This window comes from Arthrobacter gandavensis (assembly GCF_039528575.1).
Lineage (GTDB): Bacteria > Actinomycetota > Actinomycetes > Actinomycetales > Micrococcaceae > Arthrobacter_B > Arthrobacter_B citreus_B.
In genome coordinates, this window is record NZ_BAAALV010000002.1 from 383880 (window position 1) to 441212 (window position 57333).

Annotated in this window: 51 protein-coding genes (1 of these 51 cut by a window edge); 33 read left to right on the plus strand and 18 right to left on the minus strand. The window is 64.7% G+C overall.

Annotated features, from left to right (window positions below; genetic code table 11):
• Positions 1–18: 18 nt before the first annotated feature.
• The 5 genes from ABFX29_RS05005 to ABFX29_RS05025 form a co-directional block, all read right to left on the minus strand.
• Complete coding sequence (locus ABFX29_RS05005; RefSeq protein ID WP_152225386.1) at positions 19–2520, minus strand: MMPL family transporter; 2502 nt, start codon at positions 2518–2520, stop codon at positions 19–21.
• 74 nt (positions 2521–2594) lie between these two features.
• Positions 2595–3239: a TetR/AcrR family transcriptional regulator gene (locus tag ABFX29_RS05010; RefSeq protein WP_152225388.1), complete on the minus strand. Its 645-nt coding sequence runs from the start codon at positions 3237–3239 to the stop codon at positions 2595–2597.
• 36 nt (positions 3240–3275) lie between these two features.
• Positions 3276–3557 (minus strand): hypothetical protein, encoded by a 282-nt coding sequence (locus ABFX29_RS05015; RefSeq protein WP_152225390.1) that lies wholly within the window; start codon positions 3555–3557, stop codon positions 3276–3278.
• Between the two features lie 54 nt (positions 3558–3611).
• Positions 3612–6377 carry a molybdopterin-dependent oxidoreductase gene (locus tag ABFX29_RS05020; RefSeq protein WP_152225393.1) on the minus strand — a complete coding sequence of 922 codons (2766 nt, stop codon included), beginning with the start codon at positions 6375–6377 and terminating at the stop codon, positions 3612–3614.
• Entirely contained in the window at positions 6374–7216 is an 843-nt protein-coding gene (locus tag ABFX29_RS05025; RefSeq protein ID WP_152225395.1) for an FAD binding domain-containing protein, read from the minus strand. Before ABFX29_RS05025 ends, ABFX29_RS05020 begins: the two co-directional genes overlap by 4 nt.
• A gap of 416 nt (positions 7217–7632) precedes the next feature.
• Between ABFX29_RS05025 and uraD the strand changes: the two genes are divergently transcribed.
• The 4 genes from uraD (at position 7633) to ABFX29_RS05045 (ending at position 10333) form a co-directional block, all read left to right on the plus strand.
• Positions 7633–8148, plus strand: a complete 516-nt coding sequence (gene uraD / locus ABFX29_RS05030) for a 2-oxo-4-hydroxy-4-carboxy-5-ureidoimidazoline decarboxylase (RefSeq protein WP_152225397.1) — start codon at positions 7633–7635, stop codon at positions 8146–8148.
• Positions 8145–8480 (plus strand): hydroxyisourate hydrolase, encoded by a 336-nt coding sequence (gene uraH, locus ABFX29_RS05035; protein ID WP_055242491.1) that lies wholly within the window; start codon positions 8145–8147, stop codon positions 8478–8480. The genes uraD and uraH overlap by 4 nt, the downstream gene beginning before the upstream one ends.
• Before the next feature lie 2 nt (positions 8481–8482).
• Entirely contained in the window at positions 8483–9397 is a 915-nt protein-coding gene (gene pucL / locus ABFX29_RS05040) for a factor-independent urate hydroxylase (protein WP_152225399.1), read from the plus strand.
• 90 nt (positions 9398–9487) lie between these two features.
• Positions 9488–10333: an HpcH/HpaI aldolase/citrate lyase family protein gene (locus ABFX29_RS05045; protein ID WP_055242495.1), complete on the plus strand. Its 846-nt coding sequence runs from the start codon at positions 9488–9490 to the stop codon at positions 10331–10333.
• A gap of 21 nt (positions 10334–10354) precedes the next feature.
• Here the strand turns inward: ABFX29_RS05045 and rraA are convergent, their stop codons facing one another.
• Positions 10355–10822: a ribonuclease E activity regulator RraA gene (gene rraA, locus ABFX29_RS05050; RefSeq protein WP_152225401.1), complete on the minus strand. Its 468-nt coding sequence runs from the start codon at positions 10820–10822 to the stop codon at positions 10355–10357.
• Positions 10823–10876: 54 nt separating this feature from the next.
• Positions 10877–11443, minus strand: a complete 567-nt coding sequence (locus tag ABFX29_RS05055; protein ID WP_152225404.1) for a TetR/AcrR family transcriptional regulator — start codon at positions 11441–11443, stop codon at positions 10877–10879.
• A gap of 138 nt (positions 11444–11581) precedes the next feature.
• Here ABFX29_RS05055 and ABFX29_RS05060 point away from each other — a divergent pair, with 138 nt between their 5' ends.
• Entirely contained in the window at positions 11582–13285 is a 1704-nt protein-coding gene (locus ABFX29_RS05060; RefSeq protein WP_246167210.1) for an MFS transporter, read from the plus strand.
• A gap of 9 nt (positions 13286–13294) precedes the next feature.
• Here the strand turns inward: ABFX29_RS05060 and ABFX29_RS05065 are convergent, their stop codons facing one another.
• The gene (locus ABFX29_RS05065) at positions 13295–13735 is read right to left on the minus strand and encodes a universal stress protein (RefSeq protein WP_152225406.1); all 441 of its coding nucleotides are present in this window, start codon (positions 13733–13735) and stop codon (positions 13295–13297) included.
• Between the two features lie 100 nt (positions 13736–13835).
• Between ABFX29_RS05065 and ABFX29_RS05070 the strand changes: the two genes are divergently transcribed.
• From ABFX29_RS05070 to ABFX29_RS05155, 18 genes are all read left to right on the plus strand, one after another.
• Positions 13836–15038 (plus strand): multidrug effflux MFS transporter, encoded by a 1203-nt coding sequence (locus tag ABFX29_RS05070; RefSeq protein WP_246167212.1) that lies wholly within the window; start codon positions 13836–13838, stop codon positions 15036–15038.
• 256 nt (positions 15039–15294) lie between these two features.
• Positions 15295–16203, plus strand: coding sequence for an SDR family oxidoreductase (locus tag ABFX29_RS05075; RefSeq protein ID WP_152225411.1), 909 nt, complete (start codon positions 15295–15297; stop codon positions 16201–16203).
• Positions 16204–16473: 270 nt separating this feature from the next.
• Entirely contained in the window at positions 16474–17751 is a 1278-nt protein-coding gene (locus ABFX29_RS05080) for an acyl-CoA dehydrogenase family protein (RefSeq protein WP_346038478.1), read from the plus strand.
• Positions 17748–18749 (plus strand): flavin reductase, encoded by a 1002-nt coding sequence (locus ABFX29_RS05085; protein ID WP_211372323.1) that lies wholly within the window; start codon positions 17748–17750, stop codon positions 18747–18749. The genes ABFX29_RS05080 and ABFX29_RS05085 overlap by 4 nt, the downstream gene beginning before the upstream one ends.
• Before the next feature lie 71 nt (positions 18750–18820).
• The gene (locus ABFX29_RS05090; RefSeq protein ID WP_170287696.1) at positions 18821–19693 is read left to right on the plus strand and encodes a DODA-type extradiol aromatic ring-opening family dioxygenase; all 873 of its coding nucleotides are present in this window, start codon (positions 18821–18823) and stop codon (positions 19691–19693) included.
• 10 nt (positions 19694–19703) lie between these two features.
• Positions 19704–20660, plus strand: coding sequence for an alpha/beta fold hydrolase (locus tag ABFX29_RS05095; protein WP_152225417.1), 957 nt, complete (start codon positions 19704–19706; stop codon positions 20658–20660).
• Entirely contained in the window at positions 20647–21504 is an 858-nt protein-coding gene (locus ABFX29_RS05100) for an alpha/beta fold hydrolase (RefSeq protein WP_152225419.1), read from the plus strand. The genes ABFX29_RS05095 and ABFX29_RS05100 overlap by 14 nt, the downstream gene beginning before the upstream one ends.
• 157 nt (positions 21505–21661) lie before the next feature.
• Positions 21662–22603 (plus strand): helix-turn-helix domain-containing protein, encoded by a 942-nt coding sequence (locus ABFX29_RS05105; protein WP_170287697.1) that lies wholly within the window; start codon positions 21662–21664, stop codon positions 22601–22603.
• A 271-nt stretch (positions 22604–22874) separates the two neighbouring features.
• Positions 22875–23909, plus strand: a complete 1035-nt coding sequence (locus ABFX29_RS05110; protein WP_152225420.1) for an extracellular solute-binding protein — start codon at positions 22875–22877, stop codon at positions 23907–23909.
• Positions 23910–23940: 31 nt separating this feature from the next.
• Entirely contained in the window at positions 23941–25122 is a 1182-nt protein-coding gene (locus tag ABFX29_RS05115) for an ABC transporter ATP-binding protein (protein WP_170287698.1), read from the plus strand.
• Complete coding sequence (locus ABFX29_RS05120) at positions 25115–26875, plus strand: ABC transporter permease (protein WP_152225424.1); 1761 nt, start codon at positions 25115–25117, stop codon at positions 26873–26875. The genes ABFX29_RS05115 and ABFX29_RS05120 overlap by 8 nt, the downstream gene beginning before the upstream one ends.
• A gap of 34 nt (positions 26876–26909) precedes the next feature.
• On the plus strand, positions 26910–27680 hold the full coding sequence (locus ABFX29_RS05125; protein WP_152225426.1) for an HpcH/HpaI aldolase family protein: 771 nt from the start codon (positions 26910–26912) through the stop codon (positions 27678–27680).
• Between the two features lie 52 nt (positions 27681–27732).
• Entirely contained in the window at positions 27733–28518 is a 786-nt protein-coding gene (gene hpaH / locus ABFX29_RS05130) for a 2-oxo-hept-4-ene-1,7-dioate hydratase (protein ID WP_152225428.1), read from the plus strand.
• Positions 28503–29315 (plus strand): HpcH/HpaI aldolase family protein, encoded by an 813-nt coding sequence (locus ABFX29_RS05135; RefSeq protein WP_152225430.1) that lies wholly within the window; start codon positions 28503–28505, stop codon positions 29313–29315. Before hpaH ends, ABFX29_RS05135 begins: the two co-directional genes overlap by 16 nt.
• 8 nt (positions 29316–29323) lie before the next feature.
• A complete protein-coding gene (locus tag ABFX29_RS05140) occupies positions 29324–30541 on the plus strand; it encodes a CaiB/BaiF CoA transferase family protein (protein WP_346038479.1) in 1218 nt (405 codons plus the stop codon).
• Positions 30538–31716 (plus strand): acyl-CoA dehydrogenase family protein, encoded by a 1179-nt coding sequence (locus tag ABFX29_RS05145; RefSeq protein WP_152225434.1) that lies wholly within the window; start codon positions 30538–30540, stop codon positions 31714–31716. Before ABFX29_RS05140 ends, ABFX29_RS05145 begins: the two co-directional genes overlap by 4 nt.
• Before the next feature lie 39 nt (positions 31717–31755).
• On the plus strand, positions 31756–33273 hold the full coding sequence (locus tag ABFX29_RS05150; protein ID WP_246167214.1) for an aldehyde dehydrogenase family protein: 1518 nt from the start codon (positions 31756–31758) through the stop codon (positions 33271–33273).
• Positions 33270–34169 carry a 3-hydroxyacyl-CoA dehydrogenase family protein gene (locus ABFX29_RS05155; protein WP_152225436.1) on the plus strand — a complete coding sequence of 300 codons (900 nt, stop codon included), beginning with the start codon at positions 33270–33272 and terminating at the stop codon, positions 34167–34169. The genes ABFX29_RS05150 and ABFX29_RS05155 overlap by 4 nt, the downstream gene beginning before the upstream one ends.
• Positions 34170–34233: 64 nt before the next feature.
• Here ABFX29_RS05155 and ABFX29_RS05160 read toward each other — a convergent pair whose 3' ends face one another.
• The gene (locus ABFX29_RS05160) at positions 34234–35238 is read right to left on the minus strand and encodes a TIGR04086 family membrane protein (protein WP_152225438.1); all 1005 of its coding nucleotides are present in this window, start codon (positions 35236–35238) and stop codon (positions 34234–34236) included.
• A gap of 138 nt (positions 35239–35376) precedes the next feature.
• Between ABFX29_RS05160 and ABFX29_RS05165 the strand changes: the two genes are divergently transcribed.
• Positions 35377–35877, plus strand: coding sequence for a DUF456 domain-containing protein (locus ABFX29_RS05165; RefSeq protein ID WP_152225440.1), 501 nt, complete (start codon positions 35377–35379; stop codon positions 35875–35877).
• A 9-nt stretch (positions 35878–35886) separates the two neighbouring features.
• On the opposite strand, the gene ABFX29_RS05170 is transcribed toward ABFX29_RS05165, so the two are convergent.
• Positions 35887–36459: a dihydrofolate reductase family protein gene (locus ABFX29_RS05170; RefSeq protein ID WP_152225442.1), complete on the minus strand. Its 573-nt coding sequence runs from the start codon at positions 36457–36459 to the stop codon at positions 35887–35889.
• A 171-nt stretch (positions 36460–36630) separates the two neighbouring features.
• Here ABFX29_RS05170 and ABFX29_RS05175 point away from each other — a divergent pair, with 171 nt between their 5' ends.
• Positions 36631–37215 (plus strand): YdeI/OmpD-associated family protein, encoded by a 585-nt coding sequence (locus tag ABFX29_RS05175; RefSeq protein ID WP_152225445.1) that lies wholly within the window; start codon positions 36631–36633, stop codon positions 37213–37215.
• On the opposite strand, the gene ABFX29_RS05180 is transcribed toward ABFX29_RS05175, so the two are convergent.
• Positions 37212–38738: a S10 family peptidase gene (locus ABFX29_RS05180; protein WP_152225447.1), complete on the minus strand. Its 1527-nt coding sequence runs from the start codon at positions 38736–38738 to the stop codon at positions 37212–37214. The two genes, ABFX29_RS05175 and ABFX29_RS05180, sit on opposite strands and share 4 nt — an antisense overlap.
• A gap of 353 nt (positions 38739–39091) precedes the next feature.
• Here ABFX29_RS05180 and ABFX29_RS05185 point away from each other — a divergent pair, with 353 nt between their 5' ends.
• Positions 39092–40438, plus strand: a complete 1347-nt coding sequence (locus ABFX29_RS05185; protein ID WP_152225449.1) for an MFS transporter — start codon at positions 39092–39094, stop codon at positions 40436–40438.
• Between the two features lie 88 nt (positions 40439–40526).
• Here the strand turns inward: ABFX29_RS05185 and ABFX29_RS05190 are convergent, their stop codons facing one another.
• From ABFX29_RS05190 to ABFX29_RS05215, 6 genes are all read right to left on the minus strand, one after another.
• Positions 40527–40958: an META domain-containing protein gene (locus tag ABFX29_RS05190; RefSeq protein ID WP_152225451.1), complete on the minus strand. Its 432-nt coding sequence runs from the start codon at positions 40956–40958 to the stop codon at positions 40527–40529.
• An 11-nt stretch (positions 40959–40969) separates the two neighbouring features.
• Entirely contained in the window at positions 40970–41965 is a 996-nt protein-coding gene (gene corA, locus ABFX29_RS05195; RefSeq protein WP_152225453.1) for a magnesium/cobalt transporter CorA, read from the minus strand.
• A 76-nt stretch (positions 41966–42041) separates the two neighbouring features.
• Positions 42042–42686 (minus strand): M23 family metallopeptidase, encoded by a 645-nt coding sequence (locus ABFX29_RS05200; RefSeq protein ID WP_152225455.1) that lies wholly within the window; start codon positions 42684–42686, stop codon positions 42042–42044.
• 9 nt (positions 42687–42695) lie between these two features.
• Positions 42696–43715 carry a zinc-dependent alcohol dehydrogenase family protein gene (locus ABFX29_RS05205; protein WP_152225457.1) on the minus strand — a complete coding sequence of 340 codons (1020 nt, stop codon included), beginning with the start codon at positions 43713–43715 and terminating at the stop codon, positions 42696–42698.
• 128 nt (positions 43716–43843) lie between these two features.
• Entirely contained in the window at positions 43844–44818 is a 975-nt protein-coding gene (locus tag ABFX29_RS05210; RefSeq protein ID WP_152225459.1) for a sugar phosphate isomerase/epimerase family protein, read from the minus strand.
• A 380-nt stretch (positions 44819–45198) separates the two neighbouring features.
• On the minus strand, positions 45199–46389 hold the full coding sequence (locus tag ABFX29_RS05215; RefSeq protein WP_387015091.1) for an ROK family transcriptional regulator: 1191 nt from the start codon (positions 46387–46389) through the stop codon (positions 45199–45201).
• Positions 46390–46722: 333 nt separating this feature from the next.
• On the opposite strand from ABFX29_RS05215, the gene ABFX29_RS05220 reads away from it, so the two are divergent.
• The 7 genes from ABFX29_RS05220 (at position 46723) to ABFX29_RS05250 (ending at position 56236) form a co-directional block, all read left to right on the plus strand.
• Positions 46723–47988: an inositol-3-phosphate synthase gene (locus ABFX29_RS05220; RefSeq protein ID WP_246167218.1), complete on the plus strand. Its 1266-nt coding sequence runs from the start codon at positions 46723–46725 to the stop codon at positions 47986–47988.
• Entirely contained in the window at positions 47985–48866 is an 882-nt protein-coding gene (locus tag ABFX29_RS05225) for an SCO3242 family prenyltransferase (protein ID WP_152225461.1), read from the plus strand. The genes ABFX29_RS05220 and ABFX29_RS05225 overlap by 4 nt, the downstream gene beginning before the upstream one ends.
• Positions 48863–50386 (plus strand): EboA domain-containing protein, encoded by a 1524-nt coding sequence (locus ABFX29_RS05230; protein WP_152225463.1) that lies wholly within the window; start codon positions 48863–48865, stop codon positions 50384–50386. Before ABFX29_RS05225 ends, ABFX29_RS05230 begins: the two co-directional genes overlap by 4 nt.
• Positions 50383–51261 (plus strand): TatD family hydrolase, encoded by an 879-nt coding sequence (locus tag ABFX29_RS05235; protein WP_152225465.1) that lies wholly within the window; start codon positions 50383–50385, stop codon positions 51259–51261. Before ABFX29_RS05230 ends, ABFX29_RS05235 begins: the two co-directional genes overlap by 4 nt.
• Positions 51261–52406 carry a metabolite traffic protein EboE gene (gene eboE / locus ABFX29_RS05240; protein ID WP_152225467.1) on the plus strand — a complete coding sequence of 382 codons (1146 nt, stop codon included), beginning with the start codon at positions 51261–51263 and terminating at the stop codon, positions 52404–52406. Before ABFX29_RS05235 ends, eboE begins: the two co-directional genes overlap by 1 nt.
• A 9-nt stretch (positions 52407–52415) precedes the next feature.
• Positions 52416–53816 carry an alkaline phosphatase family protein gene (locus ABFX29_RS05245; protein WP_152225469.1) on the plus strand — a complete coding sequence of 467 codons (1401 nt, stop codon included), beginning with the start codon at positions 52416–52418 and terminating at the stop codon, positions 53814–53816.
• Between the two features lie 335 nt (positions 53817–54151).
• Positions 54152–56236, plus strand: coding sequence for a PQQ-dependent sugar dehydrogenase (locus ABFX29_RS05250; RefSeq protein ID WP_152225470.1), 2085 nt, complete (start codon positions 54152–54154; stop codon positions 56234–56236).
• A 109-nt stretch (positions 56237–56345) separates the two neighbouring features.
• On the opposite strand, the gene ABFX29_RS05255 is transcribed toward ABFX29_RS05250, so the two are convergent.
• On the minus strand, positions 56346–57333 hold the 3' portion of the coding sequence (locus ABFX29_RS05255; protein ID WP_170287699.1) for an ROK family protein. 248 nt of this gene lie beyond the right edge of the window; the window shows 988 of its 1236 coding nt (coding positions 249–1236); the start codon falls outside the window, past its right edge; it ends in the stop codon at positions 56346–56348.

Below are 57333 nucleotides of genomic sequence, written 5' to 3' on the forward strand. Positions count from 1 at the left end.
CTGTTTGGAGTTGACCGGTTAACCGCTGTGGTTCGCGGGTTCCGGTTCGCGGTGCTCCACGTGCGGGTGGCGGCGCTCAAGGGAGGAGCCTTCGACGTCGACATCCGGCAGGATCCGCTCCAGCCACTTAGGCAGCCACCATGCCTTGTCTCCGGCCAGGTGCATCAGCGCCGGGATCAGCAGCATGCGGACCACAAATGCGTCCAGCAGCACACCGAATGCCAGCGCGAAGCCGATCGGCCGGATCATGGCGCTGTGGGAGAAGACGAAACCACCAAAAACGGAGACCATGATGATCGCCGCGGCTGTCACCACGGCACGTCCGGCACGGACACCCTGAACCACGGCAACCCGTGACGGAGCGCCGTGCGCGTAAGCCTCGCGCATGCCGGAGCCGATGAAGAGCATGTAGTCCATGGCCAGGCCAAACAGGATGCCCACAAGGATGGTCGGCAGGAAGTTCAGGATCGGGCCGGGGGACTCCACATTGAAGATCCCGGACAGCCAGCCCCACTGGTAGATGGCCACGACGCCGCCCAGTGCACCGAAGTAGGAGAGCACAAAGCCAAGCGTAGCGATGACGGGAACGTAGATGGACCGGAACACCAGGATGAGGATCAGCAGGGACAGGCCCACCACCACGCCGAGGTAAATCGGCAGGGCGTCGGAGAGCTTGTCCGAGATGTCGATGTTGCCGGAAGCGGTTCCAGCCACGCCGATCTCATATTCACCGTTCAGCGGGGACATGTCCCGGAGCGTGTGGACCAGGTTCTCGGTGGACTCACTCGTGGGTCCCTGTTCTGGAACCACCTGGAACGCGACGGTGCTGCCGTCCTCGGATGAACCGATGGGCGCAACGGCGGAAACGCCGTCCTGCTCGAAGAGGATCCCGGCGATCTCGGCCTGGATTTCGGTTGCTTCGGCTTCGGTGGGTTCGGAGTCAAGTTCCGCCACCACCAACAGGGTGCCGTTCTGGCCCTCGCCAAACTTCTCCGAAAGGGTGGAATAGGCGCGGTACTGCGTGGAGTCGTGGGCTTCGGAAGACCCGTCCGGCAGGCCGGTGCGCAGGTCCAGGGCAGGGATGGCGATGACCAGCAGTGCCGCGATTGAAACCAGTGCGGTGAGCACGGCGCTCATGGTGGACATCGGCTTGGCAGTGGTGGGGGCAGGTGCCGGTGACGCTGCTTCCGCGGCCTGCGTGACAGCGGCGCGTTCCTTCTTGCTCAGGATGCGCATGCCGGTCAGTTTCAGAAGTGCCGGGGTGAGGGTCACTGCGATCATCACGGCGATGGCGATGCAGGCTGCACCCACGGTGCCCATGAGGCCAAGGAACGGGATGCCGGTGATGTTCAGGGCCAGCAGTGCAATCAGCACGGTGGAACCAGCGAAGACGACGGCGTTGCCGGAGGTGCCGTTGGCCAAGCCAATTGACTCCTCCAGCTCGTAACCCGCCTTCAGCTGGCGCCGGTGCCGGTTCACGATGAACAGCGCATAGTCGATGCCTACGGCCAGGCCCAGCATCAGGCCCAGGACCGGCGTTACGGAGACCATTTCGACGACGCCGGAGAACGCCAGGGCGCCCAGGGCGCCAATACCGACGCCGATCATCGCGGTGATCAGCGGCAGTCCTGCCCCGATAAGGGTGCCGAGCATGACCACCAAAACCACTGCGGCCACAACCAGGCCGATGACCTCGCCGATGCCGAAGATAGAGGGGATGCCCTGGGCGATGTCCGTGGAGAAATCAGTGGTCACACCGTTTACGGGGGCGTCATTGAAGACAGCCACCAGTGCGTCCTTGGTTTCCTGGGTGACTTCCATCTGGGTGTCTTCGAAGACAACGGTCACAATGGCGGCGCTGCCGTCCTCGGAGACCATGCGGATGTTCTGGGCCATGTTGAGCAGTGCGGCACCCTGTTCCAGCTGCGGTGCCTGCTCTTCCGCGGCGGCGGCCTGCGCCTCGAGTTCGGCGCGGCCCGCGTCGATCTGGGCCTGCTGGGCGTCGAGCTGCGGCTGGGCAGCGGCCAGGGCGCCGGCGGCCTCGGCTTGGGCGCGGGCGGCATCGAGCTGCTGCTGGCCCGCGTCGAGCTCGGCGCGGGCGGCTTCCAGCTGGGCGCGGCCGGCGTCGAGCTGTGCCTGGCCTTCCTCCAGCTGGGCGCGCTGCGCTTCCCGCTCGGCTTCGGTGGCGAAGGGGTCGACGGCGTTTTCCACGCCGTCCACCTCGGACGCATCGGTCACCAGGGCGGCGATGGCGTCCTTCTGCTCCTGGGTGAAGGGTGAGCCGTCCTCGGTCTGGAAGACCACCGAACCGGTGCCTCCGGAGGCTTCCGGCAGTTCCTGCTGGAGCCGGTCCGTGACCTGGGTGGTGGGGGTGCCGGGAATGGAGATGGCGGTGGAGAGAGTGCCGCCGAAGAGCGCGAAGGCAATGCCGGCAACTGCCAGCACCGCTATCCACACGCCCAGCACGGTGCGGGCGCGGCGTGCGGCACCCTGCCCCAGGCGGTAGAGGAATTCAGCCATTGGTGGTCCTTATCGAAATCATGGGTTCTGCTGCGGACGGGGGCGGCGGAGGTGAACCGCTGCGAGCGAAAACTTTAGGACCGGCCCGGGGGTGTGCCCGCCCCGGTGCCGGTTCGGAGGGCCGTGACGAGACGCTGGAGCAGCTCTATCCACGCGGTCCGGGATTCAGGGCTGTCAACAGCGCCTGTCTGCGCACACCAGCGTTCGTAGAGCACGCTGATGCCACCGGCAAAGGTGCCCACCAGCAGCTGGATGTCTTCAGGATCCGCTTCAGGGTGCCGGGCGGCCAGGGCCGCCATCACCTGGTCCCCGGCCATGGTCACGGAACGGAAAGCCATAATTGCCTGCTGGGGAGAGGAACGGGAATCGGCGCGGCCAAGGACCTGGGTGAGGTAAGAGACCGCTTCGATGAACCTGGGTGAACTCACCAGGTCCACGAGGTCATCCAGGGGTGAATAGCCTTCCGGGGCAGTGCCTTCCGGCAGCATCAGGGACGAAGCGACGACGTCGGTCCCCACCTCGGTGACAACGTCATCCAGGGAGGCAAAGTGGTTGAAGACGGTACGCCGGGAGACGTCGGCCCGCTGCGCGAGCTCGTCTACGGAAAAATCGGTTCCACGGCGCTCGGACAGCAGGGCGGCGCAGGCGTTCACTATCGCCTGGCGGTGCCGGCTTTTGATGGCGGACCTGCGGTCGGGAGCGGTACTGGCGGGAAGCACACTCCTACACTAAGTGCATCGTTGCACCCGGTGCAACTAATCCCGCTCGGGTTCCGATGCTTCCGGGGTGCGGCTGGTGGCAGCGGACCTCCGCGATCCCAGGAAATGCACCAGCACGCCAGCGCCGATCAGGGTGAGTGCCGCGCCTCCGTACACAGTGGCCAAGGAGTACACGCCGTCCGGGGCGCCTGAGAACAACCTGCTCAGGAGTCCTGGAATCTGCGGGCCGGCGAACAGGAGCACCGTCAGCAGCGGCCCTCCGGTCAGCCAGCCGCTGCGGCCGGGCTGCGTGTTTTTCCCGCTGCTCTGCTCACTCATGGCTTAAGTCTTCCAGATTTCCGGCCGGTCCGTTTCCGCAGCTGCCGGCTGTGTTCACTGAACTGTGAGTGGGCGCGCTGGAACACCGGCTTCGCGCAGCGCCAGGTATACCCGGTCGCGGGCAAACGGAGGCCGGGTGAACCGCAGCCCGGTGGCATCCCGGAGGGCATTGGCCAGTGCCGGTACTACGGGATTGAACGGACTCTCGCTCATCGATTTGGCGCCGAGGGGACCCAGTGAATCGCTGGTGGAGGCAAAGAGGACTTCAGTGTGCGGCACATCGGCGAAAGCAGGTACGTGGTACTGGCGCAGCACCCTGGTCTGGACTTCTCCGGAGCCGTCCACCAGCACTTCCTCGAACAGTGCCGCACCGATCGCCTGCGCCACGCCGCCTTCGACCTGGCCGCGGCACTGCAGCGGGTTCACCACCACTCCGGCGTCGGCGGCCTGCACACTCTGCAGGATCCGGATCTCCCCGGTGGACGGGTCAACGGCCACGCGGAAGCCCTGCACGTTGAACGCCACGGAGCGCGGTGTGCCGCCCCAGCGTCCTTCGGCAGCAAGCTCGACGCCGGCCTCCCGTGCCCGCAGATACACCTCCGCCAGCGGCACGCGTTCGTCCCCGCAGGCCACGGCGTCCGCCTCAAGACTGACCTGGGCAGAGGTGTTCCGGAACAGCGACGCCGCGAAGCCCTGCAGTTTCGTTGCCAGATCAGCGGCTGCCGCCAGCGTTGCCTTGCCCGCTACAACGGTGCCGGTGGAGCCGTACGCGCCCGTGTCATGGTCCACCAGGTCCGTGTCCGACTGGCGGATCACCACGTTCTGCGGCTGCGTGGACAAGGCGCTGCAGGCCAGCTGGGTGTGGACCGTCGTGGTGCCGTTGCCGAACTCGGCGGTGCCGACGTCGAGCCCGTACCTGCCGTCCGGGCGCAGCGCGATCCGGGTGTGGGCAACGTGCCCGCGCGGCGGCACGGTGTCGATCATGGCGACAGCGGTGCCCTCGCCCACCAGCCAGCCCGGGGCAAGGCGTGCTCCGGAGCGCTGCGGATCCCGCGACCCGGTTTCCAGTGAAGTGCGAACCAGGTCCACGCATTCATCCAGGCCGTAGCTGCCGTAGAGCACGTCCCCGGCCGCTTCCGGCGACGTGGAAAGCATTGGGTCGCCCTCAACCACCAAATTCCGGCGTTTGAACTCGAGCGGATCAAGGTCCAGCGTCCGGGCCAGTTCGTCCAGCGCCGACTCGATCGCGAAGATCATCTGGCTCAGCCCGTAGCCGCGGAAGGCGCCTGCCGGAACTGTGTTGGTATAGACAGCGCGGGCGTCCACTTTCTTGTTCGCACACCGGTAGACCGCCACGGACTCACCGCAGCCGTGGAACATCACGCCCGGCCCGTGGTTTCCGTAGGCACCGGTGTTGGTGGTGACGTCCACGGCCAGTGCGGTCAGCATGCCCTGCGCGTCAGCCCCGGCCTTGACCCGGACCCGGAAGGGATGCCGGGTGGTGGAGGCGGTGAACTGCTCCTCCCGGCTCAGCTCAATCTGCACCGGCCTGCCCAGCCGAAGGGCAGCCAGCACCGCTACGTCCTCCACGAGGACCTCCTGCTTTCCCCCAAAGCCGCCGCCCACCCGCCCGGAAACCACCCGCACCTTCTCCAGCTGAAGGTCGAACACCCGGCTGAGGGTGCGCCGAACCAGGAACGGCACCTGGGTGGACGTCCGCACAACCAGCCGTCCGTGCTCATCGAAGGAAGCGATTGCCGCATGGGTCTCCAAAGCCACGTGCTGCAGGCGCTGGCTGTAGTAGGTCCCCTCATGCACTGCCACGGCCGCGGCGAACCCGGCCTCCGGATTGCCCAGTTCAGCATGCAGTTCGGCGACGATGTTGCTGGGAGCCGGAGTGCCGACGCCGGGTTCCGCCGCCGCGGCCGCATGCAGCAGCGGTGCCCCGGGCGCCAGAGCCTCGTCCGGTTCGAACACTGCGGGCAGGATTTCGTAGTCGATCCGCAGTGCCCGGACCCCGGCCTCAGCAGCGGCCACCGAGGCTGCCGCCACCACAGCCACGCGCTGCCCCTTGAACCGCACGACGTCGTCCAGCACCCGGGTGTCCGCCGGGTCATCCGTGTGCAGCTCATGCTGGGCGGAGGAAAACCGGAGCGCCGGGGCGTCCTCGTGTGTAAACACGGCCTCGACGCCTGGGACGGCCAGGGCAGCTTCGGTGTCGATCGATACGATCCGGGCGTGGGCATGCGGTGACCGGGCCAGTGCCAGATGCAGCAGGTCCGGGTGGATTCCGGGAGGCAGGTCAAGGGCGTAACGGGCAGTGCCGGTGACGATTGCCGGCCCGGCAGGCGCGGCAACGCTGTCTCCCACCCCGTGGCCGCCGTCGTCAACGCGCTGCGTGCCGGCTATGGCGTCTTCCACGGCCCGGTAGCCCGTGCAGCGGCAGAGGTTGCCTTTCAGCGCACGGGGAAGATTGGCCCGATCGGCCGGGCCGAATGCTGCCGCGGTCATGATCATCCCTGCGGTACAGAAGCCGCACTGGAATCCCTGGGCGGCCAGGAACTGCTGCTGCATCGGATGGAGGGTGCCGCCGTCGGCCAGCCCCTCGATAGTCGTCACGTCCCGGCCCTCTGCCCGGCGGGCAGGGAAAATGCAGCTGTGGACCGGTATCCCGTCAACGTGGACTGTGCATGCTCCGCAGTCGCCCGCGTCGCATCCCTTCTTCACACCGGTGTTGCCCAGTTCGCGCAGGAACGTGCGCAGGCACTGTCCCGGCGCGGGTTCCGCCGAAACTGGCTGTCCGTTGACGGTATAGCTCACGGGCTCCGCTCCTCCGGTTCTCCGGCCAGCTCGGACCGGATCTCCTCGCTGAACTGTTCGGTCATGAACCGCCGCCACTCGGGCAGCCCGTGTACGTCATCGTGATAGAGCGAAGAATCAATCGCGGTGTCCAGTGCACGCCGCAGTTCCGGTGCGTCAGGCAGCTGGTCAAAACGCAGCTGGATCGGCCGGATGGTTGCGGCGGTAACGGTGAGGACAAACGCTCCGTCCGGATCAACCCGGCCGATGAGAAGCACGGCGGAACGTCCCAGGGTGGTTAGCGACTGGCGGCGCATGGCGGTACGTGATGCCAGGGCATGCGCAGGCAAGCTGATGCTGCGCAGCAGCTCGCCGCAGGTAAGTGCGGTCTGCCCGTCGCCGGTGACGAGTTCGGTCACGGCAAGGGTCCGCCGGGTGCCGGCAGGGGAGAGGAGCAGCGCCCGGCCGTCCAGTGCTGCCGCGAGGGCGGTCATGGGTCCGGCAGGCAGCGCGGTGCAGAGGTTGCCGCCCACGGTGGAGACGTTCCAGACCTTGTGCGAGGCAACGAACGCGTCGCAGCACGGGTGAACCAGGTCCAGGGCCGGCCAGCCGGCTGCGGCCGGAGGCCGGGCCGCCGCGAAGCCGTGAAGCTGGGTAATGGTGCAGGTGGCGGCGATCTCCAAGCCGTGTCCGCTCACCGTCAGTGGTTCCCAGCCGGCACCGCTAAGGTCCAGCAGCCGGCGCAGGGTTGAACTGCCGTTGGAAAAGAGCACCGTGCCGCCGGCCAGCCACGCGTCCCCTGCGCGGTAGTCGGAAGGGTCGGAGGTGGGAACCAGTTCTTCCACCGTGTTCAGATCCACTCCAGCTCGCTTTCCTCGCTACCGGCCCTGCCGGACGGTTTTCCCACCTATATTCCGGGAATAGCGGCAACCGTCAAATGACCGGAGCGTAGGAGACGCACCGGGGTAAACGAGCCATAGAATCCCTGCATTCTGCTGTGTCCGGGTCCGTAAATTGGATGGAGCTTACCATGCCGGGCCGCAGCTGGAACGGGTTTGCGCCAGGCCGCCTGAGCAACAGGAGAAACGGGCTGGAGACCGTGGAATGAACCCATGCCGCAGCCTTGACACTGCCTTCGCGGGAACTGAACAATGGGCGGACCGTAAATGCGGCAGAGCACAACATTGTGCGGAAACACCGAAACAAAAACCGTGCCGCAGCCGCTGCCGGAAAATGCGGCAACGGTGGTGAACGGCCTATTGAAAGACGGACATTCATGGACGCAGTTCCCCGGCGGGATTTTCTCGCCGAGTTCAACCAAGCTCCTTTCGCCCGGGCCGAAGAGATGCTCAAGCCCTGTGTGGACCTGCCGCGCTGGACCTCGGAAATCTCCTTCGCCAGGCCGTTTGGGACCGGTGCGGAACTGGTCTCCTTCGCCGAACTTGCGGCTCCGGACTGGACTGAAGCCGAGATAGCTGCCGCACTGGTAAGCCACCCCCGCATCGGTGAGCGCTCCTCAGGTGCCGGGCGCGAGGCGGAATTGTCCCGGGGCGAACAATCCGGGATTGCGCTTTCCGCTGGCATTCGGGAGCAGCTGGAGGAAGGCAACCGGCGCTACGAAGAGCGGTTCGGGCGGGTCTTCCTGATCCGTGCTGCCGGGCGCAGCGCGGAGGAAATCCTGGCGGTCCTTTCCGAACGGCTTGAAAACACCGACGAAGCCGAACTCGCTGCCACGGCGGCCGCCCTGCGGGAGATTGCGGTCCTTCGGCTGGAAGGACTGCTGAACCGATGACAAGCCGAATCACCACCCACGTACTGGACACCTCCACCGGGCGCCCGGCGCCCGGCATTCCGGTTTCCCTCCAGATCCGCGGAGACCTGGACTGGGAGGAGCTGGGAACCGGCACCACCGACGCCGACGGCCGGATTCCGGACCTGGGGCCGCAGGACCTGCCCTCCGGGTCCTATCGGCTTGAGTTCGCAACCGAAACGTACTTCGCCGCGGCGGGCACGCCGTCGTTCTTCCCATCCGTCACCGTGACGTTTACTGTCGCGGAGCAGGAGCACTACCACGTGCCCCTCTTGATCAGCCCGTTCGCCTACTCCACCTACCGGGGAAGCTGAGCATGGAATCCACCGAAAGCGCTGCCGTTGCGTCCCCGCGAATCATCCTGGGGCCGAACCAGTACGGGAAGGCTGAAGTCCGCCTGGTCAAAACCACCCGGGACACCGCGCGGCACAGCCTGGAGGACCTCAGCATCACCTCCCAGCTGCACGGTGATTTTGCTGCCGCGCACACCGAGGGGGACAACGCCCACGTCGTGGCGACTGATACGCAGAAGAACACCATCTACGCGTTCGCCCGGGACGGGGTTGGTTCCCCGGAGGCGTTCCTGCTCCGCCTGGCGGATCACTTCACCTCGAGCTTCGACTGGGTCAGCGGCGGGCGCTGGGCCGCCGAGCAGTACTTCTGGAACCGGATTCACGGACACGACCACGCCTTCAGCAAGGACAAATCCGAGGTCCGTACCGCGGGGCTGCTTGTGGACGGAGCCGGCCGGCACCTGGTGGCAGGCATCAGCGGCCTCACCGTGCTGAAGACGACCGGCTCGGAGTTCCACGGTTTTCCGCGGGACCGCTACACAACCCTTGCCGAAACCACGGACCGGATCCTGGCCACGGACGTCACCGCCAAGTGGCGGTACTCGGATGTGGACGTACCGGATTTCAATGCCGCCTATGCCTCCGTGCGGTCCGCGCTGCTGGACGCGTTTGCGGATACACATTCCCTGGCCCTGCAGCAGAGTATGTTCCAGATGGGCCGCGCCGTGCTCGAAGCCCATCCGGGCATTGACGAAGTGCGGCTCTCGCTGCCTAACAACCACCATTTCCTGGTCGATCTGGAACCTTTTGGACTGGATAACCCCGGCGAGGTCTTTTTCGCCGCCGACCGTCCCTACGGGCTGATCGAGGCTGCTGTCCTGCGGGAAGGCGCTGAAGAAAACAACCCGGTGTGGAATACCATCGCGGGATTCTGCTGAGCAACCCGGGGGGCTTGAGGAAAGTAACGGTGGTCACACCTCGGGCCCCTGCATTGGGGTATCGCCGGGCCGGAAAGTAGGCTCGACCGTATGGCTCCCTTCCGAAACAGCCGCGCTGCGGCGCTGCCCGCGAAACTGTCCCGTTCCTGGTTGCTGGCTTCTGCCGCGGACGAAGCGAATTTTGCTCCCGCGCTGGCCTCGGAAGCGGACTCTGTCGTGTTCGACATGGAGGATGCGGTACCCGCCGAAGGCAAGGCCGAAGCGCGTGAGCGCGTGGTGGAGGCACTCTCCACCGGCATGACCGCCTGGGTACGCGTCAACGGCATCGAAACCGACTACTGGGCCGATGACCTGGCTGCCCTTTCAAAGGCCCCCGGCCTGCGCGGCGTCATGCTGGCCATGACCGAAAAGCCGGAGCAGGTCACGCACACCGCCATGCGGCTGCAGGCCGGCACCCCGGTGCTCGCGCTGGTCGAATCCGCGCTGGGCATCGAAAATGCGACGGCGATTGCCAGCGCGCCGGGCACGTTCCGGCTGGCATTCGGCGTCGGCGACTTCCGCCGTGACACCGGTGCCTCGGATGACCCCATGGCCCTGGCCTACGCGCGCTCCAAGCTGGTGGTGGCCTCCCGTGTGGGGCAGCTGCCCGGCCCGATCGACGGGCCGACGCCGGGAACGCTGGGTGAGAAGCTGCTTGATGCCTGCAAGGTGACGGCCTCGATGGGCATGACCGGCAAGCTCTGCCTGATGCCCGAAGCAGCGGACACCATTAACAAGGGCCTGTCGCCGAGCGAATCCGAAATCGTCTGGGCACACGAGCTGCTGGAGGCACACGCGGCCGGCGCAGTGGTGGGCGACGGCTCCTACCTGCCCCGCCTGGCCCGTGCCCAGAAGATTTCTTCCCTCGCGGACTCCTACGGTCTCTGGAACGCCTAGCTCCGGACTGAACCGGCCGGGCTAGCGTTCGACCAGGATGCCGTCCTCGTCGGCGTAGAGCACGGCGCCGGGGCGGAACTTCACGCCGCCGAACTCCACCGGAACGTCCACTTCGCCCACTGAGTCCTTCGCGCTCTTGCGTGGATTCGAGCCGAGTGCCTTCACGCCCAGCGGCAGCTTGGCGACGGCGGCACGGTCGCGGATCGGGCCGTGAATGACGACGCCGGCCCACCCGTTGGCGACTGCGGCCTCGGCAATCATGTCCCCCATGAGGGCGGTGTTCAGTGAGCCTCCGCCGTCGACCACCAGCACGGAGCCGTTGCCCGGTGAATTCAGGGTGGACTTCACCAGGCCATTGTCCTCATGGCAGCGGATGGTGCGCACTGGGCCGCTGAAGCGGGTGCGGCCGCCCAGGTCCTGGAACTGGAGGGAGACCGAAGCCAGCGCTTCGCCGTGTTCGTCATAGAGGTCTGCTGTGCTCTTTTCCATGGCACATACTGTGCCACAGGGCACATCGATGGGACGGCAGGTGCTGCGCAGCTCTCAGGCGTGCTTCACCGCAGCCTGGGCCTTGAGCAGGTCCACAACCTCCAGCAGTTCCTCCACGGACCCGGAGGTGGGGGAGTTCTCTTCCTGCGGCCAGCCGCCGGGGAGGCCCTCGTTGTAGTAGAGTCCGTCGCCCAGCAGCATGATGGCGCGGGCAATGGCACGGTCTCCGACTTCGCCCAGAACCAGGTCGAACCAGTCGCGGTGGATCTGCTGCAGCAGTTCGGAGGCAGCGGCGTCGTTGGCCTGCGCCAGCCGGACCGCTGCAATCAGGGCACGGTCCAGGCCGCTGTCCACGTAGACGGAGGTGCGGACCAGGAAGCGCGCCGGGCCCTCGGCATCGGTGCGCATGCGCTCGAGGTCGGCGGCGGCGAGGATCCGCAGCCGGTCCAGCAGGCCTGTTGCCAGGGCTTCCTTGTTTTTGAAGTGGTAGAGCAGCCCGCCCTTGGAGACGCCGGCAAGTGCTGTCACGGCGTCGAGAGTTGCCCCGCGGGGACCTTCATTGATCAGCAGTTCCTCGTAGGCGGAGAGGACGCGCTCCCTGGCGGGTGTCTGTTCAGGCATGGCTTTACGCTACGCCATCCAGTGCTGTACAGTCTAGACGGTACAGTAACGTACGGGTTGGCCCCGGCGGTTGCTGGCATGTCTTTTTAACCCACCAGTTTTCGGCAGGCGGAGCCCTGCCAAGTCCAAGGAGGAATTGTGCCTGCGGTACAGGAACGGCCCGCGCTTCAGCGGGCCGGAAAGCGTGAATGGCTGGGACTGGCGGTGCTGATGCTCGCCGTCCTGCTGGTAGCGGTAGACAACACCGTGCTCAGCTTTGCCGTCCCGTCCCTGTCCCGTGCCCTGGCGCCGACCGGGACGGAACTGCTCTGGATCATCGACATTTATGCGTTGATCCTGGCTGGCCTGCTGGTCCCGATGGGCAGCCTGGGGGACAGGCTGGGACGGCGGAAGCTGCTGATGATCGGTACGGCCGGTTTTGGCTTGGTATCGGTCGCGGCGGCGTTCGCACCCACGGCCGGCGCCTTGATTGGGGCCCGCGCCCTGCTCGGCTTCTTCGGCGCCATGCTGATGCCCGCCACACTGTCCATCATCCGGAACATGTTCGTGGTGCCCGGCCAGCGCCGCATCGCGATCGCCGTGTGGGCTGCCGGGTTCTCCGGCGGCGCAGCGCTTGGGCCGATTGTGGGCGGAACCCTGCTGGAACACTTCTGGTGGGGCTCGGTCTTCCTGCTCGCCGTGCCGGTGCTGATTCCGCTGCTGGTCTTCGGGCCGAAACTCCTGCCCGAATCCCGTGACCCCAAGCCGGGCAAGGTTGATCCGATCAGCATCCTGCTGGTCATGGCCACCATGTTCCCGCTGGTCTACGGCATCAAGTCCATCTCCACGCATGGACTCGATGCGTACGCCCTGGTTCCGATGGCCGCCGGCCTGCTCTTTGGCTTTGCGTTCGTGCGGCGCCAGCTCAGCCGTTCCGAGCCCATGCTGGATGTGCGGCTGTTCCGCAACCCCGTCTTCACCGGGTCCATCTCCGCGAACCTGCTCAGCGTCTTCGCGCAGGTGGGCTTCATCCTCTTCCTCTCCCAGCACCTGCAGCTCGTGCTGGGGCAAACCCCGCGTGAAGCCGGACTGATGATGCTTCCGGGCCTGATGCTCACCGTGGTTGCCGGCCTCGCCGTCGTTCGCGTGGTCCGCAGGGTCCGCCCGGCCTATGCCGTTGCCGCCGGCCTGGTGTTCAGCGCCGTCGGCTACACCGTGGTGCTGCTGACAGGCCATGATGAGAGTCCGCTGGGACTCGTGATCGCGTTCATGATCCTGGGCATCGGAGTCGGCTCCGCGGAGACCATCTCCAACGACCTGATCCTGGGGTCTGTCCCGCCGGCCAAGGCGGGAGCGGCGTCGGCCATTTCCGAAACCGCGTATGAAGTGGGCGCAGTTCTCGGCACGGCCGTGCTGGGAAGCATCCTGACCGCCGGCTACCGGAACGGCATTGTGCTGCCGGACGGTATGGATCCGGCCGCTGCGTCAGCTGCCTCGGAAACACTGGGCGGCGCCGTCGAGGCAGCCAAGACCCTGCCCGCCCCGCAGGCTGCGGATCTGCTGTCCTCAGCCCAGTCCGCGTTCGATTCGGGCGTGGTGGCGACGTCGCTGATCGGCATTGTGCTGATGGTGGCGGCAGCAGTGGGTGCCCTGTTTATGCTGCGCCGCGTGGCCGCGGACAACGATGCGGCGTCCAACGGCGGCGCCCCGGCCGAGCCTTCCGCTGCGCCGGAAGCGGCGCTCGCCGCGTCCGGTACAGCCATCGAAGATACGGCTGCTGAAGAGCACTCCACGGGGAAGATCGACAGCGCGGACCTCCAGACGGAACTGGCGGAGCAGGATGCCTGCCCCGCCCGCCGCTAGCGGAACCTGCTAGTCCGCTTCCGGAGGATGAACGATCAGCACCGGGCAGTGGGCGTGGGCTGCGGCGGCGGAACTGACTGAACCAAGCAGCAGTCCCGCAAAGCCGCCCCTGCCCCGGCTGCCGACAACCAGCATTTCCGCGCTCTTGCTGGCTTCCACCAGCACCTGCACCGGCTGCCCGGACACCACGGTCTTCTTGAGTCCTTCCGGAATGTCCTGGCCGAAGGCAGCCTGCAGGGTTTCTTCCAGCGCGTTGTCCGCCTCAACCCGCGGCGACCACTCGGTGGACGGAATGGGCACGGCCAGGGCGATCGGGTAGGACCAGACCGTCACCGCCTCCATCCGGCAGTGCAGCAGGTCGGCGAGCCGCCGCGCTGTTCGCAGCGCTACCAGTGAGAGTTCCGAGCCGTCCACGCCGACGACGATTCGCTTGCGATTGTCCTTCGCCATGGCCCTGATCCTGTCTGTCCGCTGCCAATGTTTCCTGCAAGAAGTCTGCGGCCCGGGTCCCGTTTTCACTAGAGGCGGGCATTGTTCGTACTATCAGCAGGTGCCAGCCAACGAGTCCAAGCTCCGTGCCGACGCCCCGATAGGCGCCGGCCTGCTGCTGGTGCTCGCGTTCCTGGCAGCCACCGGGCCGTTCACCACGGACCTGTATCTCCCCTCTTTCCCGGGCATCGCCGCGGACCTGGATGTCTCGGCGTCGGGCGTGCAGCTGACCCTGACGGCGTTCCTCATTGGCATGGCGGCCGGCCAGCTGGGATTCGGCCCCCTCTCCGACCGTTACGGCCGCACCCGCCCCCTGTTGCTCGGGACCGGAGCCTTCGTCCTCGCCTCCATTGCCTGTGCAGCCGCACCGAACCTGGGCGTGCTGATCGCCGCCCGCTTTGTGCAGGGACTGTGCGCAGCTGCCGGGCCGGTCATTGCCCGCGCCGTGGCCGCCGACCTTACCTCCGGACCGGCCGCTGCCAGGACGTTCAGCCTGCTCATGACCATTGGCGGCGTTGCCCCGGTGGTGGCTCCCGTCATTGGCGGCGTGCTCACCGGGTTCTGGGGCTGGCGCGGTGTGCTGTGGACTTTGGCCGGAATTGCGGCGCTGATGTTCATCTGTGCAGCCGGTGCAGTCAGGGAGAGCCTGCCCGCCGCCCGCCGCTCCACCGGACCGCCCTTTGCGGGATTGGGAGTAGTGCTGCGCCGCGGAAGGTTCCTGGGCTACGTACTGCTGTTCGCGAGCTCCTTTGGGGTGCTGATGAGCTACATCTCTGCATCCCCTTTCGTCTACCAGAGCATCATGGGCCTGGGCCCGGAAGCCTACGGCCTGATGTTCGGCCTGAATGCAGCAGGGATGGTCACCTCAGGGTTCATTGCCGCCCGGCTGAGCCGCCGGGTGCCGCCCCGGCGCACCGTCCTGCGGGCTGTGGCGGTGCTGGTGGGGTTCGCCGTCGTTCTGCTGGTCCTGGTGCTCGCGGCCGTTCCTGCGCTGCTGCTGGCCGTACCGCTTTTCTGCATGGTCTCTTCTCTGGGATTCATCATGGGAAACACGACGGCGCTGGCACTCGCGCAGGCCGAGGGCGCAACCGGCAGCGGCAGCGCAGTGCTCGGCGGAGCGCAGTTCCTGATGGGTGCGGTTGTTTCGCCGCTGACCGGACTGGGCGGAGAGTTCACCGCGCTGCCGCTGGCGCTGGTGATGACGGGTTCGGCCCTGCTGGCGGCAACGGCACTGTTCCTCACCCGGGAACTGCAATCCGCGTAGACTGTGCAGACCATGCGACACATGAACAAGTTCCGCACGCCCATTGTCTGGCTCCTGATTATCGGCCTGGTTGGCAGCATCAGCGTCGGCTTCCTCGGCCTCTTTTTCTAGGCCCCACCCCCACTCTCCGTCCGGTCCGCGCCCGGGTTTGCCCGGTGCCGCTGTTCCGCAATAGGATACTAAGCATGCTTACCTAACGTAGGCGGCCGCGAGTTGCGGCTCCATATCCATGAACAATGGGAAGTGGGGAAACTTAATGGCCAGCGAAAACACTTCGGACCAGTACACATTCCAGGACCCGGTCAACCGGTATCCCTCCGTCAGTCCGCCCAAGCAGGACCAGCCCGAACCCGGCCTCGACGCCGACCTCGAGCCCAAGACCGACCGCGGCGAAGATTCCTACCGCGGAACCGGGCGGCTCGAAGGGCGCAAGGCGCTGATCACCGGCGCGGACTCCGGCATCGGCGCGGCAGTCGCCATCGCCTTCGCCAGGGAAGGCGCCGACGTCGCTCTCTCCTACCTCCCGGAGGAAGAGGAAGACGCCGCCAAGGTCATCCAGCTCATCAAGGATGCCGGCCGCACCGCCGTCGGGCTTCCCGGTGACCTCAAGGATCGCGAATACTGCATCCAGCTGGTGCAGGACGCAGTTGACGGCCTGGGGGGCCTGGACATCCTGGTCAACAACGCCGGCAAGCAGGTTGCCGTGGAGAACCTTGAGGACCTCAGCGACGAACAGCTCGATGACACCTTCAAGACGAACATCTACTCGTTCTTCCGGGTGACCAAGGCTGCGCTTCCGCACCTGCCGGCCGGATCGAGCATCATCAATTCGACCTCGATCCAGGCCTACAGCCCCTCTCCGCACCTGCTGGACTACGCCAGCACCAAGGCGGCGATCAACAACTTCACCAAGGGCCTGGCCCAGCAGCTGGCACCCAAGGGCATCCGCGTGAATGCCGTGGCTCCCGGTCCGTTCTGGACTCCACTCCAGGTGTCCGACGGCCAGCCTAAGGACGCCCTGCCCGAGTTCGGCAAGGACACTCCGCTTGGCCGTGCAGGACAGCCCACGGAGCTTGCCCCGGCCTACGTCTTCCTGGCGTCCCCGGAGTCCAGCTACGTGGTTGGTGAAACGCTGAACGTCAACGGCGGTATGCCTTCGCCCTAAACTCCTCCCACAAGAAACCGGCCCCGCACTTGCGCGGGGCCGGTTTTTTTGCGCTCTGGGGGCACAGCAGCTTGTCCATGAATAACAGGCAACACGATTCACGTTCCCATCGGCTTATCTAAACGGAGGGCTCAGGTTGGGCGTTACAGCCAAAGACAGCCCAATCGCCCGGTCCTAGTGTGATGCATAGATCGGCTGCACCACCGGTCACGCGCAACCGGCAATGTGGCCGTTACTTGCCTTCCGGATGCGGCCCGCTGCACAACCCACGTGAGAGGACTTGGCATGCACGCCACCTTAGGAACCATTGAGACGGAACCTGTCCGTAACGGGCAGGGTGCTGGCCATGACGAGTACGCCCGGCGCGCGTACGAAGCCGGCGCCAACTACCTTAGCGCCGTCGACGACATCCTGGATATCATCCGGAACGGACGTGCAGAGACCGAACGAATCGGGCAGGTTCCGACGGTCACGGTGGAGGCTATGCGCCGCGCCGGTGTATTCCGGGCGCTGACGCCCAGGCGTTACGGAGGCCTCGAAATGGCGCCCGACTGCTTCTTCGAAGGCATCATGAAGATCGCCGGTGCTGAATCCTCCGCCGGCTGGATTGGCGGGCAGCTCAATGTGCACTCGTTCGAGATCGCGCTTATGGACAAGCGGCTCCAGGACGAGTTCTGGCAGGACGGCCCGGACACGCGCGCTTCGAGTTCGTATGCCCCTACCGGCAAGTGGACGGAGGTCGAAGGCGGATACATCGTGAGCGGCACGTGGGGATTCTCCAGCGGCGTCGACCATGCCGACTGGGTCATTCTTGGTGGCGGCGACCGCAACTTCGTCATCCCGCGCACCGACTTTTCTGTGGCACAGGACAGCTGGGACGTTGCCGGCCTCAAGGGCACCGGAAGTAAATCCGTGACAGTGAACGACGCGTTTGTTCCCGACTACAGGGTTCATTTGCTGAGCAACACCTACAGTGACCAGAATCCCGGCTGGGAGGTCAACGACGGACCTCTTTACCGGGTCTCGTTTATGTCCATCTTCAACTCCACCATGGCTAACTCCGCCATCGGCGCGACACTGGGCGGCCTGGAGGAGTTCATTACCGAAAGCAAGGTCCGACGGGCCCGGCGAGGCACAGGGGTGTCGGTCACCGAAAACCCTCATTTGCTGGTCCGCCTGGCGGGGGCAATCTCGATGGTGGAGACGGTGAAGAAACGGCATCTCCAAAACTGGCGAAGCCTGTTCGCAATCGCCTGCGACGGTGGAGTGGCGGATCCGGAACAACGCATGAAGGTGAGGTTTGAGGCGGCGGATTCCATTGCCATCAGTCTCAACGCCCTGCAGGAGATCTGGCCGGTGGCCGGAGCGGGCGCGATCCTCTCGACCAACCACCTGCAGACGGTTGTCCGGGATTTGCACGCAATGCGCGTGCACGGTTCGGCCGGCAGGGAGGCCGCAGCGACCTTGTATTCACAGTGTTTGCTGGGCTTGCCGGGGCCGAGCTTTGAAGACAGCCCGTCCATGCGCACCCTGGCGTACCACCGATGAGCGTCGTGGCGGCTCCGGGAGCCGAATACCACATCAGTGATCCCGTTCAGGACCGAAGGGCGTTCCGCAGTGCGCTGGGCCAGTACGGCACGGGCGTCGCCGTGATTACCACCCTCAACGGAGGCCTGCCTGTTGGCATGACCGTCAATTCGTTTGCCGCAGTGTCACTGGACCCGCCGCTCATCCTCTGGTCCGTGCAGAACACCTCGGGGAGGGCTCCAGCGTTCGTTGGAGCACAGCATTTTGCCGTCAATGTGCTCTCTGCCGATCAGGTGGATGTCTCTCGAATCGTCGCCTCTCCGCAGGGAGGGACCGGTGCTTTCGAGCAGATCGAGTGGACCGAAGGCCTGGCCGGGGTTCCGTTGATCGAAGGAGCCATCGCCCGCTTTGAATGCCGGACCTACGATGTCCTGCCCGGCGGTGATCACCAGATCCTGGTCGGACACGTAGAGCGCTGCGCCGTGGCCGAGGGGGAGCCGCTGCTGTTCGTCCAAGGAGGCTACGCGGCATCAGCTCCCTTCCCTTCCTCTGGTCCCGGGAGCGAAGCCACCACGGAAGAGACCTCGCCGGAGAGCGAGCCTGCTCCCTTCGCCCAGCTCGTGACCGCGGTGAATCACCGGCTTTCACGGGAATTCGATGAGCACAGGTCCCGTTTCGGCCTCAGCGCGGGCAGCAGCCGGGTGCTTAAGAGGCTCTCAACGGGGCCGCAGACCGTCGATGAACTTGTGTCTTCGGCGTTCCTGGGGCCGCAGGCCATCGAGGACGCGTTGAGCGAGCTCATCGAGGAGAACCTCGTCGAAGTCACCGGTTCGGGTTTCCGGCAGACACCTCAGGGCCGCACCCTCCGCCGGCAGGTAGCCGAGAATGCCCGCCGCTTCAACGAAGCCGCACTCTCAGGCATCCCGGAAGCCGACGTCGAAGCAGCCCACCGGGTGCTGACTGCGCTTGCCCGCAGCGATCAACCTATTCGGTTTCACCACACAAAGGAGAATGCATAATGATTGGTCTTGGCTTGGCATGTTCCCATGCGGCTGGAATGTTCCGTCCCCCGGAGCATTGGCAGAAGTGGATGACTGACAGGGTTGCTCCCGGCGTCTTTGAACGCTACCCGGAGGCGGCACGGCAGCGGGACAGCCTGGAGTACTGCAAAGAGCTCTATGCGCGGATCCACGAAGATTTCGCAGACATGCGCAAAGCGGTCGAGGAATACGAGCCTGACGTACTGGTCTTCATTGGCGATGACCAAGGCGATCTGTTCAACCTCTCGAACAACCCCACGCTGGCCATCTATACAGGCGAGGAAGAGATGTGGGGGCATCAGGCGTACGAGTGGGACGTTCCCATGAAAGACCGCGCAACCATTACCTTCAAGAACGACGTCGAGGTTGCCAAAGCCCTTGCGCACGGCCTGGTCAAGCGGAACTTCGATATCGCTACCCTGAACCGGTTCAACCCCCAGGGCCGGGACGGCTACGGGCTGCCTCACATGGCTGCCCGGATTGCTCCCGAGCTCGACCCGTCGCGTGAGATCCCGATCGTCTGCATCCTGATCAATGAGTACTACACCCCCCTGGCCGGAGGGGAACGGTGTGCCGACCTTGGCCGCGCGATCGCCGAGATCCTGAACATGCGGGAGGAAAAGATCGTTCTGGTCGCCTCTGGCGGACTGAGCCACTTCCCTTCTGATAAGGACTTCAACCGAGGCGACATCGATGTCCCGCTCGATAAGTGGGTCTTGGAGCGCGTCGAGCGGAACGACGTTGATGCTCTGGCCAAGCTGTTCAGTTTCGACTCGGACACCATGCGATCGGGTACAGGAGAGATCCGTGCCTGGATTTCGCTGGCTGCGGCGATGAACCGCCCCGGTGAGGTCATCGACTACCTGCCTGTCCACGCCTGTTTCACAGGTATTGGTTTCGCCAAATGGCCAGTCCTAGCCTGAACGGTTAACAATGCGCGCAGATGATTCTTCACTCATTGCCGAGTACTTCGGCTACGAATCCCGTTGGCTCTCCACCCGTCCGGGTGAGCACATTCATTACTTGGATGAGGGACGCCCGGACGGCGTCCCGGTGGTCCTGCTCCACGGCTCGGCCATCGGCATCACAGCAGCAGCGAACTTCTACCTCACCATCCCGGCCCTCGTAGCCGCAGGCCACCGGGTTATCGCCCCGGACCTCTACGGCTATGGCTTCACGGAGACACCCGGGGATGTTCCGGCAGTTCGGCCCAACCAGGTTGACCTGGTCGTCCGGCTCCTTGATGCCCTCGAGCTGCCAAAAGCCTACGTAGTCGGCAACTCACTCGGCGGAATGGTGCTCTCCAGCCTGGTACTGGAACATCCTGAACGGGTGGCAGGGGGAGTGGTGGTCGGGACCGGCGGAGCGAGATGGGAATCCGGATCACGGTTCGAGCCGAATCTGACTTCCCACAAGGACATGGGAGGGTACTCCCCGGCCATGGTCCGTCGGTCAATGGAACACCTTGTACATGATCCGCGCATGATTCCGGAGCCGCTGGTGGAGTTCCGAACACGAATGGCGGAACGTCCCGGGGCATATGAACAGCACCAGGAGTCCACTCGGCTAAGGGAAGCCAGCAAAGTGGACTATCCGTTTGCGGTGGACCGGGCCGGGGCCTGCCAGGTGCCAATGCTGTTCCTCTTTGGGAGGGAAGACAGGGTGAATCCGCCTGAAGACGCGCTGGCGGGAATGGAATCCTTCGCTCACGCGGATCTGGTGGTCTTCGGGCAGTGTGGTCACTGGACCATGGTTGAGCGAGCAGACGAGTTCAACCATTTTGTCCTCCGTTTCATCGCTGGATGGGACCGCCGAATCGTGGCACCCCCGCTGCAAGGGGATGCCTTGCGGATGTCCGGGTCGACGTCGGGCCAGCATGCTGACGTATGACACGACCTCCCGGTTTGCCCAGGCTGGCAGGGTCCGTGTCCATTACCACGAGGCCGGTGAAGGTCCTGTGCTGCTCTGCATCCACGGCGGTGCCCCGGGGGCTTTCGGCTGGGGTAATTTCGGCCGCAATATGGAAGAACTCTCGCGGCACTTCCGGGTGATCGTCGTGGATCTGCCCGGGTACGGAAAATCAGACAAGCCCGACGTCGTGAGCGGGCGTAATGCGATGTACGCCGAGGTCATGGTGGCATTCCTTGAGTCTTTGGGAATCGACCGTGCACATGTCCTGGGGATGGCCACAGGAGGAGCTGTAGGCATCCGGCTGGCTGTGGAACATCCGGCCCTGGTAGACCGGCTGGTACTGGTTAGTTCCGCTGGTGGGCAGACCATGTTCGGCCTGCGCCGAAAGGTAACCGCCAGCCAGGTTTATTACGGGGGCAACGGGCCGACGCCGGAAAAGATGCGTGATTACCTTTCCCAACTGCTTTACGATCCGTCCCTTATCACTGAGGACGTGGTGCGTGAGCGGTATGAAGCCAGCGTTGAACCGGAGTTTATGGAACAGGCGCCGGAGGGGAGGACAACCACCCGGCACACGCCGGAGGACTTGTGGAAGCGGCTGGATGAGATCCAGGCCCAGACGCTGATCGTCTGGGGCAGGGAGAACCGGGCCCAGTCGTATGAGAATGCGGTTTTTATGCTCAGCCGTATTCCACGGGCTCAACTCCACGTTTTCGGCGAATGTGGTTTGTGGGTGCCCTTCGAAAAGCCGTCAGAGTTTAATTCGCTTGTGACCGGCTTCATACAGGGTAAAAAGGCTGGAGCTTATCCTGGCGGCGACTAGTCTCGGAGAGGTCATGGACACTTCTCAATTGGCATACGTGGACCTAGTCCGCGCCTCGGGGTCTAAATACCCGATCTCTGCAATACTCACCTGCCTTACCGACAACAGTGCCGCGTGGGCAGCTCTGGTTACTACCAGCGGCCGGCTAATCGAGTCTGTGCAGTCCGGAACCTCAGGGGAGGTAGACCAGGAAACGCTCGCTGAAGCAGTGTCCATCATTCCCCGGCCATCGCTTAAGCCGGCCACCGGCCGATCGGCTGCCGGGCAGGAGCTGATGACGTTCCCTGTGGGTGCGGAGGGGCGGGCAACGGCGGTTCTGATTGTGGCCTGCGATGCCCCGCTGCATCCGGAGATGCACAGATTCGGCGGTAGTGCTGCCATGCTTCTGCGGCTGCTGCTGCGGGACATGCGCCGGCTTCAGACAGCGTCTCGCATGGTACGGGACTCAATTACCCGGCTGATCTTTTCCCAGCGGATAGACAGCGCCTTGGAGCTCGCGGCGGAGATGGGCCTGGCAACACCTCCCAGTCGCCCCCACATTGTCTGTGTCCGAGGCGTGTCGGCATGGGATCCGGACGATCTCCTGGATTTGCTCGAAGCGGCAGTGCCGCCCGACGCGCGCCAGTTGCTGGCGTATATCGACGACGACGAGCTGTGGCTCCTGCTGAACCGCGTCCAATTCCAGGCTATGGCGCCCGAACTCGTGGCGCTCGTTGACAGGCACCCCGCTCTGAGGGTGCTGCTGACCGAGCAGGTGCCCGCGAACAAGCTTTCACATCGATGGCAGCACTGGATGAACGACATCCGAAAGGCGCCAGCCGGCACCGTGGTGGACCGCTCCCACTACCAGGGCGAAACTCCCAGTGACTGGGTGCACAAACTCCAGCGGGACGGGAGCCCCCAGGTGGTGGAAGCGGTGGTCGAATACCTGCGCTGCCGCGGGCGCTGGGAAGCGGCAGCGGAGTCCTTGGAGCTCCACCGGAATACCCTGCGGTACCGTGTCTCTTCGGCAGAAAAGATGCTTGGCCTGGACTTGACGGACCCTACGACGTCCAGCCGCCTTTGGCTTGCCCTCCGCAGTGAAGGGCTTGCTGACTGAGGCCCGTTGAACATTTAGACAATTGCAGCCCCCGAATAACTTCGGCCGGGCTGCTTTTGCGTCCAAGGGGGTCATAAATACCACCCTCTGTCCATTCCAGCAAGGGGCGTCCTGACGTAATGGTCCATTCATCTAAATGTGCGGAAGTGCTTGGTTAGGCTGTCCCGAGACGTAATTCACCAGACGCAGATAGTGTCCTATGACCCAGTGACAGCCGTCACATTGTTGGAATCCCGCCACAGTGCAGTGGCGACACCTTTTGGAGCAATCGATGAACTCTGCGTTTAGCACCATTCTCCCTCGAGTCGCCTGTCTTGCTTTGGCTGCCGGCGCTCTGACCGCCTGCGGAGGCCAGAGCGCAGCATCAGAGCTTGGTACCGACTTCACCGATGTTGAGCAGCGCGCGGCAGCCGAAGGGGAGCTGGTCGTCTACTCGGCGGCTACCGAGGACGTCAACGCGGCACTTGTTGAGGCATTCAACCAGGAGTATCCGGACATCTCCGTAACCATGACCCGCCTCTCCACCGGTGATCTGCGCAGCCGGTTCGCCTCGGAAACGTCAATTGGCGCCCAAAGCGCCGATGCCGTGATCGTCACGGACCCGCTTATGTTCAACCAGGATCCCGACTGGTTCCTGGGCCTGAACGAGGACGTGGTGCCGAACCTTGCCGATGTCCGGGAAGGATTCGCCCATGATGCCCACGTGGGTTTGGTGACGTCTCCCTGGGTGCTTACGTACAACACGAACAAGATTTCTTCTGCACCCCAGAGCTGGAAGGAATTGGAGAATCCTGAGTTTCTAAAGGACGCCACCTTGACGGATCCGCAGGTGGCCTCTGACAGCGTCCTCTCCTTCTATCAGCTCCTACTGGATGAATACGGCGCCGGCTATCTCAAGAATCTTGGAGACGGGAACGACGATTGGTTCGATTCATCGGTTTCGGCCATCCAGAAGGTGGCCGCCGGGCAAGTCGCCCTTTCGGCCCCGGGAGCGAAAGGCCACTCCCAGACACTGGTCAATTCGGGTGCCCCGCTGGGAGTAGTTATCCCGGAACCGGTGTTTGCCTTTACCAATCAGCTTGGTGTGGCCGCAGACGCCACCCACCCCAATGCCGCATTGGTTTTCACGAACTTCATGCTGAGTGCTGCGGGCCAGTCCGCGTTCTGCGGGGATGGCTTGTACCTCTCACTGGTTGTGGGGGACGTCGAAGGCTGCAGCCCCACACCGGATGACGCACGCATTGCAGACCCACTGCGCGCAGTAAATGAGCGCGACACCATCCTCAGCGCGTTCGAACTCGACTAAGTCCAACTCTTCCCCCAGAAGGAGGCCACCTGTGAGCCTTACCCAGATTCAGCCCCTTGCCCAAGGCGCCCCGGCAGCCGCTGAGGCCAAGCCAATCCGTCTCTCCGTTCAGAGAGTCGTGAAGGAATTCCAGCGGCATGAAGGAGAGTTCGTCAACGCCGTCGACGATGTGTCCTTTGAAGTGCGAACCGGCGAACTGCTTGTCCTGCTTGGCCCAAGTGGCTGCGGTAAGTCCACGCTGCTCCGGTGCATCGCCGGCCTGGAGTCACCGACCAGCGGTTCCATAAGCATCAGCGGACAGCCCGCCTATGATTCCGCCACCGGGATCTCCCTCGCCCCCAACGACCGGGACGTCAACATGATGTTCCAGTCCTATGCTCTGTGGCCGCACATGAACCTGCTTGAGAACGTGGCCTATCCGCTGCGTACGGCCGGGGTGAAGAAATCAGCGGCGCTCAGCCGGGCCGCGGAGTATCTCGATCTTGTCAGCCTCGGAGGGCTGGGCAAGCAGCACCCGGGAATGATTAGCGGCGGCCAGCAGCAGCGTGTTGCGCTGGCGCGCACCCTCATCTCGGAGCCGTCAGTCGTATTGTTCGACGAACCGCTCTCCAACGTGGACGCGAGAATCCGGGTAAAGCTCAGGTCGCTGCTGGTTCGGCTTCACAAGCAGTTGGAGTTCGCCGCTGTCTACGTCACCCACGACCAGGTTGAGGCTATGGGCCTTGGCACCAGAATTGCAGTAATGCGGCACGGAAGAGTCGACCAGCTCGCTTCGCCGGTGGCAGTCTACGAACGTCCGAGCAACCGCTCGACAGCGGAATTCATCGGCGAGGCCAATTTTATGGAGGCCACCGTAAGCGAGCAGTCGGCGGACAGCATGCTGGTGAAGCTGTGCGGCAGGGAAATGCAGGTAAGCCGGCGTGCCGACGACCCCGCGTTTGAAGCTGCGCCCGGCGACACAGTGACAGTGATGATCCGTCCGGAGAAGTGCCGGATTGCGCCAGCAGCAGCCGGAACCGGCGACGACGCGGCCTGGCATGGCGTGGTTATGTCCAGGACCTTCTCCGGGTCGCACACCGAATACCAGTGCCAGTTGGGTGAGCAGGTTGTGACCGTGTGGGCTTTCGGCGCCCCGGACCCGCAGTTACGGGAACTTAGCGAGATCGAAGTGAGCATTCCCTCGGAGTTCCTGCGGGTGGTAACCGATGACTAGCAGCTCAACCCTTTCAAAGCCGCAGGCGGAAGACCCGCAGCAGACACAGGTAAATCCTCCCGCTCCCAGAAGCTGGGGAAAGCTGCTGCGAAGCCGCGCGTTTGGTGGATTACTGCTCGTGCTTTCGGCCTTGGTGGTCTTCCTGGTTGCATACCCGCTGTTCCAGATGTTCCAAAGGGCCGGCGGGCCGCTGGAGGCCTGGATCGAGCTGGTAAGCGAGCCGTGGTTCCCCGGGATGATCCGGGACACTGCGGTGGTGGTAGGCATCAGCGCTTTCCTGTCCCTGGCAATCGGTGCCCTCCTGGCCTGGGTCAACGAGCGCACGGACGCGGGTCTGGGTTCGGTAGGTGATTCCTTGCCGCTGATCCCGCTGTTCCTGCCGGCGGTAGCCCTGGCAGTTGGGTGGGTGGTCCTGGCCAGCCCTGAGGTCGGCCTGTTGTCGGCTGTGCTGGAACCCATGGGGTTCCAGATCTACTCGGCCGCCGGAATGATTCTTGTGTACGTGCTGCTCACCGTCCCTTACACCTACCTTCCAATCGTTGCGGCGATGCGGTCCCTCGACCCATCACTGGAGGAAGCAGCACGCGCCTCAGGCGCGAGCACCCTGCGGGTCATCCGAACCATTTCGCTTCCGGCAGTAGCCCCGTCGCTTCTCTCCGGATTCATCCTGGCCACAATCATCGGGGCGGGAGTGTATTCCGTTCCTGCCATTATTGGCAGCGGAACGGATCTGGACATCATGTCCGTGCGGATCGTCCGCTCTATCCAGAATTCCTACCCAGTGGACTATGGCACCGCTGTGCGCCTGAGTGTCCTGCTGCTGGTCGTGCTGCTGGTTCTGTACTATCTCCAGCACTCCGTGATCTCAAAGCAGCGTTTTGCGCGAATGGGCGGCCAGGCGCCGAAGGTGGCCAAGATCGCGCTTGGCCGCTGGCGTTGGCCGGTGCGGATGGTGGGACTGGCTTACATCCTCTGCGCCGCCGTACTTCCACTAGCTGCGGTGATCTACCTGAGCCTGCAGCGCTACTGGCAGCCGGACATCTTTGCCTCGAACTGGACGCTGGAGAATTTCAAGGTAATGGCCTCCGGCGCCGGCGGGGCACTTGAAGGAATTGGCAACTCAGTTTTCCTGGGAGTGACGGCCGGCTTTGTGGTTGTCATGGCCGCAACTCTGATTTTGACGTATGCCCGCCAATCCAATAACTGGGTCTCGAAAGCAGCCGGTGCGGCGGCAAAGTTTCCCGGAGTTGTCCCTGGTGCAGTCCTGGCAGCGGCGTTCATTTTCGCGTTTGCCGCTGCCCCGTTCAACCTCGGCGGCACACTGCTGATTATGGGCATGGCGTACTTCGTTTCGTTCCTGCCCTACGCCGTGATCTCCCTTGAAGGTACCTCCGCTCAAATTGACGGCAGCTTGGAAGACGCCTCCCGTCTCTGCGGGGCGGGAGCCGGGCGGACCTTTGGACAGATTGTGCTCCCGCTGCTGCGTCCTGGCATTTTTGCCACCTTTGCCCTCGTGTTCGTGCGGATCATCGGCGACCTCGAGGTGGCAGTGCTCCTTGGCACCGGTCAAACCCCGATGGTCAGTGCCTTGCTGTTCCAGGTATGGGGCGAAGGGCTGTTCACCCAGGTGGCAGCTGTCGCGGTGATGATGACAGCGGTTTCCGCCGTCGTCGTGATCCTGATGATGTGGCTCTCGCGTCCTGCTTGGGTGCGGAAGATGCACGCCCGAAACCGAAAGGCTCTGAAGCGTTGAACGAGTTGGAAACAGCCGCTGCGGGGCCGCTCTCATGACCCTGAAGGATCAGCTGGCATCCGGCGAACCCCAGTATGGGCTGTGGATGGGGCTCGCGAATCCGTACTCAGCCGAGATCTGTGCCGGATCAGGTGCGGACTGGGTGCTGATCGACGGTGAGCACGCGCCCAACACCCTGACAACTGTTCTGGGACAGGTACAGTCGGCCCGCGGCGTCGTGGAGGTTGTGGCGCGAACTCCGGACCGCGATCCGACGCCAATTAAGCAGTACCTCGACCTGGGTGTGCGGAACCTGCTGGTGCCGGGAGTCGAGACTTCACAACAGGCAGCTGAGGTGGTTGCAGCGACACGCTACCCGCCGGCGGGTAACCGGGGCGTCGCGAGCACCCTGAACAGGGCAGCCGGCTTCGGGCGCCACACCGATTACCTCAGGACAGCCCACGAGTCCATCTGTCTTTTCGTGCAGATCGAATCGGCTGCCGGATTGGAGTCGGTCAAGGAAATCGCCCAGGTCCAGGGCATCGACGGTGTTTTCGTTGGGACGGGAGACCTGGCGGCCTCACTTGGCCACCTCGGGAACCCAAGGCACCCGCAGGTTCGTGAAGCGCTGGGCCATGTCCTTGAGACAGTCCAGGGTGTGGGCGGGCACTTTGGACTCTACGCAAGCTCCCCCGCTGACAGTCGTGAGTGGGCGATGAAGGGCGCCGCCCTGGTTGCGGTCGGCAGCGACGTCGGTGTCCTTCAGCGGGGGACCCGCCAACTCTTTCAGCAGGTGCGAGGGGACGCCATCCGGACCGGATGGTGAAGCCCATGCCCCCCGCGCCATCAAACCCTCACCCTCAATTGAAAGGCTGACCATGCTCAGTGAGGAGACCATCACTGCCATAGCCGACGAGCTCGTCGAAGCAGGTCGGACCCGCGTTCCGATTGAACGGCTGACTGCACGGTATCCGGACATGAATGTCCAGGATTCGTACCGGGTGCAAGACCTCTGGCGCAGGCGCTCTGAAGCTAACGGGCGCCGGCTTGCCGGTCGCAAGATCGGTCTGACATCCAGGGCAATGCAGGCGGCCGTCGGGATTACGGAACCGGATTACGGGATCATTTTTGATGACATGGTGCTGGAAAACGGCAGCAGCATCCCGTGGGACGAATTCACCCATCCGCGCGTGGAAGTGGAGCTGGCATTTGTCCTGGGCAACGATATCCGTGGGCCCGGGGCCACAATCTTCGATGTCCTGCAGGCCACGAAATACGTGGTTCCGGCGTTGGAGATCCTGGATTCGCGCATCGAAATGGACGGTCGGACCATCGTCGACACCATTAGCGACAATGCCGCAATGGGAGCAATGGTTGTTGGCGGGAACCCCGTCGACCCCCATGACGTGGATTTGCGCTGGATCTCGGCGATTCTTTATAAGAACCAGATCGTCGAAGAAACGGGTGTAGCAGCGGGCGTCCTTAACCACCCGGCAGCCGGAGTCTACTGGCTGGCAAACGCGATCGCTGCTCACGGCGAAGGGCTTGGAGCCGGAGAAATAATCCTGGCCGGGTCCTTCACCCGCCCGCTGTGGGTCCAGAGAGGTGACACCGTCGCCGTGGACTACGGAAGGCTCGGGACGATTACATGCCGTTTCGAATAGATCCGCCTATGTCCTTCAAGGAGCTCTTCAAAGACGGCGGCACTGCCGCAGGCATGTTCCTGAATTCGGGCGATGCCGGCGTCGCTGAGATCTGTGCAGGTGCCGGACTGGACTATCTGCTCATCGACGGAGAGCACGGGCCCGTTGGCATCGAATCCGTCCTGGACCAACTCCGGGCGATCGCTGGCTACCCGCCGGTGGCCGTGGTCCGGGTCCCGGCCAACGACCCGGTGGTGATCAAGCAGTTCCTGGACATCGGCGCCCAGTCGCTGATTGTGCCCATGGTCCACAACGCTGATCAGGCGCGGCAGGCAGTTCAGGCAACGCAATACCCTCCGGAGGGCGTGCGCGGTGTCGGTGCCGCACTGGCGCGTTCAGCCCGCTGGAACCGCGTCCCCGACTATCTGGCCCGGGCGAATGACTTCATCTCGCTGCTTGTGCAGGTTGAGTCTGTTGAAGCGGTAGACAACGCCGCTGCGATCGCTGCCACGGAAGGGATCGACGGCATCTTTATCGGACCAGCGGATATGGCAGCCACGATGGGCCTGCTCGGGCAGCAGGACCACCCCGATGTCATCGAATCGGTGATGCGTGTTATCCGGACCGTTAAGGCTCAAGGCAAGATCGCGGGCGTCAATGCCTTCCAGGAGCCGCAGGCCCGTGCCTATACCGAGGCCGGTGCGGATTTCATCAACGTTGGTGCCGATGTAGCCATCCTTGCCCGCGGTGCTGAAGCGCTTGCCGGCAAGTACAGCCGGAGGGCAGCACGGGCCGCCTCGGCGCCGTCGAGCTACTAGCCGTTTTCATGCAGCGTGTAACCCTTGATCAGGGAAGTCAGGACAAGATGCCTCAGCCCTTAAACAACATCAGGATCGTCGACCTCTCGCGGATCCTGGCCGGACCCCTGGCCTCGATGATGCTTGCGGATTTCGGAGCAGACGTCCTCAAGGTTGAAAGCCCGTATGGGGACGAAACCCGCAGCTGGTGCCCGCCGGTAACACCGGACGGAACGAGCACGTACTTCACCGCACTCAATCGGAACAAGCGTTCCGTGGTGGTCGATTTCAATAATCCGGACGACTTGGCTGCCCTGATGACGCACATCAGGAAAGCCGATGTCGTAATCGAGAACTTCAGGCCCGGCGTTCTCACCAAATTCGGTCTCGGCTACGAGCAACTCAGGAGCCATAACCCCAAGCTGATTTACTGCTCCATTTCAGGTTTTGGGGACAGGCACGGCGCCCACCTGCCGGGGTTCGACCTTCTGGTCCAGGCGCTGGGAGGACTCATGAGTATCACCGGGGAGCCGGATGGCCCACCCAGCAAGGTTGGAGTGGCGCTTGTAGACGTGCTCGCCGCACAGAACGCAATATCTGGAATTCTTCTGGCGCTGCGGGAGCGGGAACAGTCAGGGGAAGGCCAGCAGGTTGGGATTTCGTTGCTCACTTCGCTGCTTGCCGGGCTGACGAACCAGGCCAGCGGGACACTCGCCACAGGGGAGCCGCCGGCCCGTCTTGGCAACGCCCATCCAAGCATCGCGCCGTATGAAACGTTCAACACGGCTGACGGCGTACTCGCGGTGGGAGTGGGAAACGACAGGCAGTTTGCCTCTCTGATCGGTGAGCTTCGGCTTCAGGACCTGGTCCGGGACGCCCGCTTCGCTACGAATGCCCTGAGGGTGAAGCACAGACAGGAGTTGAAAGTGCTGATCGAGGAAGCGCTTCAAAGCCGGACTGCCGCGGAATGGCAAGGTCAGCTGATGTCAGCCGGCGTACCGGCCGGCAAGGTGAACTCCGTGCTGGAGGCCATCGAATTTGCCGGGTCCCTGGGCCTGGAACCGGTTGTTGCCATAACCGACGAATCGAACGGGCGAACCACACGCCATATTGCTAATCCCATCGGGCTCTCCCGGACGCCCGCACGCTACACCCGGGTGCCCCCGGAGTTGGGCGAACATCAAAATCTTCTTTGCACTGCAGACACCATCCACCATTCGAACCAGGCCAATAAGGGAAACAGATGACTACCCACCCACTCGTCACCGAACCGAGCGACCTCATCGATTTCGATGATCTCCTCTCCGCCAGCGAACTGGAATTGCGGAACCAAGTCCGGGAATTTGTCCAGGCGGAAATAAAACCGTACATCGCAGCTTGGTACGAAGACGCGCACTTTCCGCTCGAGATCGTCCCCAAGATGGCCGAGCTTGGCCTGCTGGGAATGCATCTGGACGGTTATGGCTGCGCCGGGCGTTCCGCGGTGGAGTACGGATTGGCCGGGGCGGAACTGGAAGCCGGTGACTCAGGGCTGCGGACGTTCGTCTCGGTCCAGGGCTCGCTTGCCATGTCCGCCATCCACAAACACGGTTCGGAAGAACACAAGAAGCAGTGGCTGCCGGCCATGGCTGCGGGCAAGGCCATCGGGTGCTTCGGCCTCACTGAACCCACAGCGGGCTCCGACCCCTCCAGCATGACCACCTTTGCCCGCCGCGACGGCGAAGACTGGGTGCTCAACGGAACAAAGCGGTGGATCGGCCTGGCGTCAGTGGCGCAAGTAGCAGTCATCTGGGCGCAGACCGACGGCGGGATCCGCGGATTCGTGGTCCCCACCGAAACCCACGGATTCACTGCCACCCCGATCGAACCCAAACTCTCCATGAGGGCCTCGATCCAGTGTGAAATCGAAATGACAGATGTGCGCCTGCCAGCTGATGCGGTGCTCCCCGGAGTCGTAGGACTGAGAGGCCCCTTTTCCTGCTTGAACGAGGCCCGATACGGCATCATCTGGGGTGCGATGGGCGCGGCGCGGGATGCTTTCGAAGACGCCCTGGCCTATGCCCAGACGCGAATGCAGTTCGATAAACCGCTGGCCGGGTACCAGCTGACCCAGCAGAAGCTGGTGGACATGGCTCTGGAGATCAATAAGGGCTTCCTCCTGGCCCTGCACCTAGGACGAAAGAAAGATGCCGGGACGCTGGACCTGCATCAGATCTCCGTGGGCAAGCTGAACAACTGCCGGGAAGCCATAGCCATCTGCCGGGAAGCCCGGACGATATTGGGCGGGAACGGCATTACGTTGGACTACTCCCCGCTGCGGCACGCGAACAACCTTGAGTCAGTTCGAACCTACGAAGGAACGGATGAGGTTCACACATTGATTTTGGGCAACAAGCTCACCGGTGTCCCGGCCTTCCGTTAGGGATCTCCGGCTGTGCCAGCTGACGAAATGAACAGGAATATGGAAACGACCACCGACCTTGTGCAGGAACCGCCCGTTGATCCAGTGGCGCTGCGGATTTACGTTAACGGCGAATGGAACGAGGGCAGGGGTGCCGCGCTGGTCTCTGCGAATCCCTCACGGCCCGGAGAAACTGTTGCGCACGGGTCGGAAGCGATCCCGTCCGATGTAGGCGCGGCGATGGCGGCAGCCCGGTCAGCCGCGCGTGGCTGGGCCCGCACTCCTATGCATGAGCGTGGAGCGGTGCTTATACGGGCTGCAGAGCACCTCGAAACCAACACCGAGGCGTGGGGACTCGAGCTGGCACGCGAGGAGGGAAAGACCCTGGCGGAAGGTATTGGGGAGGTAGCGCGGGCCGCCCAAATCCTCCGGTATTACGGCAATGAGGGTGACAGGCCGGTTGGAGAGGTTTTCTCGTCTCCGCGCCGGGGTGAACGTATCCTCGTTGCGCGCAGGCCCTTGGGGGTTGTTGGGGTAATAACGCCGTTCAACTTTCCGATCGCCATCCCGGCGTGGAAGATCGCGCCCGCACTCGTTTATGGGAACACCGTGGTGTTCAAACCCGCGAGCCTGGTGCCGCTCCTGGCCATGCGGCTGGTGCAGGCGCTGGACGCGGCCGGGCTGCCGCCCGGTGTCCTAAACCTGGTGTTTGGCCCGGGTGAACTTGGCAACGAATTGCTTGAGCACCCCGAGCTGGACGGCGTAACCTTCACTGGATCCACACGCGTGGGCCGTGCCATTTCCGGAAAAGCCGCACAAAGGGGAATCCCGGTTCAGGCGGAGTTGGGCGGAAAGAATGCGGCCATCGTCCTGGCCGATGCGGATCTTGAGCTCGCCGTTGAACAGGTCCTTTCCGGAGCGTTCCGCTCCAGTGGGCAGAAATGCACCGCGACGTCCCGATTGATCCTCCAGGAAGAAATCGCAGACGAATTCCTGGAACGGCTCCAGGCCCGTCTGCGGCACTGGGTCGTTGGCGACCCGGTGGATCCTGCCACTCACATGGGCCCGGTGGTATCCGCTTCGGCCGCCGAGGAAATACGCGCCGGTATCCGTACCGCTCTGGACCAGGGCGCCAAGCTGGTCTGCGGAAGCACCCCGGACCCCGCTGAAAGCGAAACATGCCAGGCCGCAGGCAGTTTCCTGGCGCCTTCGGTCTTGGAGGTGCCGGCGGGGACCATGGCCCGGAAGAATACTGCATGGCGGGAGGAACTATTCGGACCAGTGCTGGCCGTACGCCGTGCAGCGGATGCTCAGGACGCCTTCGACCTTGCCAACGAAAGTGAATTCGGACTGAGCGCCGCAGTATTTACCCAGGACACCACCCTCGTCCTGGCCGCCATGGATGATCTGGACGTCGGCATTCTGCACATAAACTCCGAATCGGCAGGGGCGGATCCGCACGTTCCCTTCGGGGGAACGAAAAAGTCCGGATACGGCCCCAAGGAACAGGGCGGCGCTGCCCGGGAGTTCTTCACCCACACCACTACTGTCTATCTGCGCGGAGGTATTCCGGCATGAGCTCCGCTGTGCACACGGACCCTGGGCTTCGGAACATCCGCGTCATGGTCGTGGGGGCTGGGACCATGGGCGGGCAGATTGCCATGACGGCCGCGCTCGCGGGATTCCCAACCATCCTTCAGGACATCTCAGCTGAGGGCCTGACCGCAGCGGAACACGATTTGGCGCGCTGGGCCAAGGGCCGGGTGGGCAAGCAAAAGTTGAGGGAGGAGGACGCGTCAGCGGCGCTGGGCCGCATCGAGTATGCAGGCGACCTGTCCGCAGCGGCCCGTGCCGACGTCGTCATCGAAGCCGCTACTGAGCGGCTGGAAATCAAGCGGGACATTTTCGCGGAACTTGGGCGCATTTGCCCGCCCCATACGATCCTTGTCACCAATTCCTCGACGCTGGGGTCCTCCAAGATCGCGGGGGAGTCAGGCCGGCCCGACAAAGTCTGCAACATGCACTTCTTTAATCCGGCCCTGGTGATGAAGTGCGTCGAGGTGGTGCGCAATGACGCCACTTCGCAGCAGACTGTGGAGGCGGTCATGGCGCTGGCGCGAGCGTTCGGCAAGGAACCTGTGCTGATTAACCGGGAGGTTCCCGGGTTTATTGCCAACCGCCTGATGGGGGCGGTTCAACGGGAGGCCCTGGCGCTGGCAGAGGCCGGCGTGGCCTCCCGTGAGGACATTGATTCCACCGCCCGGACTGCCCTCGGCCATCCCCTGGGCCCGTTCGAGCTCATGGACATGGTGGGACTCGACGTCATTCACTTCATCGCCGAGTGCACCTACGCGGAGACGGGGGATACCGCGGATAAACCGAATGCCGCGGTTGCTGCGCTGGTGGAACAGGGGCGCCTGGGCCGGAAAACGGGGGCAGGGTTCTACGAGTACGCGCGGGCCGCTGCCGGCTAGCAGTGTTCAAGACGCGAAAACCGGCCCCGCACTTGCGCGGGGCCGGTTTTTTCTGCGCTCCGGACTAGGCCGGAACCGGAGTGAACTTGGCACGGTCCACCCGGCGGTGGAAGCGCATGCCTGCCAGCCCGCCGAGGATAGCGCCGACCAGGCTGACCACCACGGTGGCCAGCAGTGCCAGCCAGGAACCGGCGCTGACGTCACCAAGATCCTGCGGCAGCGGTGCGACGGAGTTGAGCTGGGTAAGACTGCGGATGTCGTCGTTGAAGATCAGGCCAAGGATTATGACGACGGCGGCGGCCACCAGGGCCCACAGCCAGACGGCGACCCCCTGCTTGGCTCCGTTGAAGCGGGCCATCCGTCCGGCGACGTAGCCGCCGGCGTAGTAGGCCAGCAGCAGGACTATCAGGGTGATGATCGCGCCGATCAGCCCGGAGGACTGGTTGGCGGCGGCCTGGTCCAGGGCGGCCCCCAGGTCCGTATCGGTGGAGACACCGACGGCGGCGCCAATGGCGGCAGCAAGCGCGGAGAGCAGCACCACCATTCCGGTGGCGGTCAGCCAGCCAAAGAACGCTGCGCCAAACTTGATGCCGCCAAAACGCTCGCGTTCGGCTGCCAGGAGTGCCTCCCGGTTCGGCATCACGGGCTCTTCGGCCGTCCGGGCAGAGCCGGTGTGCTCGGCGGCGGCCGCGGCGCGTACGTCACCGTTTTCGCGGTGCGTGGCCCGCCGGGTGCTCCCTGCGGGTGCGTCCCCGCTCCGGTAGGCGGCGTCGTTCGGGTCCCTGGTTCCGGTGATGCCGGTGTTCAGGACTTCCGTGTCGTTGCTGCGCGACCCGGCCCGGTGTCCGGTGGGATCCGCATACTCGGTGGAGCCGGCACGGCCGGCGGATCCCGCACGGCCGGTGGTTTCGGCCTGCGGCGGGGTTTCCAGCCGGCGGGTGACGTCGGGTTCCTGCGGGGTGTGGTTCGCCTGCGGTGCCGCGGCGTCCGCGTTTCCACCGGCAGGCACGTCCTCTGCCTGGCGGCGTCGGGGTTCGCCCGCTGCGGTGCTGCCTGAATCGGTACTCATCTGTTTCTCCTGTTGCCGTTGGGGGTGCCGGACTGAAGGTGATGACTTCATAAGTAACCTTACTGTAGCGTCAGCGGCGCCGGTTCAGCCGGATTCGGCGGTCCTGTGCCTGGCACACCGCGTGGAAGACTGGGCAGCATGGACACGGACCTGATTATCACCATCGTCGCCGGCCTGCTGATCGCGGTAGGTGTGGCCGGCATCGTGGTGCCTGTGCTGCCTGGCAGCATCCTGATCCTGCTGGCCTTCCTGGGCTGGGCCATCGGCGTCAGCAGCGGCGCGGGCTGGTGGTCCTTCGCTTTCGGAGCGCTGTTCGCCCTGAGCGGGCTTTCCGCCAGCGCCGTCCTGACCGGCCGGAAACTGAAGCAGCGGCAGATCCCCAACCGGTCCGTCCTCATTGGCCTGGCCGCAGGAATCGCCGGGATGTTCTTTATTCCGGTGGTGGGGCTGATCGTCGGTTTTGCGGGCGGCCTGCTGCTCAGCGAGTTCGCGCGGCAGCGCAGCTTCCCGGCAGCGGCGTCCTCGTCCTGGGCGGCACTGAAGGCCACCGGGCTGGGCATGCTGGTGGAACTTGGGCTGGCGCTCGCGGCCGGAACCGCGTGGATTATCGGCGTCTGGATCCACTTCGCCACGCGCTAGCGCAGCAGCTCACTGGCGGGCGGCCCGTTTTGGCCGGTAGGTCCGGCCAAAGCTCCGCTCCGCCCCCGCAATGATGCCGGTCAGTTCCCAGTCATAGCGCCGGCCGCCGGGGAAATCGAAGATGCGGATCCCGTCACCCAGCATCACCGGAGCCACGAACACCTGCAGCTCATCAATGAGGCCGTGCTCCAGCGCCTGGCGGGCTATGTCCGCGCTGATGATCTGCACGTCTTGCTCCCCGGCAATCTCCCGGGCCCGGCGGACAGCCTCCGCCACGTCACAGTTCAGTGCGGTCACGGTTGGATCCCCGGCCAGTTCCTCCGGGCGGTGCGTCAGGATGAACTCCGTCCCGGACCAGGCGCCCCCGTATGCCTCAGCGGTGGCCCCCTCCCGCTCATCCTGCTGGGCCTTGGCGGCGTCATACCCGTTACGGCCGGAGATGATCACGCCCACCGCCTCGGCCATCCGCCCGGTGAGCCCCGGCGGCAGCGGTTCCAGTGCGTCGAACCACGCCATGTCGTGGCCGGGTCCGGCAATGAACCCGTCGATCGAACTGGTGAATCCCCATGCGACCTTGCCCATGCCCTGCCTCCCGTGCCGTGCCACACGCCAGCCGTGTGCAGGCGAAGCTATCCAAGGGACCGGCGGCCCGCAAGGATGCCCACCAGGCCTGCGGACATAAGCTGTCCCCAATCTGGGGAATACTCAAGGGATGCCGCCCCGGCCAGCTTCCCCGCCCCAAGGACATCGCCAATGACTGAACGAGCCGCCCCGCCCGAACTGGTTGTTGCCGACGCCGCCGCCTGGCGGGCCTGGCTCCAGGAGAATGATGACGTGAGCGACGGCGTCTGGTTGATCCTGGCGAAAAAGGGGACCCGGATTCCTACGTCGCTCACCTATGCCGAAGCGCTGGAGGAAGCGCTGTGCAGCGGCTGGATTGACGGCCGGAGGAACACTGTGGATTCCGCAACGTTCCGGCAGCACTTCACGCCCAGGCGGGCGCGGTCCCTGTGGTCGAAGCGGAACGTGGAACTGGTCGCCGGACTGATCCAGGCGGGCCGCATGCGGGTGCGGGGGCAGGCCGAAATTGACCGGGCCCAGGCAGACGGCCGATGGGACCGGGCCTACGGAGGACCCGCGGCGCTTGAAGTTCCAGCTGAGCTCGACGCTGCACTGGCGGCTGCCCCGGACGCGGCTGCGGCTTTCGCGGACCTGGGCCGCTCAGCCCGGTATCCGATCCTCCACCAGGTTGTCACGGCGCCCAACGATGCCGTGCGGGCCGCTCGAATCGCCAGGCAGGTGGCCAGGCTGGCCGACGGGCCACTCTCGGCCGATTAGTCCGCGGGCGGTGCTACGAACTCGGCCAAGGCGGCAAGCTGCCCCAGCCGTGCTTCGGGCTGCAGGTACATCATGTGCCCGGCCTCGTAATAGTGGTGCGTGAACCGTGAGCGGGCCGCGTCGGACAAACGCAGGTGCGCCCAAACGTACTCGGCCGCGAAATGGGGCGTGGCGCCGTCGTAATAGCCGTAGTCAACGTGCACCCGCAGGCTCGGGTTGTGTGCCATCAGCCGTTCAAGGGTCTTTGTGACATCAATGGGTACGCCCTCGAACTCCTTGTAGCTCCACGGCTGGACCCTGCCGGTGAGGACTTCGTACGGCAGGTCGTTCTCGTAGCCGAGCTCGGCGCGGACGTAGTGGTTGATCGCTGCAGCGTAGGGGCCGTTGATGGCGGCGAGGCTGGGATCGTCCCAGTTGACCGAGGCCTGCGGGTCCTCCGCGGGAGCGGTGAAGCGCCCATCGATCCGCCCTACGGCCAGTCCCTGGTCCCGGAGCAGCTCGGCGGAGAACTGGGCATAGTCCCAGCGCAGGTTGGTGCGGCGGATAAACCCGGGGTCCAGGGTGGTGAGTTCGGCAAGGCGCTGGACAGCGGCGTCGTACTCCTCCGTGGTGAGCCGGGAGCCCTGGCTGAGCGCATAGCCGTAGTCCCTCGCCGCATACTCCTCTGCCTCACGCACCACATCGGCCAGTTCACGGTCCGGATGCCGCCCGTGGAAGTGCGCTATCGCCGCGTAGGTGGGCAGGTGAAGGGCGTACGGCGTGTCCACACCCGGTGCGAACATGACGGTGCCCAGGTTCAGGACGGTGGAGATCAGCCCAAGCCCGTTGACAGACATGCCGTACGCGTCAAAGAGGCGCCCGGCGACGGCGACGGCACGCAGGGTGCCGTAGGACTCTCCCACCAGGTATTTCGGGCTCAGCCAGCGGTTGTTGCGGGTGGTCCAGAGCCGGATCACTTCCGCCACCAGGTCCCGGTCCTGCTCGAAGGCGTGGAATTCATCCGCGGTGTTGCCGTCCACAACCCGGGAGAAGCCGGTGTTCACGGGATCGATCATCACCAGGTCGGCATGCTCCAGCAGTGTCTGCGGGTTGTCGACCAGGCCGTACGGGGGAGGGGTGAGGTTCCCGGCATCGCCGGAGTTCACGAGCCGGGGACCCAGCAGGCCAAGGTGCAGCCACACGGAGGATGAGCCGGGTCCGCCGTTGAACGCGAAGACCACCGGGCGGGGGTTCGGAGTTTCTTCCGCGGCGTGGTTGGCCGTGTAAGCGGTCAGGAAGATCTCTGCCTTGGGCTTGAATCCGTCTGCCTTGCCGTCGGAAGTTTCCTCCCGGCGGAACACCACACGGCCGGTAGTGGAGGTGTATTCCAGGCCGGAGGGCAGCCGGTGGCTGCGCTGCACCAGGTCATCGGCCACTTCCGCAGGGCTGCCGGTGTCCGACGCCGATGCTGCGGACGGTGTCCCGGTGGGCGGTGCGCTCGTGGGTTCCGAAGCGGGGCTGGTCTCTGCGGGCTGTGAAGGCATCCGTTCAGCCTAACGGCCAAAACCCGGGCTTGTGTGCTGTATCACACGTCATCTATAGTTCCACTAGTTCGCTATCAGAAACAGATGTTCAATTATCGAACACATCGTTTTTGGACACGAAGTGGTGGGGAAGCGCGGGTGAGATCCATTTCGCCGCTCCGCCGCCGCCCGGCCCGGGATGTTGGGATTGCTGGATTTCTGGCTGTGCGCCAGGGCAGCGACATTTTCCTGCGGCCACTTGTCATAAATGGAACATAGTGTGTTCCCGGTCACAGATCAGGGTATCTTGAGGCGACAGGTTACCGACCGTTCTTTCAGTAATGTTTCCCCAGTCAAAAAATAATGGAGTTTCAATGACTACTAAAAGCGCGTCTGCTGCGCCGTCCCAGCGGATGAGCCGGGAGGAACGCAAGGTACTTGCGGGCACCCTGGTTGGTACCACCATCGAGTGGTACGACTTCTTCATCTACGCCCAGGCCGCAGGCTTCGTCCTGGCTACCCTTTACTTCGCGCCCGTCGGTGAAGGCACTGCCCTGGCGCAGATCGTTTCCTTCGCCTCCATCGGCATCAGCTTCCTGTTCCGTCCGCTGGGCGCCATCGTCGCCGGCCACCTGGGCGACAAGCTCGGCCGCAAGCAGATGCTTGTGTTCACCCTGATCATGATGGGTGCCGCTACTGCCCTGATCGGCGTGCTGCCCACCTACGCGCAGATCGGCGTCGCAGCACCGATCCTGCTGCTGGTCCTGCGTATCCTGCAGGGCTTCTCCGCCGGTGGCGAATGGGGCGGTGCTGCTCTGCTCTCCGTTGAGCACGCACCCGTGAACAAGCGCGGCTTCTTCGGTGCCTACCCGCAGATCGGCGTTCCCGTCGGCATGATCCTGGCAACGTTCGTCATGTTTGTCATCTCCAGCACCCTCAGCGAAGAGGCCTTCCTGGAGTGGGGCTGGCGCATTCCGTTCCTGTTCTCCGTTGTCCTGATCTTCGTGGGCTACTTCATCCGCCGCTCGGTCGATGAAAGCCCGGTCTTCAAGGAGATGCAGCAGCGCAAGAAGGAATCCTCAGCTCCGCTGGGACAGCTGTTCAAGTACAACTCCCGCGAGGTCATCCTTGCCGCACTGATCTTCATCGCCAACAACGCAGCCGGCTACCTGGTTATCGCGTTCTTCGCCTCCTACGCCGGCAAGGCGCTGGGCATGGAACGTCCGGCCGTGCTGCTGGCCACCACCGTAGGCTCCTTCGGCTGGCTGATCTTCACGATGTACGGCGGCATGCTCTCTGACAAGATCGGCCGGGTGCGCACCTTCCAGATCGGCTACGCCTGGGTGTTCCTGTGGGCCATTCCGATGTTCCTGCTGATCGACACCGCCAACGTGTTCCTGTTCGGCCTGTCCATCTTTGTGCTGACCATCGGCCTGGGCCTCTCCTACGGACCGCAGTCGGCGCTGTACGCCGAGATGTTCCCGGCCCGTGTCCGCTACTCCGGCGTCTCCATCGGCTACGCGCTCGGTGCCATCCTGGGCGGCGCATTTGCGCCCATGATTGCCGAGATGCTGCTGAACGCGACCGGCTGGTCCGGCTCCATCGGCATCTACATCATGGTGCTCTGCGTGATCTCCTTCGTGGCAGTGACCATGGTCAAGGAAACCAAGGGCGCCGATCTTGGCGTCGAGGAATCGCACCGGGCTCCGCAGCCCAAGTAGTTCTCTCTCACCCCCAACGAGATAACAGAAACTGCCCGTATGAAGCTTCATACGGGCAGTTTCTGTCATTTCGGTGAAGGGGAGGAGGCTACCGGGTGAGGGAGCCGATCTCGTTGCCTTCGCCGTCGTACACCAGCAGTGTCTGCTCAGAGGGAACCGCAGTGGCCGCCGAGGCCAGCCACTGATCGACGTCGGGACAGGCCATCATGGTCATGGCCACTTCCTGGAAGCGGACCGTCCCGTCCTCCAGGACCCAGCGGCCCATCAGGCGGTTGCACCCGTCGGTGCCGGTCAGGCGCCCGTCCCCATGCAGCTCCAGGGACGGCTCGCGGGTGTTCTCCGGGTTCCCCCAGACGCCTTCGGGTGCGGACGGCGCCGCATTCGGTGATGCGGATGACGACGGCGTGTCCCCGGCAGTCCCGGAATCGTCCGGGGAGGTGCCGGGAGCGCCGGGATCCGTGGCGCAGGCAGCTACGCCGAGCAGCACGGCCAAGGCCAGGAACGTGATCCGGGTGCGCATAGCGGGGCCTCCTACAGCCAGTTGTTTCGTTTAAAAGCTGCATAAAGCAGGATGCCGAGCACCACCATCAGGGCCAGGGCCATCGGATAGCCCAGCGGCCAGTCGAGCTCCGGCATGTTCTTGAAATTCATACCGTACACGGTGCCCACCAGGGTGGGAGCAAACAGGATTGCGGCCCAGGCGGAGATCTTCTTGGTCTGCTCGTTCTGGGCGATGGACGTCTCCGCCAGGCGGTTCGAGGCCAGGGTGGAGCTGAGCGCCAGGGCGTTGTCCAGCAGGGAGCGGTAGGCGGTGATCCGGTCGATGAGGCGCAGGACGTGGTCCAGCACATCGCCGAGCCGGTCCCTGAGCTCGGGCGGGACGGCGTACTTGTCCGGATTTCGCTGCAGCTGGCCCACTACGGTTTCCAGCGGGCTGATGGCACGCTGGCAGCCAATGACTTCGCGCGAGAGTTCGTAGATTCTTCGTGAGACCTCGCCGTCGCCGCCGAAGAGCTGGTCTTCGATTTCATCGATGTCGTTCTCGAGCCCGGCGGAAACCGGTGCGTATTCGTCGACCACCTGGTCCAGGATGGCGTAGAGCACCGCCTGCGGACCCAGGGACAGCAGGTCGACCTCGTGCTCCATCCGGGTTCGGACCCGCGCCAGGTCCGGAGACTCGGCGTGCCGGACGGTCACCACGAAGTTGGGGCCCACAAAGAGGTGCAGCTCGCCGATTTCAACGCGTTCGACGTCGTCAAGATAGCGGGCGGGCCGCAGCACCACAAAAAGCTGGTCGCCGTACTGTTCCAGCTTGGAACGCTGGTGCCCGGCGAGGGCGTCCTCCACGATCAGCAGGTTCAGCCCGAATTCCTCGGCGACGGCCAGCAGCTCAATGTCGTCTGGGCGGTAGAGCCCGATCCAGGCCATGCCGCCCGTCTCCCGGGTGAGGTCGAAGGTCTCCTCAAGGGTTTCCGGGCTGTGCAGGCGTTTGCCGTCCACATACACGGCGTTGTCCACCAAAGTCACTGCTGCTCCTCACACTGCCAAGCCTGCTTACCTGATGAGCCTACGTCGCCGAGCCGCCCGGAGCGGCCATGGGTCCTCAGCCGGTTTCGACGACGTCCCGATTGCGGGGCAGCCACGGCGTACCCGTTCCCGGATGCCGGAATGCCAGCGGCAGGCCGCGGGCCCGCTCCCAGTCCATGGAATCGCAGACCTGGAGGTGGACGTGCGGTTCGGTGCTGTTGCCCGAGTTGCCGCATTCGCCCAGTTGCGTACCCGGCCGGACAGTATCCCCGACTGCCACGGCGGTGGAGCCGCGCCGCAGGTGGGCCAGCAGGATGTAGGCCGGAGCCGCCCCGGAGCCGGTGGCGAGGACGACGTGGTTGCCCGCGATCCCCGCCGGACCCTGCCGGACCCGTTGACGCTGGGTGAGTGCGTACCCGGCCAGCGCGAACGGTGAGCGCCGCGCCTTATGGTCCGGTTCGCCGTCGTGCACTGCCGCCACCGTGCCCGCAGCAGGAGCCAGCACCGGAACGCCGAACCCCGTGAACGCCTCCGGCGCCTCGGTGCCGAAAACTGCCCGGAACGACGGCGGAGCGGAGCGGCCGTGTGCATCGACGGCCACAAAGTCGATGGCGTAGGTGGTCCCGAGCAGGTGGGTTCCGTGGCTCGGCACCCGGTTGGCCGGGCTGTTCTGCACCGTCCAGCGGCCGGTGAAGGGGAAGTCCAGCAGCACGGGGTCCATGGGTTCAGGCTAGGGCGTCAGCAGCACTTTGACGGCACGCCGCTCATCCATGGCGCGGTAGCCTTCCGCCGCGTCCTCCAGTGGAAGGGTGAGGTCGAAGACGCGGCCCGGGTCGATTTGCCGGTCCCAGATGCGCTGGATCAGGTTCGGCAGGAAGCGCCGTACCGGTGCCGGACCGCCGAGCATGTTGATTTCGGCGAAGAAGAGTTCCATGCCGGGCAACGCCACCTCATGGGTGACTCCCACAAAGCCCAGGTGTCCTCCGGGGCGGGTGGAGCGGATGGCCTGCAGCATCGATTCCTGGGTGCCCACTGCTTCGACGACGGAGTGCGCGCCCACGCCGCCGGTCAGTTCCTTCACCGCCTCAACGCCCTCGTCGCCGCGCTGGGGGAGGATGTCGGTGGCGCCAAAGTGGCGGGCGAGTTCCTGGCGCCGGGGATTGCGGCTCATGGCAATGATCCGCTCAGCCCCGAGTTCTTTGGCAGCCAGGACCGCCATCAGCCCGACGGCGCCGTCGCCCACCACTACTGAGGTTTTCCCCGGGCCGGCCTGGGCTGCGGTGGCACCAAACCAGCCGGTGCCCAGCACATCGGATGCCGCCATCAGTGAAGGAATAAGCTCCGGCGGGGGAGTCCCGGGCGTGGCTACGAGGGTTCCGTCGGCCAGCGGGATGCGGGCACGCTGGGCCTGCGTGCCGATGGCTCCCATCGGCACGGCGTTCACACAGCGGCTCTGGAAGCCCGCCCGGCAGATCACGCAGGTGTTGTCCGACGCCCAGAAGGAACCGACGACGAAGTCTCCGGGCTTGATGGTCCGCACCTCGGTGCCGACCTCCTCGACCACCCCGATGTACTCGTGGCCCATGGGGGAGTCCTGGACTTTCTCGATGCCCCGGTACGGCCACAGGTCCGAGCCGCAGATGCAGGTCGCTGCCAGCCGGATGACGGCGTCGGTGGGTTCTTCGATGGCGGGATCGGGCCGGTCCTCCGTGCGGACCTCTCCAGGTGCATGCATTACTACGCCGCGCATGGGTCTCTCCTTGGGGTGGGGGGTCCACCAAGGACAGCACTTTTGCTGCTGTTGGAACAGCCCCAAAAGGCGAGGGGCCATCCCGGTTGTCCGGGATGGCCCCTCGCTTGGGGTGTCAGGGGACTGCGTTAGAAGCGCACGCTCCGGAGATACCGGTAGCCCACCTCTGCGGTCTGCAGTGGAGTGACATCCGGCTGGTCGTTCTCGACGATGTATTCCTTGGGCTGGTGTGCCCGGAAGATGCGCGGAAAATCGATGGTTCCGGTACCCAGGTCCGCAAAATCCCCGCTCGGTTCCCGATCCTTCACGTGATACTGGAGGACCTCCTGCGGAGCTTCCTGGATCGTGTCGATGGCGAACTGGACCGGGTCGGCAGCGCCGACTCCCACACCGCCCGTGACCGCCCAGTAAAGGTCCACTTCCAGATGGACCAGCTTCGGATCCAGGCGGCTGGTGAAGATGTCCCAGGGAGTCAGCCCGCCGCCAAGGTCCGTCGTGAACTCGTGGGCGTGGTTGTGGTAGCCGTACTTGATTCCGGCCCGGCGAACTACGGCTGCTTCGGCATTCATCTGGTCTGCCCAGCGGTACCAGTCGTCTGCGCTGGTCGAAGCGAGGTACGGAACCACCATGTACGTCTGGCCGAGGGTGAGGGCATTGGAGATCTTGGCCTGCAGGGCTTCCGGCGTGGCGCTGATCCCTTCGTGGCTGGAGGAAGCCCGGATTCCCACTCGGTCCAGGGTTTTCCGCATGTCCTTGGCGGTGCGCCCATACAGGCCGGCCAGTTCCACCCGGTTGTATCCGTATTGGGCCAGCCGGGTGAAGTTCTTATCAATCTCCGCGCCGTTCATGATGGAGCGCAAGGTGTACATCTGGATGCTGATTTGGCCCGGAGGGACCGGACGGTTGCCCTTGTGGCCGGGTTTTCCGTGGTGGTCGGGTTTGCCGTTCTTGCCGGGGTGGGCCACTGCAGGCACCGCCCCGAGTCCTGCGAGGCCGACGCCGACGCCGGCGGCAAATGCTCCGCGGATGAAATTGCGCCGGTCAACACCCTTCTTTTCAAGAGAACGGCTTAGCGCACCTGTTGCGTCAAATCCGAAGCACATACTGTTGCCTTCCTGACAGTTGGACGCGTTTTCGCTGCCTTCGTCGGCAGTGCGAAAACCCGTGCGGGGTCACTGGGGAATTCACTGGGCTTATGCGGATAGCTCATCGTCGCCGGCGGGCTATCCACGTTGATCAGCACCAGCATTTAGGTAGCTATGTTCGTTTTTGTTGTCTGAAACCACTACCAGGCGCCCGGGCGTACCTTAGGGGGTTAGGTCAGGAAAGCATCCCTGCTGTCCGTCGTTTCCTCCGGAGGCTGCGAGTGTGAAGTAAGAGCGGTGACTGGAAATGAGTCCGTCGCATGAGGCTATGGCGGACTTTTGGTGTCTGTCAAGCAAAAGTCGCCGACAGGGGTGATTAAGTTCGGTGAGTTTCCCGGTCAGGCGTTGCTCAGGCCGGACACCATGGCGTCAATCCGCTGGGGAGACATGGCATGGTGAATCGCCAGCATGCTGGCGCCCAGTACTCCGGCGTCGAGGCCGGAGCTGGAATGGACTATCTGCAGGTGCTGGGTGGCAAGCGGAATGGTGCGCGAATACACGGTCTCCCGGATCCCGGCGATAAAGTGCTCACCGGTCAGTGCCATGGATCCGCCAATGACTATCACCGAGGGGTTGATCAGGCTGATGCACGCGGAGAGGACGTCCCCCACGTCGCGCCCGGCCTGCCGCACGGCGTGGATGGCTTCGGTGCTTCCGGCGCGGACCAGCGCCACAACATCCTCGCTGCCGCTGGCATCAAGGCCCAGCTGCCGCAGCTTGGCGGCGATCGCCGGTCCGGAAGCGATGGCTTCCAGGCAATCGGTATTTCCGCAGTGGCAGGGCACTCCCGTGCCGCCGTGCACGCGGATGTGCCCAATGTCCCCGGCCACGCCGTCTGCCCCGCGCTGGAGCATTCCGCTGGAGACGATGCCGGAGCCGATCCCGGTGGCAACCTTGACGAACAGCAGGTCATCCACCTCCGGCCAGGCCATATTCCGCTCGCCCAGGGCCATGATGTTCACATCGTTGTCGACCAGCACGGGGACGTGGAACTGCGACTGCAGGAATCCGGGCACGTCGTAGGCGTTCCAGCCCGGCATGATGGGCGGATTGATGGGGCGTCCGGTGCGGTGTTCCACAGGCCCGGGCAGCCCGATGCCCACCGCCAGAAGGTCTTCGGGCGACCGCCCGGTCTCGGCGAGCAGCTCGGAGCCGATTTCCACCACGGCTTCGAGGACGGCCTCCGGCCCCAGGGTAATTTCCAGGGCCCGTGCGGACTGGGACAGCAGGTGGCCGGTCAGGTCGGTGACGGCCACCTGGAGGTGCGATGCTCCGATGTCCACGCCCAGCACAACCCGGCTGCCGGCCTTTAGCGCGATGCGTGAGGAGGGGCGGCCGCCCGTGGAGACGGCGTCTTGGACAAATCCCACGAGTCCCAGGTCCATAAGCGCTTCGATCCGGAGAGTGACTGTGGAACGCGCCAGTCCCATCTGCTCCGCCAGCTCGGATCTGGTCCTGGGCTTCCCGTCGCGAAGGATTTGGAAGAGCTCGCTCGCTCCGGATGAGGCCAGCCCGCTGACGTTACTTATGTCACTCACCGACTCATTACAGCACAGATGGCGACGGAACTATTGACTTCAATCACTCCGCGTGCCATAGGTCCACCTTGGTTCGGTTGATGCGTCTCCAGCCGTCCCGCAAACCTGAGGCGCTGGGGATCATCACAACTCCCACGCTGGATTGTAAACATTCGACTGAATGACGGTACCGCTAAGCACAGATATATCGGAATACCTCATAAGTCCGTTGTTGCCTGACATTACCTATGTTAGGTTCCCTGTGACGGGCGTCTCACCCGAAGGTTTCGAATCCTGGGTCTGGCGCAGGCCCGCCGACGGTTCGTAAAACTTCGAGGAGGAAGTTTGATCAGGGACACCCATGAGGGACTGAAAGCTGAGCCGGGCGGAAGAGCCGCTTCCGGCGGCCCGCCTGCCGGCGGCAGTTACGGAAAGACGGGCATCTGGCTCATCGGAGCACGGGGCTCGGTGGCAACGACGGCGGTGACGGGCCTGGCAGCCATCGCATCACGCCTGGTGAAACCACTGGGGTGCGTCACCGAACAGGACGCCTTCCACGGCGTCAGCCTCCCGGATTACGCAGACCTGGTGGTAGGCGGCCATGACATCAGCGGTGTTTCAATCCTCAAACGGGCAGAGAAACTTGCCGAGGCCGGGATGATTCCCGGGCATCTGCTTGAATCCGTCCGGTCCCAGCTCCAGGACGCTGACGGGCGGGTGCGTCCCGGGTACGATCCCGCCGGTGCCCCGGAACCACAGTCCGAAGCCATAAGGCGGCTGTCCGGAGACATCCTTGCGTTCAAGGAAGCGCACGGGCTGCGCCGGGTGATTGTCCTGGATGTCGCTTCCACGGAAGCGCCGCCGGTCCAGCTCGACGAATACTCGGATCCCGGTCTCCTGGAAAAAGCCCTCAACGATCCCGAACGGTCTGTGCTTCCCGCCAGCTCGGTAGCTGCCGGCGCGGCGGTCCTGGCCGGATCTCCGTATATATGTTTCACCCCGTCAACGGCCCTCAACATTCCTGCCCTGTATGAACTCGCGGGAGCCTCCCGGGTGCCCACGGCAGGACAGGACGGCAAGACGGGCCAAACCTGGCTGCGCTCGGTGCTGGCCCCGGCACTTTCTGCACGCGGACTCCACGTCCTTTCCTGGGCCGGCACCAACCTGCTGGGCGGTGGAGACGGAGCCACTCTGGCAGACAGCCGGGCGGTCTCGGGAAAGCTGCTGTCGAAGAACCGGGGACTGCGGGAGCTCACCGGCGGCGCTGTCACGCCGCTGCACATTGACAACGTGCCCGACCTGGGTGAAACCAAGGTGGCGTGGGACCACATCCATGTGGAAGGGTTCCTGGGTTCCCGGCTGACCATCCAGACAACCTGGACCGCCTACGATTCAATGCTGGCCGCTCCCATGGTGCTGGACCTCGCCCGCCTGATGGCGCTCGCGGACGCCGCCGGAGAAACAGGCCATGTTGGCGCCCTCGGGTTCTTCTTCAAGGATCCCTGGGGCAGCGCGGAGCATTCCTTCGCGCAGCAGGCAGGCAACCTGGTGCAGTGGGCGCACGAAGCCAGCAGCAGGATCCCCTCCACGACGGGGGGTGGCAGGCAGTGAGCGCGGCCGGTGATTACCTGGAGCTGGTACGGGCCCCGGCCGTCCTGACCGTGCTGGGGGACACGGTGGCCGGCGGCGCTGCCGCCGGGCGTGCCCTCAGCGGGCGGCGGGCACTGATGCCGCTGGCCAGCGCCTGCCTGTATGCCGGCGGAATGGCCCTGAACGACTACGCGGACAGGGATCTCGACGCCGAGGAGCGGCCCGAGCGGCCCATCCCTTCCGGGCGGATTAGCGCGCGCAGTGCCCTGGCCGCGGCATCTGCCCTCACGGCCGCGGGCCTTGGCTTGTGCGCTGCGGCCGGCGGCCGCGGTGCCCTGGTTGTGGGAGTTCCACTTGCCCTCTCAATCTGGACATACGACCTTGTGGCCAAGAACCATGCCCTGCCGGGCGCCGTCTCGATGGGAACCTGCCGGGCCCTTGACGTCCTGATGGGCGCGGGCGCCGGACATCTCAGGCAGGCGCTGGGGGCAGCAGGAATCATGGGGGGCCATACGGCAGCCGTAACCCTCCTCTCCCGCGGAGAGGTTAACGGCACGGACGCCGCCACCGCTTCCGGCGCCGCGGCAACCACAGGGTTCCTGGCCGCATCGGTTGTCGCAGGGACCGCAGGGCCGCCGGCCAGGACGCTCGCCGTCGTGGGAGCCGCAGCCGCCTATGCCCTGAGATGCGCACCGGCTCAGATGCAGGCAGCGCGCAACCCGGCCGCCGGCAACGCACTGAACGCGACTAAGGCAGGCATCCGTGCGATGGTTCCGCTGCAGGCAGCGCTCACGCTGCGCCATGGGCAGCCGGTGGCCGCAGCCGCGCTGATCGGCGTGGACATCGTGGGCAGGATCATCCGTTCCCGCCCCAGGGGCAGGAGAGTGAGCGAGTCATGACCACCACACCGTCTGCACCGCCGTTCAGCATCGGGTACGGCACCAACGGGTTCACGGACCATCCGCTGCCGGCGGCGCTGGAGCTGCTGCACGAATGTGGCTACGGCGCCGTGGCCCTCACCCTTGGCCATCCGCACCTGGACCCGTTCGCCCCGGATCTGGATGCCCGCCTCAGCCGGCTGCGCCGCAGGCTCGATGAACTGGATTTCCGGGTGGTGATCGAAACCGGAACCAGGTTCCTCTTGAACCCCCGGGAAAAGCACCGTCCGGCGCTGGTTGATGACGACGCCGCGGCCCGCGTGGATTTCCTGCACCGTGCGGTGGACATCGCAGCAGCGTTGAAGGCCGAATGCGTGTCCTTCTTTTCCGGCATCCTGCCGCCCGGCACCGGTCCTGAAACCGCATGGCACCGTCTCGAAGAGCGCGTGGGCGAAGTGCTGGGCCATGCTGCGGAGAAGGGGGTTGTGCTGGCGCTTGAACCGGAACCCGGCATGTTCGTGGAGACTGTCGCGCAGGCGCTTGAGCTCCGGGCCCGGCTCGGTGAGCCGGAAGGGCTCCGGCTCACCGTGGACATTGGACACTGCGTGGTGGTGGAACCTGGCGGGATCCGGGGTGCGCTGATGGAGGCCGGGCCGCTGCTGGCTAACGTCCAGCTGGATGACATGCGGTCCACTGCACATGAGCACCTGCCGTTCGGGGAGGGGGAGGTCGACCTGCCGCTGGCCCTTGCCACACTGGCGGAACTGGAATACCGCGGAGTGGCCGCCGTCGAACTCCCCCGGCACTCCTTTGACGCGCCGGGCCTGGCCTCGCGGAGCATGGCTGCGCTCCAGGGCGCCTGGCAGGACGTGCAGGCAGAACGCGTGGTGGAACAGTGGCTGCAGCAGGCCGTAGCGCGTGTCGCTGCGGATCCCGGTGCGCTTCCGGCAGTCTTCGCGTCAGCAGGCCGCAGTGTTGGCCGGAGCCCGCTGAAGCCTGCCGCCGATCCCACGGCAGTGCTGCATGGCAGCAGGAGCGACTACGCCCGCAGCGAGTTCCTCCGGCGGCTGGCCGGGTTCCTGACTCCCGCGGAGCTGGCAGAAACTCTGGTGGAGCTTTACAACGGGGGCGACTCCGCAGAACGGCGCGGAGTGCTCCGGGGTCTGGGAGCGCTGGCCAGCCGCGAGCCGGGTCTTCCTGCTCCGGTGGTCGCGGCGGGCCTGCAGGTGACGGCGGAGGCGCTCCGGACCAACGAGACCGGACTGGTTGCCGCCGCTGCCGGCCCCTTCGCCGCCGCCCACCTTGACCAGCACAACTGGCGGCATGCAGTCCTGAAACTCATCTTCATGGGCGTCAGCATTGCCGCCGTGACCGACCTCAGTCACCGTGCCGACGACGAACTGGCGCGCATGGCTGCCGACTTCGCCGCCGAACGGCGGGCAGCGGGCCGCCCTGTACCGGACGACGTCGTCCTCCTGCTGCGCAGCGCAGCCGGCAGTGCAGCCACCCCCTCCACATCCCTCAAGGAGTCCCAGGCATGAGAATTTTCGACCCGCACATCCACATGACCAGCCGCACCACCGACGACTACGCGGCGATGTATGAAGCCGGGGTCCGCGCCCTGGTTGAGCCCGCCTTCTGGCTGGGGCAGCCGCGGACCAGCGTCGGATCCTTCATCGACTACTTCGATGCCCTCCTGGGCTGGGAGCGGTTCAGGGCAGCGCAGTACGGAATCCGGCACCACGCGACCATCGCCCTGAATCCCAAGGAAGCGAACGATCCCAGGTGCGTGCCTGTCCTGGATGAGATTCCGCGCTATCTCGCCAAGGAAGGTGTGGTTGCCGTTGGCGAGATCGGCTTCGATTCAATGACCCCGGCTGAGGACAAGGCGTTCACCAGGCAGCTGGAGCTGGCTGCCGAGCACAACCTCCCGGCACTGGTGCACACCCCGCACCGGGAGAAACTCCGGGGCACGCAGCGGACACTGGACATAGTCCGGGAGTCGAACCTTGACCCGTCCATGGTTGTGGTCGACCACCTGAACGAAACCAACGTGGCCATGGTGAAAGACGCGGGCGCCTGGATGGGCTTTTCCATCTACCCGGACACCAAAATGGACGAAGAACGCCTGGTTGCCATCCTGCACGAGTACGGAACCGCCCAAGTGCTGGTTAATTCGGCTGCAGACTGGGGCAAATCCGACCCGCTGAAGACAGCGAGCACGGCAAAAGCCATGCTTGCGGGCGGATTCTCGGAAGAGGACGTGGACCGCGTCCTCTGGCGGAATCCGGTGGAGTTCTACGGCCAAAGCGGCGCCCTGATCCTGGATCCGATTCCCGGCTTCGACGAAGTGGAACTCGGCGGAGCCGGAGCCACGTTCGAGGGAAACTCGCTGCTGCGGGGGGTCCGTGCCTGATGCGGCTTTCCTACTGCACCAACGTCCATCCGGCAGAGGACCTGGACGGGGTGATCCGCCAGCTTCGTGAATACGCCGGTCCGGTCCGCCGCCGCGCGGGGCTGGACGTCCTGGGCGTGGGGCTTTGGCTGCCTGCCGGGCTGGCTGGCCGGTTGGCCGACAGTGACACGGATCTGGCACTGCTGCGGGAGGTCCTGTCCGAGCAGGGGCTGCAAATCCATACTCTGAATGCGTTTCCCTATGGCGGGTTCCACAATGAGGTAGTCAAGACCGACGTCTACATCCCCACCTGGGCGCAGCGCGAGCGGCTGCAGTACACGCTGGAGTGCGCCCACGTCCTTGCCGCACTGCTTCCCGACGGCGTTCCCGGGTCCATTTCCACGCTGCCGCTGGCCTGGCGCACTCCCTGGGGCAGGGAGAACGACGAGGCAGCCGTGCGAGCGTTCGCCATCCTGTCCGACGGGCTCAGGACGCTGAAGGAGTACACCGGGAAAACGGTCCGGATCGCCGTGGAACCTGAACCGGGCTGTGTCCTGGATACCGTCTCGGATGTCACCGCGTGGCTCGCAGCCGGGGTCCCTCGAGGGATTGATCCCGAGTACATCGGCCTGTGCGTCGACACCTGCCACCTGGCAGTCTCCTTCGCGGACCCGGCGGCGGCCGTCCGGGGCATCGGAACGGCCGGCCTGCGCGTCGTGAAGGTCCAGGCATCCGCCGCACTGCACGTGTCCGCGCCCTCCGGAAACTCGGCCCGCCGTGCGCTCGAAGCGTTCGCGGAGCCGAGGTACCTGCACCAGGTCAGGGAACTGGAGCCCGGCGGAACGGTCCTGATGGCGGACGACCTGCCGCAGGCGCTCGGCGAGCTTCCGGGCAGGGGGCCATGGCGGATCCATTTCCACATGCCGCTGCACCTGGTGCCGGAGCATCCCCTGGAGACGACGGCAGATGTGCTCCAAGCGGCCGTGGCCGAAGTGAGCACCCTGCCGTACGCGGAGGACGTGCACCTGGACATCGAAACGTACACCTGGAGCGTCCTGCCCGGGAACCACACGGACCTGGTTGAAGGGATTTCCGGGGAGATCGCCTGGGCGCAATCCCATCTGCTGGCCCACGCTCGGTCCTGGCCCGCGTTGCCCCAAACCTAAGGAGAGCCCTTGAAACCGGTATTGCTGCTCGACGTCGTGGGACTCACGGGACAGTCACTGCGCCACATGCCCCATTTGTCCAGGCTCGCTGCCGGGGGATGGTCGTCCGAACTGGCCACCGTCCTTCCGGCGGTGACCTGCACTGTGCAGTCCACCATGCTGACCGGCCTGCCGCCGTCCGAGCACGGGATTGTTGGCAACGGCTGGTACTTCCGTGAACTCGGGGAAGTGTTCCTCTGGCGCCAGCACAACAAGCTGGTCAGCGGGGAGAAAATCTGGGAGAGCGCCCGCCGCAAGGAACCGGACTACCGGGCAGGCAACGTCTGCTGGTGGTACGCCATGGGCATGTCCACGGACCTGACGGTCACGCCCCGCCCGATTTACCACGCGGACGGCAGGAAATCCCCGGATGCGTACATCCGGCCCTCGGAACTGCATGACGAACTGGTGGCCAGGTTCGGCGAGTTTCCGCTGTTCCAGTACTGGGGGCCCACTGCGGCCATCGCGTCGACCCAGTGGATTGCGGAGTCCACCAGGCACATCATGCGGACCCAGGCACCCGACCTCCTGATGGCCTACCTGCCGCACCTCGACTACGACCTCCAGCGCTTTGGGCCCAGCCATCCCCGGGCAGCCGCCGCGGCCGCAGAACTCGACGCCGCACTGGTTCCGCTGCTGGGGGAGGCCGTGTCCCGCGGATACGCGGTGATAGCCGTATCTGAATACGGCATTGAAGAGGCGCACCTGCCGGTGGACATCAACCGCGTCCTGCGCAGGGAGGGCCTGCTGGAGGTCTATGTGCAGGACGGAAAAGAGCAGCTGGACACGTGGACGTCCCGCGCCTTTGCGGTTGCGGATCACCAGGTGGCACATGTTTACGTTTCGAACCCCGGTGACGTCGCCCGGACGGCCGCGATCCTGAAGGAAACCAGCGGAGTTGACGAAGTCCTGGACCGGAACGCGCAGGCGAAGTACGGGCTGGACCATGAGCGGTCCGGTGAGCTGGTGGTGATTGCCGAGCCCGGCGCCTGGTTTACCTACTATTTCTGGCTGGACGATGCACGTGCGCCCGAGTACGCGCGCGGCGTGGACATCCACAGGAAGCCCGGCTACGACCCGAGTGAGCTGTTCTTCAACCCGGAGGACCGGCTGGCCAAGGCCAAGGCCGGCCTGAACCTGGTGCGGAAGAAGGCAGGCCTGCGCTACGCCATGAGTACGGTGCCGCTCGACGCCCGCCATGTGCGCGGTACCCACGGCCGGCTTCCGGGGTCCCGGGAGAGCACGCCGCTGGTCATCTCTTCCGAGCAGGCCATGCCGCCGTTCGCCGAAGAACTGATGCGGCTCGGGAAACAGATTCCGGCAGCCGCGGTGAAATCGCTTGTGCTGCAGACCCAGGGGTTGCCTGAATGACGCCGAACTGACTTTCGCTCTGCATACAACAAACTGCCGATAGGCCTCTGTGTCGCCCTCGGCCTATTTTGCTCCGCCCTTGTATTCCGGGAGTTGTAGAAAGTTTTTAGAAAGGAGGCCTTTGTTTTTTCAAACCACTAGCGGTTCCTGAAAGCCTCAATTAGCGTTCTATCTGACCTGACTCCGGCTGGTCCGGGTCCTCAATGGCGAGAAGAGAGAGAGCGATGACAGTCAAAAGACACGGGTTAGCGCAATCACCCGGGCATCAGGCGGATGCCAAAACCTCCGCCAGGCGTACACGGCGGACCGGGGCAGCACTTGCACTGGCCGCGCTGATGGCAGTTTCCCTGGCAGCAGTTCCGGCGCAGGCTAAACCGAAGCCCGCTCCGCCCACAGCCCCGCCGGACTCCGCGTTCCAGAAGGTGACGCTTAATGACTACCCGGGCGAGCCCGTTGACCTTGCCGTGCTCCCCAACAGCGACGTCCTGCACACCACCCGCCAGGGCGAAGTGTGGCTCAATGACGCCGAGTCCGGTCTGAACACCCTGGCCGCAACGGTGGACGTCTATGAGCATGACGAAGAAGGCCTGCAGAGCATTGCCGTTGACCCGAACTTCGGAAAGAAGGGCAACAACTGGGTCTACATGTACTACTCCCCGCCGCTGGACACGCCGGTGGATGACCCCGCTACACCGGGCATCAACGAGGGCGATGCGCCAACAACCGGCACGGCTGAGGACTTTGAGCCGTTCAAGGGATATCTCCAGCTCTCACGGTTCCAGTTCGATGGAAGCACCATCAACATGGACAGTGAACAGCGGATGCTGCAGGTCCCGGTGGACCGCGGAACCTGCTGCCACGTCGGCGGAGATATTGTTTTCGACGCCAAGGGCAACCTGTATCTCTCCACGGGTGACGACACCAACCCCTTCTCCTCCGGAGGCTACACTCCGATCGATGAGCGGCCGGAAGTCAACCCGGCGTTCGATGCGCAGCGCACTTCCGCGAACACGAACGACCTCCGCGGAAAGGTGCTTCGCATAACCCCCACGAAGGACGGCGGCTACACGATTCCGAAGGGCAACCTCTTCGCTCCGGGAACACCGCTGACGCGTCCCGAGATTTATGTGATGGGGCTCCGCAATCCGTTCCGCATTGAATTGAACCAAAAGACCGGTGAGCTCTTTATTGGGGACTACTCTCCCGACGCCGGCACGGCGGACCCGCTGAGGGGCCCGGCTGGAACCGGCAAGTGGGCAGTGGTCACCGAACCGTCCAACTACGGATGGCCGTACTGCGCCACGGCCGAGCTGCCGTACGTGGACTACGACTTTGCCACGGGAACGTCCGGAGAACCGTTCAACTGCGCTGCGCCCGTGAACGAGTCGCCCAACAACACCGGGATGCGCGAGCTGCCGCCGGTGGCACAGCCCCAGGTCTGGTACTCCTACGGGCCGTCTCCGGAGTTCCCGGAACTTGGAACCGGCGGAATCGGTCCCATGGCCGGTCCGGTCTACCACTTCGACAAGAAGGCCAGCAAGGGACGGGCGCCCGTTGCCTGGCCCGAGTACTACGACGGAAAGTCCTTCCTGTACGAGTGGACCCGCGACTACATCAAGGCCATGACCACCAAGGGCGGCGCGCTCGTCTCCATTGAAGACGTTGTGGATTCCCTCATCGTGGACAACCCCATGGACATGGAGTTCGGCCCCAACGGTGCGCTCTACGTGCTGGAATACGGCGACGGGTACTTTGGCGAGAACCCGGACGCCCAGCTCTCCCGCATCGACTTCATTGGCGAGGGCGGAAACCACACGCCGGTCGCCGTTGCCACCGGCACCCCCACAGTGGGCATGTCACCGCTCACCGTCCAGTTCTCCAGTGCGGGAACCACGGACGCGGACGGCGACAGGCTGCGTTACGCCTGGGACTTCAACTCCGATGGAGTGGTGGACTCGCGCGAGCCCAATCCCACCTACACCTACGGGGAAATCGGAACGTACACGGCGAACCTCCAGGTGACAGACCAGGGCGGGAAGCACCGGGGCAAGTACTCCTCGGCAGAGGTGTTCATTGAAGTGGGCAACCAGGCGCCGGTGGTGGAGTTCGTGACTCCCGTTGCCGGACAGTCCTTCCAGTTCGGTGACACTGTCAGCTACGAAGTCCGGGTGACGGATGACCAGCCGGTTGACTGCTCGCGTGTCCAGGTGACCTACATCCTGGGCCATGACAACCACGGCCACCCGCAGACCACCACCACCGGCTGCACCGGATCCATCGTCACCACAGTGCCTGAGGGGCATGATCCCGCTACCGACAATCTGTCGGGCGTTTTCAGCGCCTCCTACACTGACTCGGGCGACGGCGGCACAGGTCCGCTCACGGGAACCGCGGAAGTTGTGCTGGTCCCCGGCAACTAAGGCCGCAGGCTGCATCAACAGGACCGACCTATAAATAAGGAACAGGAAAAGGACCCCTGCGCCGGGAAACCGGTGCAGGGGTCCTTCGCTGTGGGGCAGCAGAGGGCCGTTACTGGGCTGCCGGCCGCTGCAGGAAACCGGCCGGGTCCGCCAGGAGCGGTTCGAAAACCAGCTCCGCGGCTCCTATCAGGATGGGGTCGTCGCCCAGCGGAGCAAGCTCGATCCTCACGTTTTCCCATGGCCCGCGGGTTCCGGAGCCGGCCAGCGCTTCTTCCAGGGCCCCCGGTGCCGCCCGGACCAGGATGCGAAGGAAACCGCCCAGGACTACCACTGAGGGGTTGATAAGGCTCATCACCGATTTCAGGCCCACTGCCAGCAGCCCGATTTGCTGCTGGATGACCGAGCGCAGCCGCTCGTTGGCGGACCCGTCCCGGAGTTTCTCCAGGAGTGCTTCCTCAAGGTCTTCGATTTCGCCGGACGGCAGGCCCACCGCCTCAATCAAAGCCGCCCTGGTGACCTCCGCTTCCAGGCAGCCGAAGGAACCGCAGGTACAGGCCGCTCCGCCGGTGCGTACGTGGGTGTGCCCAAGCTGTCCGGCAAATCCGGTGGCCCCGCGGATCAGGCGGCCGTCGCTGATGACGCCGCCGCCGATTCCGCTGGCCCCGCCGTACAGGTACACCAGGTCTGCCACGCCCCGCCCGGCACCAAACGCGGCTTGGGCGCGGGCGCCCACAACGGCGTCGTTCGCTGTGAAAACCGGCAGCCCCATGGCCTCGCCCAGGCGGGAGCTCAACGGTTCGTCCTGCCATCCCAGGTGCGGCGCGTCGATGACTGTTCCGTCATCAGGGCGCACCAGCCCGGGTATCGCCAGGCCCACGCCCATGACCCGGTGGCCGTCCGGCAGGGAGGTGCGCATGCCCGCGTAGATGGCGGACACGATGTTGACCACCTCAACCCCGGACGGTGCCCGGACAGTATGGAAACGGACAGTATTAACGATGTGCCCGCCGAGCGAGACCAGGGCGACGCTGACGACGTCGACATCCGGGTTGACGGCCAGCGCCAGGGCGGCGGGGCTTGGCTCGATCATGATGCTG

What these genes read in the sequence shown, in the direction of transcription:
- ABFX29_RS05005 (WP_152225386.1), bottom strand. Translation starts at nt 2,520, where the DNA reads ATGGCTGAATTCCTCTACCGCCTGGGGCAGGGTGCCGCACGCCGCGCC.
- ABFX29_RS05015 (WP_152225390.1), bottom strand. Translation starts at nt 3,557, where the DNA reads ATGAGTGAGCAGAGCAGCGGGAAAAACACGCAGCCCGGCCGCAGCGGC.
- uraD (WP_152225397.1), top strand. Translation starts at nt 7,633, where the DNA reads ATGGACGCAGTTCCCCGGCGGGATTTTCTCGCCGAGTTCAACCAAGCT.
- uraH (WP_055242491.1), top strand. Translation starts at nt 8,145, where the DNA reads ATGACAAGCCGAATCACCACCCACGTACTGGACACCTCCACCGGGCGC.
- pucL (WP_152225399.1), top strand. Translation starts at nt 8,483, where the DNA reads ATGGAATCCACCGAAAGCGCTGCCGTTGCGTCCCCGCGAATCATCCTG.
- ABFX29_RS05045 (WP_055242495.1), top strand. Translation starts at nt 9,488, where the DNA reads ATGGCTCCCTTCCGAAACAGCCGCGCTGCGGCGCTGCCCGCGAAACTG.
- rraA (WP_152225401.1), bottom strand. Translation starts at nt 10,822, where the DNA reads ATGGAAAAGAGCACAGCAGACCTCTATGACGAACACGGCGAAGCGCTG.
- ABFX29_RS05055 (WP_152225404.1), bottom strand. Translation starts at nt 11,443, where the DNA reads ATGCCTGAACAGACACCCGCCAGGGAGCGCGTCCTCTCCGCCTACGAG.
- ABFX29_RS05065 (WP_152225406.1), bottom strand. Translation starts at nt 13,735, where the DNA reads ATGGCGAAGGACAATCGCAAGCGAATCGTCGTCGGCGTGGACGGCTCG.
- ABFX29_RS05075 (WP_152225411.1), top strand. Translation starts at nt 15,295, where the DNA reads ATGGCCAGCGAAAACACTTCGGACCAGTACACATTCCAGGACCCGGTC.
- ABFX29_RS05085 (WP_211372323.1), top strand. Translation starts at nt 17,748, where the DNA reads ATGAGCGTCGTGGCGGCTCCGGGAGCCGAATACCACATCAGTGATCCC.
- ABFX29_RS05090 (WP_170287696.1), top strand. Translation starts at nt 18,821, where the DNA reads ATGACTGACAGGGTTGCTCCCGGCGTCTTTGAACGCTACCCGGAGGCG.
- ABFX29_RS05095 (WP_152225417.1), top strand. Translation starts at nt 19,704, where the DNA reads ATGCGCGCAGATGATTCTTCACTCATTGCCGAGTACTTCGGCTACGAA.
- ABFX29_RS05100 (WP_152225419.1), top strand. Translation starts at nt 20,647, where the DNA reads ATGCTGACGTATGACACGACCTCCCGGTTTGCCCAGGCTGGCAGGGTC.
- ABFX29_RS05110 (WP_152225420.1), top strand. Translation starts at nt 22,875, where the DNA reads ATGAACTCTGCGTTTAGCACCATTCTCCCTCGAGTCGCCTGTCTTGCT.
- ABFX29_RS05120 (WP_152225424.1), top strand. Translation starts at nt 25,115, where the DNA reads ATGACTAGCAGCTCAACCCTTTCAAAGCCGCAGGCGGAAGACCCGCAG.
- ABFX29_RS05125 (WP_152225426.1), top strand. Translation starts at nt 26,910, where the DNA reads ATGACCCTGAAGGATCAGCTGGCATCCGGCGAACCCCAGTATGGGCTG.
- hpaH (WP_152225428.1), top strand. Translation starts at nt 27,733, where the DNA reads ATGCTCAGTGAGGAGACCATCACTGCCATAGCCGACGAGCTCGTCGAA.
- ABFX29_RS05135 (WP_152225430.1), top strand. Translation starts at nt 28,503, where the DNA reads ATGCCGTTTCGAATAGATCCGCCTATGTCCTTCAAGGAGCTCTTCAAA.
- ABFX29_RS05140 (WP_346038479.1), top strand. Translation starts at nt 29,324, where the DNA reads ATGCAGCGTGTAACCCTTGATCAGGGAAGTCAGGACAAGATGCCTCAG.
- ABFX29_RS05145 (WP_152225434.1), top strand. Translation starts at nt 30,538, where the DNA reads ATGACTACCCACCCACTCGTCACCGAACCGAGCGACCTCATCGATTTC.
- ABFX29_RS05150 (WP_246167214.1), top strand. Translation starts at nt 31,756, where the DNA reads ATGGAAACGACCACCGACCTTGTGCAGGAACCGCCCGTTGATCCAGTG.
- ABFX29_RS05155 (WP_152225436.1), top strand. Translation starts at nt 33,270, where the DNA reads ATGAGCTCCGCTGTGCACACGGACCCTGGGCTTCGGAACATCCGCGTC.
- ABFX29_RS05160 (WP_152225438.1), bottom strand. Translation starts at nt 35,238, where the DNA reads ATGAGTACCGATTCAGGCAGCACCGCAGCGGGCGAACCCCGACGCCGC.
- ABFX29_RS05165 (WP_152225440.1), top strand. Translation starts at nt 35,377, where the DNA reads ATGGACACGGACCTGATTATCACCATCGTCGCCGGCCTGCTGATCGCG.
- ABFX29_RS05170 (WP_152225442.1), bottom strand. Translation starts at nt 36,459, where the DNA reads ATGGGCAAGGTCGCATGGGGATTCACCAGTTCGATCGACGGGTTCATT.
- ABFX29_RS05175 (WP_152225445.1), top strand. Translation starts at nt 36,631, where the DNA reads ATGACTGAACGAGCCGCCCCGCCCGAACTGGTTGTTGCCGACGCCGCC.
- ABFX29_RS05180 (WP_152225447.1), bottom strand. Translation starts at nt 38,738, where the DNA reads ATGCCTTCACAGCCCGCAGAGACCAGCCCCGCTTCGGAACCCACGAGC.
- ABFX29_RS05185 (WP_152225449.1), top strand. Translation starts at nt 39,092, where the DNA reads ATGACTACTAAAAGCGCGTCTGCTGCGCCGTCCCAGCGGATGAGCCGG.
- ABFX29_RS05190 (WP_152225451.1), bottom strand. Translation starts at nt 40,958, where the DNA reads ATGCGCACCCGGATCACGTTCCTGGCCTTGGCCGTGCTGCTCGGCGTA.
- ABFX29_RS05200 (WP_152225455.1), bottom strand. Translation starts at nt 42,686, where the DNA reads ATGGACCCCGTGCTGCTGGACTTCCCCTTCACCGGCCGCTGGACGGTG.
- ABFX29_RS05205 (WP_152225457.1), bottom strand. Translation starts at nt 43,715, where the DNA reads ATGCGCGGCGTAGTAATGCATGCACCTGGAGAGGTCCGCACGGAGGAC.
- ABFX29_RS05210 (WP_152225459.1), bottom strand. Translation starts at nt 44,818, where the DNA reads ATGTGCTTCGGATTTGACGCAACAGGTGCGCTAAGCCGTTCTCTTGAA.
- ABFX29_RS05230 (WP_152225463.1), top strand. Translation starts at nt 48,863, where the DNA reads ATGACCACCACACCGTCTGCACCGCCGTTCAGCATCGGGTACGGCACC.
- ABFX29_RS05235 (WP_152225465.1), top strand. Translation starts at nt 50,383, where the DNA reads ATGAGAATTTTCGACCCGCACATCCACATGACCAGCCGCACCACCGAC.
- eboE (WP_152225467.1), top strand. Translation starts at nt 51,261, where the DNA reads ATGCGGCTTTCCTACTGCACCAACGTCCATCCGGCAGAGGACCTGGAC.
- ABFX29_RS05250 (WP_152225470.1), top strand. Translation starts at nt 54,152, where the DNA reads ATGGCAGTTTCCCTGGCAGCAGTTCCGGCGCAGGCTAAACCGAAGCCC.